Here is a 57,671-nt window from a genome sequence, read left to right on the forward strand (position 1 = left end):
AGAAGGCCGTCGGTCCCGAGATCGGTCAGGGCCAGGAGGTGGCGCGGCGCGGCTGCGAAGCTCCCGGCCGACGTAGGCGGATCGGTCACAGGATGTAGCGGCGGAGATCCTCGTCTTCCGATATGCTCGCGAGCTGCCTGCGTACGAATTCCCGATCGATGGCTATGCCTCCTTCCGGTCCTTCGGGGAGCTCGAAGAGCACATCTTCCAGCAGCGTGGTCATCACCGTGTGAAGCCTGCGGGCGCCGATGTTCTCCAGGCGCTCGTTCAACCTGGTCGCGATCCGGGAGATCTCTTCGATGGCGCCGTCGGTGAAGGTGACCTCGGATCCGTCCGCTTCGATGAGCGCGGCATACTGCTTCGACAGAGCGTTCTCCGGCTCGGTGAGTATCCGAACGAAATCCTCTTCGGAGAGCGATCGCAGCTCGACCCGCACCGGGAAGCGTCCCTGGAGCTCGGGGATGAGATCCGAGGGCTTCGAGAGGTGGAAGGCGCCAGCGGCGATGAAGAGAATGTGGTCGGTGCGCACCAGACCGTACTTGGTGGTGACCGCGCAGCCCTCGACCACGGGAAGGAGGTCGCGTTGCACGCCTTCCCGGCTCACTGCAGGGCCCCGTTCGTCGCGCGATCCCGCCACCTTGTCGATTTCGTCGAGAAAGACTATCCCGGTATCCTCCACTCGGTAGAGCGCGTCGTTCACGACCTCGTCCATGTCGACGAGCTTGTCGAGCTCGTCCTGCATCAGCAGGCGTCGAGCCTCGGCCACCGTCACCTTTCGACGTTTGGTCCGCTTGGGCAGGAGGTCCTGGAGCATGTCGCTCATGCCGTGATCCATCGAGGGGTCGCTCCCGCCGAGCGGGATCATCATCCCCTGGATGTTGGGCGCCTGGGAGATCTCCAGTTCGACCTCGCGATCCTCGAGCTTTCCTTCGTCGAGGAGCTTCCGCATCTTCTCTCGCGTCCGCTGTCTGCGTCCGTCGGTATCGCCCTGAGGTTCCGTATCGCCCACCGGGTTGGTGACGAAGACCCGCGGAGTCGTCGTCCGGCGCGTCGGCGCCGGACTCAACGGCTCCGGCAGCAGGAGGTTCAGAAGCTGCTCGGTGACGTTGCTCTCGGCCACCCCCTGCATCATCTCCTCGCGTTCACTGCGTACCAGCGATATGGCGATGTCGACGAGATCGCGGATCATCGACTCGACGTCCCGCCCCACGTACCCGACCTCGGTGAATTTGGATGCCTCGACCTTGACGAAAGGAGCCTCCGCCAGCCGGGCGAGTCGGCGCGAAATCTCGGTCTTCCCGACGCCGGTGGGTCCTATGAGGATGAGGTTGTTCGGCGCGATCTCCTGACGCATCTCCTCGGCTACGCGCTGTCTGCGCCAACGATTGCGCATGACGATAGCGACCGCCTTCTTCGCGGCGGCCTGGCCGATGATGTACTTGTCAAGCTCCTCGACTATCTGGCGGGGTGTGAGCTCGTCGACCCAGGGCTCGGTCTCGGCATCGGGCTCGAGCCCCGCCTCTCCGTCGGGCACGAGCTCCGGCCGTTCCGCGCTCACGATTCCTCCGCGGCGCTCGCCGTCGGAGCGGCATCGAGCTCCAGAACCACTATGTCCCTGTTGGTATAGATGCAGATATCTCCGGTAATCTCTAAGGCCGAGCGCACGATCTCGGCGGGAGTCAGGTCCGAGTGCGCCCTGAGCGCCCGCGCCGCAGCGAGAGCGAAGCCGCTGCCCGAGCCTATCGCCAGCACGTCGTCGTCGGGTTCGATCACGTCTCCGGTTCCGCTGACCAGGAAGAGGTGTTCGCGGTCGGCGACGGCGATAAGGGCGTCCAGCCGGCGCAGATAACGGTCGGTGCGCCAGTCCCGGGCCAGTTCCACAACGGCTCGCGAGAGGTTGGCGGGGTGGCGTTCGAGCTTCTCCTCGAGCCGTTCGAAAAGGGTGAAGGCGTCAGCGACCGCGCCCGCGAATCCGGCCAGCACCTTGCCGTCTCTGAGCTCGCGCACTTTGCGCGCGCTGCCTTTGACGACGGTATCGGCCATCGTTACCTGTCCGTCGCCGCCCATCGCCACCCTGCTCCGATTCCTCACCGCCAGCACCGTTGTGGACCGTGTCCGGGCGGTGCCGTCGGACATTTTCTCCATGTCGATCATGGCTAAAGCTAGCGAGGTTCGGCGACCGACAGTCCGTGGACAATCTCACGCGAGCACCGAAGGCGACGAAGCGCCGCGCCGGCCGCGGGGACGGACCTCTCTCACCGGGCTCGCGGGTGAGCGTCGAGGTAGGCCGCCCTGACCTTAGTCCGTGATATGTGCGTGTAGTCCTTGGTGGTCGAGAGCGACACGTGGCCGAGGAGCTCCTTCACTACCAGAAGGCTTGCACCGGCGTCGAGCAGGTGGGTGGCGAAGGAGTGGCGGAGCGCGTGAGCGGAGAGGCCGCGGGCCCCCGCCGAACATTCGAAGATACGCTTCACCGCGATCTGGATGGAGCGACGCGAGAGGCGCCGGCCCGCGCGGTTCACGAGCAGAGCGGACTCGCCCGGAACGACCGCCTCCAACCGGGCCGGGAGGTAGCGGTCGATGGCGACGGCGGCGGCGTCGGTTACCGGTACGATCCGTTCCTTACCGCCCTTGCCGAGCACGACGGCGCTTTTCGCCCGCCGGTGGATGCCGGTCAGATCGAGGCCGTGGAGCTCCGCCAGACGGATGCCGCTGCCGTAGAGCATCTCGATTATCACCAGATCGCGCAGGGCCGAAAGGGAGCCGTCGGCGGATCGGGCCTCGGCGAATTCGCAGACAGTCCGGGCTTCACCGGTGTTCAGGTGATCCGCGAGCTTGCGGGTGTGGCGGGGCGGCCGAACCCGCGCCGCAGGACTGTCGGTCACGACACCCTCGGCTTCCAGGAATCGGTAGAACGTCCTGAGGGCCGCCACCTTGCGGGCGATCGTGCGGCGCGAAAGCCCTCTGCGCCTGAGCCAGCCCATGAAGCCGCGGACGGCCAGGCGATCAATGGCGGCGTTCGACCATCCCCAGCTCGCCTCTCCCAGGTGCTCGGTAAGGAATTTCTCCATTTGCCTGAGATCGCTTCGGTAAGCCTTGACGGTATTCGGAGAAAGACCGCGTTCCTCGGTTATCTGGCGCAGGAAGGCGCGGAGGTGACGCTCCCGGCGAGGTGCAGGAGCTGCGGTGGATCTGGAGGCCCCCGCCGATTTCCGGGTCGGACTCACGATGCGGCCGGAAGGCTCACGCCGTCGAGCCAGACCTGAAAGTCCCGCTGCGCTCGCTCCGAGAGCAGCTTGCGTCGGACCGACTTGCCGCGCACCCGCTTGGCGAGCGGATCCACTAGCCCCCAGTTGGAGTTCATCGGCTGGAAGTTGGTCTCGTCCGCCTCGCGGAGATAGCGGCAGAGCCCGCCGATCATGGTTGTGGGCGGCGGAAAGGTCGGCTCCCGGCCGGCGAGAATGCGGGAAAGGTTGATCCCCGCCATCATTCCGCTCGTGGCCGACTCCGTGTAGCCCTCCACCCCGGTCAGCTGTCCGGCGAAGAGGAGGTGGTGGCGGTCGGGCGGGGACCCCCAGGAGGTCAGGGATCGGGGGGAGTTGACGTATATGTTGCGATGGATCGACCCCCAGCGCAGGAACTCGGCGTCGGCCAGACCGGGAATGGCTGCGAAAATGCGTCGCTGTTCGCCGATGCGGAGGCGAGTCTGGAATCCGACCAGGTTCCACATCTGACCCCAACGGTCCTCTCGGCGCAACTGGACGACCGCCCAGGGACGTTCGTCGTTCCGGGGATCGGTCAGGCCTATCGGCTTCATCGGGCCGAAGCGAAGGGTGTCGCGGCCGCGCGCCGCCATGACCTCGACCGGCAGGCAGCCCTCGAAGTACGGCACTTCGTCCCAGTCGTGGCCGGCGTGAGCTTCGCCTGCCCTGAGCTCGTCGACGAAGCTCTCGTACTCGTCCCTGTTCATGGGACAGTTCAGGTAGTCGTCGTCCTCGCCGTAGCGACCTGCGGCGAAGATGACGGAATCGTCGAGTCCGTCGCGGTGGACAATGGGGGCGATGGCGTCGAAGAACGCGAGCCCCGAATCGCCGAGCATCTCCCGGATCGAGCTCGCGAGGGGACCCGAGGTCAACGGACCGGTGGCCACGATCATAGGTCCGTCGGGAATGGAGGTCACCTCCCGGCGGATCACCTCGACGCCTGGCGCGCCTTCCACCGCGGCGGTCATTGCTTCGGCGAAGATACGTCGATCCACGGCCAGGGCCGATCCGGCCCTGACCCGGGCGCTCTCGGCGGAACGGAGCAGGACCGAACCCAGGCCGCGCATCTCGTACTTGAGCTGACCGTGAGCGTTGGCGGGATCTTCGCTCTTGAAGGAGTTGGTGCAGACCAGCTCACCGAGAAGATCGGTCCGATGCGCCTCGGTGCCGACCAGCGGGCGCATCTCGAAGAGCTCGACTCGATGGCCGCGCGCCGCCAGTTGGAGCGCCGCTTCGCAACCGGCCAGCCCTCCGCCCACCACGGCAACCGGCGGACGCTTTCCGGGCGACCCACCGGCATGGACCGTCGGCGGGTCCGAGCTGGTCGCTCCGGCGTGCGGAATCGTTCCCGCCGATCCCGCCGTCGGGCTTTCTTTGGCCGGTCCGTCGCATTCGGGCATCGCAGACAGTCCGGTCAGGTCCTGCCTCGGGTCCTTTTCCGGCGGCCTTTCGGTATTCCCTTTCGCTTCGGGGCGCTGGCCTTGGCCGCCAGAAGGCTTACGGCGGCGTCGAGGTCGATGTCCGTGACTTCCCGACCTTTAGGCACGCTGGCGTTGATCCTGCCGTCGGTGACGTACGGGCCGTAGCGACCGTCCAGGATATTGACCTGCTTACCGGACTCGGGATGGGCGCCCAGCTCGCGAAGCGGCTTGCGAGGCCCCTGCCTGCCTTTCCTGAGCTTTGTTCTTGCGCCATCGACCAACGCCACGGCCTCGCCCAGCCCCACCGTCCAGACGCTGTCCACGTCGGGCAGGTCGGCGTAGCTCCTCTCGCACCGCACCTTGGGACGCCCTCGCCAAAGACCGGCTTCCACCGCTGCGCCCAACACCGGATGCGGCCCCAGCTCGCGGGGGAGCCTAAGCATGCGCAGCGCCAGATCGAGGTCCACATCGGCCGGATCGACGCCCTCGGGAATGCTCGCCCTCTGCGGCTTTCCGTTCTCGCCGGCAGCCTCGATGTAGGGACCGTAGCGCCCCGCCTTCCTGCGGACGGTCCGCCCTGTTTCCGGGTCCCTGCCCAGGAGACTGTCCGCCGCGTTGAGCAGCGCCAGCGCCTCGTCCAGCGTGACCTCCCAGATGGCCTCGAAAGAGGGCAGGTCGGCGTATATGGTGCCGCACCTCACGTACGGCCCCACCCGCCCCGCTCCCGCGACGACGCTGTCGCCGGAAGCGGCGTCGGTCCCCAAATGCAATGGCAGCTCGAATATTCGAACCGACTGTTCCGTGTCGAGGCTGAACGGGTCGATGCCCTGCGGAACCGAAGCCTTCTTGGTCTGAGCTCCCTGATCTTCCATGGTGAGAAAGGGACCGAACCGTCCGAGATGCAGGGTGATAACCTCCTTGGTATCCGGATGCTCACCGACCCTCATGCCGTCGTCGAGCTGGCGCTTGAAGGGTGGGTAGAAGCGTTCCAGCACCTCGTGCCACTCCTCCTGGCCGGCTTCGATCAGGTCCAGAGTGTCCTCCATCCGACTCGTGAACTCGACGTCGAAAGTGTCGGGAAGAACCCTTACCAGCAGCTTGCCCACGAACTCTCCGTCTTCCGTTATCGTGAAGCGACGCTGCTGGAGAGTCACGTAGCCCACCGTCACTATCCGGGAGAGGATTTGCGCGTAGGTGGAGGGGCGTCCGATGCCGACTTCCTCCATCTTCTTGACTAGGCCGGCCTCGGAATAGCGCGGCGGCGGCTGAGTGAAGTGCTGCCTGGGCTCGACGTCGGTAAGCTCGGCCACGCTCTTCTCTTCGAGCGGTGGAAGGGGCTGCACGTCGCCCAGCGTGCGGTGGTCGCCGCTCTCGGTGCGCTCGACGTAGAGTCGGGTGTAACCGTCGAAGCGGAGGACCGATCCCGAGGACCGGAAGAGGTAGCGGTTCTTCGGCCGCCTCACATCGAAGTCGGCGGTGGTGGTGTCGTAGACCGCCGGATTCATCTGGCTCGCCACGAAGCGCTTCCAGATCATCTCGTACAGTCCTGCGTGCGCGGCGTCGAGATGGTGGCGCACCTCGTCCGGATGGATGTCCACGCGAGTCGGACGGATGGCTTCATGCGCGTCCTGAGCCTGACTCTTCCTGTTGCTTCCGAAGTGGCGAGGCTTGGAGGGGACGTAGCTGTCGCCCATCTCGGACCGCACCCAGCCTCGGGCGTCGCTCACGGCCTCGAGCGAGACCCGGGTGGAGTCGGTGCGCATGTAGGTGATGAGACCGACTCGACCGCGCGAGCCAACCGGCAGACCGTCGTAGAGCTCCTGGGCGAGCCTCATCGTGCGCTTGACCGGGAGGCGGAAGCGCTTGGCGGCCTGCTGCTGGAGAGTTGAAGTGGTGAACGGCGGAGGTGCGTTCTTGCGCTTCCGTCTCTGGCGGAGCGCGGTCACCGTCATGGAGTCGAGGACGAGCTCGTCCAAGACCTCCTTCGCCGCCTTCTCGTCGGCGAGCTCCACCTTCTTCCGGTTGACGTGGTGGAGCCGGGCGATGAACGCCTCGCCCTTGAAGCGCAGGTGTGCCGTTATCGACCAGTACTCCTGCTCCACGAAGCGCCTGATTTCGTCTTCGCGCTCGTAGATGAGCCGAAGAGCTACCGTCTGCACCCGACCGGCGGATTTTCCCTTGGGCAGGCGACGGCTCACCAGGTAGCCGACCAGACGATCGAGAAGGCGTCGCGCCTGCTGGGCGTGGACACGGTCGAAGTCGATCTCGCTCGGGGAGGCGACGGCCTCCTTCACGGCTCTGCTGGTGACCTCGCGGAACCGGACCCGTCCGAAGCGAGAGGGGTCGCGATCGTAGCCCAGAAGCTGGGCCACATGGTAGGCGATGGCTTCGCCCTCCCGATCTGGGTCGGTGGCGAGAAGGATGCGTTCGGCGTTCTTGGCTCGCCGTCGCATCTCGCGCACGACCTTCTCCTTGCCCTCGACGACGCGGTAGGTCGGCTTGAAGCCTTTCTCGACATCGACCGCCAGAGACGCCTTGGGCAGATCCTGCACGTGTCCCACGGACGCGGTAATGTCGAAGCCGTTTCCGAGATACCTGCTCAAGGTGGTCGCCTTTGCGGGCGATTCTACGATTACGAGCGCCTTCGCTGACATGAAATCCTACATTCCCTTTCTTGGCGATCCTTCGGTGGCGGGCCCCATGTGCTCGCCGTCGTAAGCCGGACCGGTGAATGAAACGATCTTCGCCGCAAGCTCGGAGACTGTCAACTCATCGGTATCGATGGCGTGGTCGGCCTGAGCATAGAACGGCAGGCGAGTCGCCGCGAACTCCCGGAGGGTGTCGAGCAGCCCGGGGGCGGCGAGAAGCGGACGCCTGACGACTCCCTGGGGTTCGGAGTCCAGCCGTCGGACGGCCGTTTCGGGCCGTGTGCGCAGCCAGATGCTCAACGTACCGAGCGGAACCCGGCCAAGGCGGTCCATCGCCTGCGCGGCCCACCCCCCGCCCGGCGATACCACCACCCGGTCGCGTTCAAGGGAAACGCTCGCGAGTCGGGCCTCGGCCTCCCTGAAGGCGGGCTCGCCCCATTTCGTGAAGATTTCGGGAACCGGCATTTCGAACTCACGCTCCAGGCAGTGGTCGATGTCGACGAAGTGCCAGCCGAGTCGGCTGGCGACCTCCCGGCCCACCTCCGTCTTGCCGCTGGCCATGGCGCCCACGAGCACTACGCGTTCGACCTCAGGACCGGTCGCTCGCCTGGTCAGATTTTCCTCTCTTGCCAACCCCGCGCGGCGAGGCGAGCGAGATAGCCGTCGAAATTCCTGCGCAGCTCCGCAAGGGAGTCGCCGCCGAACTTTTCCAGGAACGCGTCCGCGAGCACCAGGGCGACCATCGCCTCGCCGACGACCCCGGCCGCGGGCACCGCGCAGACGTCGCTTCGTTCCACGGCGGCATCACCGACCGAGCCGTCGCGCAGGTCAACCGAAGGCAGTCGCTTGCGCAGCGTCGAAATGGGCTTCATGGCGCCTCGCACGACGAGCGGGTGGCCCGTAGTGATGCCGCCCTCGAAGCCCCCCGCCCGATTCGTGGCGCGTCCGAAACCGCCGGAAGCCGGCGAGCCCTCGCGCGTGATGGGATCGTGCACCCGCGAGCCCGGTCGGTGCGCACCTTCGAATCCGAGCCCCAGCTCCACACCCTTGACGGCATGAATCGAGGCCACCGCTCCCGCCATCCTTCCGTCGAGCTTGCTCTCCCACGTCACGTAGCTTCCGAGTCCGGCGGGCACGCCGGTCGCGACCACTTCGAACACGCCCCCGAGAGTGTCGCCGGCGTCCTTGGCGTCGTCGATCTCGGCCATCATCATTCGAGACGCCTCCTCGTCGAGACACCGTACGGGATTCCCGTCGGCGGCCGAATTGATGTCGACGGGCAGTTCGGTCGGACCGTGGCCGATCGAGCCGATCGAGACCACGTGGCTCCCGATGGTGATGCCGAATTCGGCCAGCAGTCTCTTGGCGACTGCGCCGCAGGCCACCCGCGCGGCGGTCTCGCGGGCGCTAGCTCGCTCGAGGATGTCGCGCACGTCCCTGCGGTCGTACTTGAGGATGCCGACCAGATCGGCGTGGCCGGGGCGGGGCAGGTAGTGGGGGCGCAGGGCCTTGGGATTCTCGTCCGAGGCGGGCCGCGCATGGCTCATCGCCTTGGTCCAGTTCTTCCAGTCGCGGTTCCGGATGAGCATGGCGACCGGTGACCCGAGCGTTTCGCCGAGCCGTACGCCGCTCACGAGTTCGGCCCGGTCGGACTCGATCTTCATGCGTCGTCCCCGTCCGTAACCGCCCATTCGTCGCTTCAGGTCGGGGTCGACATCGCGCTCCATCTCGAGCGACAGCCCGGCAGGGATTCCCTCGATGAGGGCGACCAGGCCCTTGCCGTGCGATTCGCCGGCCGTATGGAAAGAGATGCGCTTCACGGTGTCCTCAATATCGGGTATCGGAGCGGAGGAGGGGCGTCGGTCGATTCCCGACCGGATCCTCCGAGCCGGGTTTCTCACCCCGGCCGACGATGGTCGGGGTCACCAATATCACCAAATCCCGCTGGAACACGTTGTTCCGCGAGACCCGGAAGAGCCGACCGATCAAAGGGATGTCCATAAGAAGAGGGATACCCGAGAGCGTTTGAACTCGCTCCCGTTGCGTCAGTCCGGCTATGACTAAGGTTCCTCCGTCCTCGACGAGAACCCGAGTGCGCGCCCGCTGCGTGCGAAATATGTAACCGACGTCCGAGGCGGCCGGTTCCGCCGCCGATCGCTCCGCTTCGAGATCGAGCACAATGCCGCCGTCGGCCGTGACCCGGGGAGTGGCTCGCAAGATGATGCCGGTTTCCTCCTGGCTGACCTGAGCCGTGGGAAAGGTGCCGTCGCCGCCCGATCCGACATCAATAGTGCGGATGGGGGTTACCTCACCCACATGGATTTCCGCGAGGTGGCCGTCCAGAGTGGTGACTCGAGGCTCCGCCTCGATCTCGCTCATCCCTTCGGCTTCGAGCAGATCGAGGAAGGAGTCCAGGCTGTAGCGTCCCAGCACGAGCGTGGCGAGGAGCCTGAGAGCGGGCGAGGCGATCCTCGATGCGGCGTTGCCCAGGGCCGCGATGGAGTTGCCTCCCAGAGAGACTCCGGGTTGGCCGCCGCTTTCCGCACCGGCGTCGGGAACGGTCGGGAGCGAGTTCTCACCCTCGGGAGAGGCCGGACCGGGGTCGCTCGTGTCGTCGTCGCCGTTGGCGCCGCCCGCACCCGTCTCCGGTTCGGTAAGTTCGAAGCTCAGCCCCATCTCGTTGAGTCTGGTGCGATTGACGAAGACGATGCGCGCCTGAATCGAGACTTGGGCCATCTCCACGTCCACCTGGGCGAGGAGGTCCTCCACCGCAGGATGCAGTTCGGGCAGGTCGGAAACGACCAGCGCGTTCCCCGAAACCGAGATGCTTCCACGCGCGCTGAGGACCGGTCTGACGCTCTCGGCGACCGCGGCGGCGTCGACGAAGCTCAGTCGGTAGGCTCGGGATTCGAGGGGTGCGACATCCCGGCGAGCGGCGAGACTCTCGAGCGTGAGAACGTGGACGATGCCGAACTCGTCCTCCTCGGCGTAGAGTCCGAGCGATCTCAGGATCGCCTGCAATGCGACGTCCCAAGGCTGGTCGTTTATCTCGACGGTCACCTGCGGGTCGATGCCGGCGGGGGGTATCACCGATTTTCCGGTGAACTCGGCGAAGGCGACGAGCACGCTGCCGAGAGGTTCCCGATACCAGCTCGTGGATATGCGCTCCGCCTCCTGAGCCGTGATCGCGGGGACAGGGAGGAGTACGACGAGGACAACCAGCGCGAACGCCGAACGGATCCGCGGACGATGCGAGGTCACTATCTCACACTCCTGTTTCCGGGACCCGTTCGCCCTTTTCCGGGACCCGTCGGGCGAGGGGGACGCTCCGCCCGCACGAATAGCGTTCTTCTCGAGGCCGGACCCAGACCGCTGACCTCGACCACCGCCGAGTCGCCTGCGGCTGCGACAAGCGTCACTCCGTCGACCGACTCGCCGGGACGTGCTCGTAGCGAATAGGTCCTCTGCGGGAGATTTTGCGGGCCTGCCGAAAGCGTGAAGACGACCAGGCTGCGTCCATCGCTGGGGGATACGATGATTCCGGAGAGACGCAGCCCTTCGAGACTCCCTCCCCGATTCGCCGCTGCGGGAAGGAATGGGCGTTCCCGACCGGGTGTCGCGGTTCCCCCGTACGAGGACCGCATCCGCTCGAGATCCGGGCCAGGTGGAGCCTCGGCCGGGCCGGACCGGGCCGGGTCCGCCTCCGGTGGTCTTTCGGCAGCCTCCGTCGAGGCCCCCACCGCATCCGGGGAGGAGCCTGTCGAACCGTCGGCCACCGCCGGCTTATTCGCGACCCAGCCCCGGTCGGTCAAGGGTCGCGCTCCCTCGCCGAACGCGTAAGTGTCGACGGAGAGCTCGACCGTGAGGTCGGGGTCGTCCTCCGATCCGGGCGGGGGGACGGCGACCGTCCGGACACCGGGTACGAACGCTCCACCCAATCCGGCAACAGCGCCGAGGAAGGCAGCGATCTCCGTATATCCGCCCCGGGCGCCTACGGAGAAGGTGTGGCGGTCGTAGACGGCGCCCGGCTGCGCCGCAGCAGGCTGGACCATTACCTCGCGCAGACCGGAGCGGCTCGCGACCTCGGTGAGCGCCTTAACCTGCCTCGCCGGCCGGAGCGTGTCGAGCACACCCTTCTCCAACTGATCCACCCGGAATCGGAGGAGGTCGAGGTCGCCGCCGTCCGGCTTCGGATCCGGGAGGGACGCATGTTCCGCCTGGAGCAGGGCCAGACGCCGGGCGTCCAGCTCCAACTGCTGTTGACGGGGGATGACGAGGTAGGTGCGCGCGGGCAGCACCGCGATCAGCGCCGCCACTCCCAGCAACATGAACTGTTTCCGGGAGCTGCCTGACTGATGTGGGATATTCGACTTGAACATGGGATCGGGGCTATCGGGCTTGTGGACGATCAGCTTCCGGCGGGCCTCCGGGAGAGGGTCGGCGGAAGTGGAGGACGAGAGAGAAGCGATGGCTGGGCAGCCACGAGACCGAGCGGTCGGTGTCCACCGACTCCTCGGCGACCGAGGCAAGCTCGGGGACCTGGCGCAAACGGTCCTGGAATTCGGTGATTCTCGCGTAATCGTGCGCGACCCCCTCGATACGGGTTTGGGACGGTACGCTCGCCGGCGCGAGGGAGACGATCGAGGTCAACCAGAGGCCGGCGGGCATCGCGGCGACGATCTCACCAAGAAGGCGACGCCAGGCGTCCCGGCCGAGGTAGACGGCTTCCAGCGTTTCGGCACGCCTGGCGAGCGAGTCGCGAAGGGCGTTGACGTCGATTCCCTCGTCGAGCGGACCCGCCAAGGCGGAGTCGGCGACCGCCCGCGAGAGGGCGGCGCCGAGTTCCGAGCTTCGACGGGAGAGGGTGTGAAGCGAAAGCAGCGTGTAGGTCAGGCTTCCCAGGATGGAGAGCGCAAGAAGCCCCGTCTGCCACGGAACTCGCCATTTCTCGGCGACCTGCGCCCTTCCTCTCGGATCCCCTCCGGTCTCGACCTCGAGCAGGTTGACCTCTATCACGACGGGCTCCCATGTCGGTCCGCAGGCATTCCGCGCGAGCGCAGCGAGCGGCTACACACCGCGTAGGGCGAGTCCTAGGGCTATCCCGAACTGCGGAGCCTGGGAGTCGAGGTCGAAGTCGCAGGTGAGCTCGGGTGCGAAGCGAGCTCTGCGGAACGGGTTCAAGGCTTCGCACTCCACGAGGAGGCTCTCGCTCAATGCGGAGATGAAGGTCACGTCCCGGCTCACTCCGCCGGTGACGAAGATTCTGCCCGGCTCCAACGCGTCGGACCCGGACGACCGGGCCGTGAGGGTGTCCAACTGGTCCGCAGCCATCCCCGCGCTCTCCTCGGGGTCGTCGAGGGCCGCCCCGGAGGTGAGTCGGAAAGAGCCGGAGAAGACCAATTCGCCCTCGGCCACGACATTGGCGACGCTACGCGTACTGCCCAAGTCGAGGAGCAGACAGGTGCCGCGCACTGCGGACGGAGCGGCGAACATGAGGGCGTTGTGGAGTGCGGTAGCCTCCGTATCCATCACCTCCGGAGGCCTCCCGGCCCTCTGGAACATCTGCATCCTCGAGGCGACGAGATCGCGCCGCGCCGCCACGGCCAGAACCGGTGCGCTCGCCCGACCGGGGTCGGCCACGAGGTCGCGATCGTCCAGGTCGACGGCGAAGGCGTAGTCCTCGGGAGTCTCCCCCAACTCCGACTCGACCCACGAGTCCGCCTCCCAACGCACGATTTCCTCGGGGCGACCGCGGCTCCCGCCGGTCAGGACCACGCGAGCGACCGTGACTCCTCGACCGCCGACCGCCGCTACCAGGCGGGGTTTGCCGGGGAGGCTCTTCAACGTTTCGGCCAGCGCCGAGCCCCGAGCCTCGTCGCCTTCGAACCCGTCGTGGAGCCGGACTCCGACGACCTCGGGCTCGTCGCCCGCGTGATCGACGACCACGGTCCTTATACGATCGCCTCCGACGTCGATGCCGGCGGAGGTCGATTCGGGTGTTCGCGCAGGTAGCCAGCGCATCAGAAGGGTCCCACCAGTCCGGTGAGAACGATCGGTCGACGGAGTGAGGGAAGAGCGAGGGATTCGGCGGCCCAACACGCGGAGGCTCTGATGCTCGACGAATCCCGGAGCGCCACCCACCCTCCTGCGCGCACGAGCCCTCTGACGTCGGATCCGGACTCGATCGTCACGTTCCCCGCAGCCATTATGTAGCCGCTGTGAGCGTGGCCGGAGAGAGTGAGGTCGCCCAACCCGACCAGAAGGCCGGTTCCGGCCGCTCCCCCGGTGCGAAGATGACCGTCGGCCACCACCACCGTCGTGTCGTTGATCCGTAGCGCCAGCGAGTCCGCATCGAGAAGCCCGAGAGCGAGCGGGAAGCTGCCTGAAAGGGATACCGCCGGCAAAGTCGGGCGCAGCGCGGCGACCCGGCCGCCCCAACCGCACCCGGACGGCGGGGCGTTGATCGTGTCGGCGAAGGCGACCGTCTCCACCGCGGTCCCCGCTTCGCGCTGGAATGACCTTGCGGCCACCAGCGCCCGCGCCGCCGCTACCTGAGCCGCCGGGTCCATGATCCATACCGCATTCGCGACGACGGGTGAAACCACCCGCCCGACCCTGGCTTCGCCCCGGACCAGCCAGAACTCGTCGGAGAGTCGGAGGAGCTCGGCCGTGTACGAAATCCGTCCGGCGGAGTCGGAAATGGCGCCGCCGGTCGACCAGACCGCTGTTGCGTAGCTGGTCGGGGTGACGCCCAGCGCGAGCAGGCGCGCCGTGCCCATCTCGGCCGCCCCACGCGCCTGAAGCTGCATGACCCCGGCCCGGGCCACGCGGTACTCGCGCTGGGCGACCACGATCATCCCGTGTGCGAGGGCGGTCAGGGCCAAAGCGACGACGAGGACGGAAACGAGTGCCGTCCCGTTAACGCCGGCCGGTCCGCCAGCCGTCTGTTCGCGGCCAGAGTCGGTGCTGGGCCGGAAGCTTCGCCGGCCGTTCACGGGGCGCCGCCGGTCAGCCGGGTCCACCTCCGCCAGCTGGTGTCCTTGGCGGTGAGCAGAAGATGAAACCCTCCCAGGCTGTCCACGAAGCGGGTGCCCGGGGTCCGCAGCGCGCCCGGCGTGATGGGCTGCCGACTGCCGGATCCGGCGAGGTTCTTTCGCGGGCGGCTTCGGTAGGAGAGAACGGTGTCGACCACATGGTAGGATCCGCGCTCCCAGTGCCTTCCCACCATCGGAACCGCCGATGGCGCCGGGTCGACGATCCAGCGACGGAGATCGAACGTCGTATCGGCCGGACACTTCGACGAGACCCTGCGGTCGTCTACGAGATCGAGCTGCTCCCACCGGCCGTTCGACCCGAGTACGGCCACCGAGTCCTTGCGCGCGTTCGGAAGACGTACGCCCTGCCACCGTACGTAGAGGGTGTCCCCCGACGTTAGGGAGAGGCAGACCAGCCCCACGCCGCGGTAGGCGCGCAAGCTTACCGAATCCGGCGGGAATCCCCGCCAGTCCGCGCCCTCCAGGCCCAGTCCGAGATCGGCGGCGATGGCGCTGCGGGCCACCCGCAGAACGACCAGTCGATCGACCTCCTCCCGCATGCCCTCCTGGAGCTCGTGCGTTCCCAGAAGCGCCTGGAGCGCGATGTGCGCGACCGCCGCGCCCAGGGTGAGAGCGATCAGCGACTCGAGGATCGTCCAGCCGCCGTTCCCCGTGCTCGGGCGCCGGCTCACCGCACCGCACCGCGTACCGCGAAGGAGTCCGCTCCCGGAACCCGCGCGGTGATGGTGAAGAGGTCGAGGGAATCGATCACCCACGATATGACCAGCCGGTCGGCGCTGTCGCGCCCGTTCACGCTCCCTGACCGCGACAGCGAGTCCCAGACAGCGTGGACTCGAACCAGATTCGATTCTAGGGCGCTCGTTCGATTCATCCGGGCAAGCGCCGTCGTCGCCATGCCCATCGCTCCAAGCACCGCGACTTCGGCGACGACCAGGGCCACGAGCGTCTCGACCAGCGTGAACCCGCGAGCTTTCAGCCTCAAGCCCGGGCTCGGGCGCGGCCCGCTCACTTGCGCTTCACCCTTCCGTAAGAGGAGATCACCAGCTCCTTCGAGACCGGACCGCGGCTCAGGGTGATGGTCTGACTTGCGACCGAACCGAGCCCAAGGGAGTTGAACCGCAGGGTTCGACTAGATCGAGGAAGGCCGTTTCCTCCGGTTCCCAGGCTGACGGCGACCCCGAAGTCGGCAAGAGCCAGCGGCGCGTAGCTCGAGTCCGGCGTCTCCACCCAGACCCGCCAGGGAGAGTTCGCGACGGTGATCTCCGCGCTCCCGGTCTCGATCGCGCGGCCGCGACCTTCCGCTATGACGGCCGCCAGAGCCTCTCGTGCGGCATTGAGTCTGAGGTGATCGCCGAACCGGAGCGCGGGCGGGAGAACCGCCGCTGCGCCAAGCGAGGCCAGGAGAAGCGCCGTCGAGGTCTCGACCAGGGTGAATCCTCGTCGCCGGCTCGCTGACCACCTGCGCGACTCCGCAGATTCCCCATGACCGCCCGGCATCAGCGCACGCATGTTATGTGACCGTCGTTGGCGGCGGTATCCGAGCCGATGGCGGGTTTCGACGCGACCGCTCCCGAAAAGGTCATGCACCCCTGCGAGCTGGCGAGACCCTTGTGCGAGGCCGTCGCCGCCCAACCTGTGGTGGTCGAGGCCGTGATCGACACGGTGACCCCGGAGGAGGCGACGAATTCGAGCTCGCCGATGGAGCCGGCATAGTTGAGCGAGTCCGCGTGGCGCACCTCCTGATGGAGAGCCAGGCTGCGCAGATCGGATTGGAGAGTGGCGAAGTAGGCTCGCTCGCGCGCGTCGCTGAAGCGAGGGATGGCGACGGATGTGAGTATGCCGATGATCACGATCACGACGAGGAGTTCGACGAGGGTGAAGCCGGACCGAGGCCCTGGCCGTCGCCCGCGCCCGAGGGGGACCGTGCCGGCGGTGTTCGGGTTCGACGGGTCGCGTCCGGGCGCCGCCGATCCTGTCGGGCAGCCCGCGCGCTTGAGGAATTCGTACATTTTTCGTCTCCTGAGATGCTGGTTGGTTGGGGCGATGCCCGTCGCAGATCGACGGGCGGGCGGCCGTGCCCATGCGTGGGCCGCGCTTCCCGGGAAAGATGGATGTTCGGGCGGGACAAATGAATGGCGTCTTGGGACGTCGATTCGGACGTGCGCAAACGTGTGCTGAAAATCCGGATGGGGATGTCGCCGGGAACCAGTAGGAAGGCGAACCCACCGCGAAGAAGGTGTCGGTCGGGTCGACGACCTTCTCACCGGCGGTCCGCGGACGGTGCGCCGCCGAAAGCGTGCACGAGCCCGCCAGCTGCGGAACCCGACGGCAGTTCGCCGGCACCTATCGGTCCGTGTACGGACCTCTCACGTCATGCGAACGGCGCTTTATCCACCCCGGACCGCAGCGCTCGGCGCCGATCTTCGGTCGCTTGAATGCTCCGCTCTCCTTTGTCGCGCCTTGGCGCGCCCTGCCGGCTCGCCACGTCGCCGCTCGCGAGATGTCAACGGCGGGTCAGTCGCGTCGCCGCTTCTCCATCACGAATGCGGCGAGGTTCGCGCCGGCCAGTGCGGCCAGGATCCCTACGCCGATATTGAGCCAGAGCCCGATCAGGTCGGAATCGTACCACATCTCGACCTCGGAGACGCCTGCCGGGACCGGCACCGCCCGGAGGGCGTGATAAGCCCGCAGAACCTCGGTTTCGGCTCCGTCGACCCGGGCCGACCACGCCGGATACCAGTTGTCGGCGATCACCAGAAGCGCCGGGCCGTCCGATTCCACCCGGAGCTTCAGGCGGTCGGGTTCGCGCTCGATCCAGGTGACGCTTCCCTGCGCCGGATCGGCGAGCTCGATCGGCGGCGGCTTTGCAAGGACCACCTCCGCTGCGGGATCGAAGTCGTCCGAGAGCATGTAGGGGACCGCCTCCGCATCCGTCTTCACCACGGCTCTGCCGACGAGTCTGGCGCGGGCGAGCCCGGGTTCCCGAATTATGGTTTCGTGGGGCACCCCGTTCCGGCTGGTCCGGCTCATTACCGCAGCTCCCAACAGTGCGTCCGGTTCGGCCGGCGGCCAGAATCCGGCCTCGCGAACGCCCGCCGTCGAGTTGACTACCGACACTCCCAGCTCGGCGTCGGGCCAGAGCACGTAACGCACGTTGAGCAGAGCCCGAATCCGGTGGCTCGTGTAAAGGTGCCTAGGTGCGCTCGACCCCTCCATGCCGATGAGTTGCCGATAGAAAGCCAGATCGTTCGGATGGTGCCCTCCGGCCAGCTCGATGCCATGGAGGGCCGGTTTGATGTCCTGCCCGTTTCCGCGGTCCTTGTAGGAAAGCAGTCGGTAGGGCTCCGGAGAGCCTGCGCGATCGTCGATGATCGATTGGAGGGCCGCCCCCGGTTGCGCCCAAGTCTCGAAGTCGAAGGTCTGGATGAACGCTCGGTCGATGCGGATGGGGTCGACGATGACCAGGAGGAGGATTCCGCCGGCGAGGGCCCGGGATCCCAGCCTTCCGTTCGCGTAACTCCACCCCAGGGCGGCGAGCGCGCCGACGAGGAGGAATGCGATCCACCCGCCCTGCTGGATATGGGGGAGCGCGACGGCGAGGCGTTGTGCCCGCTCCGGGGTTATTTCGCCGTACACCGTTCCGGTCCAGAGCGAAGTCAGAATACCGGCCTGGAGCAACAGGGCGACGACGCCCACGCCGCCGGCGGCGACGACCAGAAATTTGAGCCATCTCCGAGGCTGTCGGCGACGGTCGAGGGGACGCAGAATGCGGTCGACTCCGAAACCCGCAAGGGTGGCGACGGCGAAGCCGAAGAGGTACATCGCCTGCGAAGGCGCCCTGAACAGATCGATGCCTGGAACGACCTCGTAGAAGATGCGCCATACCGGCGTGTTGGCTCCGAGGGCGAAAGCCGCGGCTGTGACACCCAGCCCCAGCATGAACCAGCGCAGTCTGCGTCTCGCCGCTCCCGCGAAGGAAGCCGCCGCCAGCACCAGCACGACGAGGCCCGCGTACTCGCTGTTCAGCTTGAAGGCGTTGCGTCCCCAGTAGGTGCCGGTCGCCCAACCCGGTTCCCGTCCCACGTCGGCTCCAGGAAATTCGGGTACGATCAGTCCGAACGCCTCTTCGGGGTGGATCGACCACGAGCTCGACCAGGCGATCGCCTCCTCGCCTGTCGTCGCCTCGGAGGTCAGCGACCGGCGGGACCAGTTTGAGACGTGGTCGAAGGCCGGAAAGAGGAGACTGCCGGTCAAGGCGGCCCCTACCAGCGACGCCCCCAGGAAGGAACCGAACCCCACGAGCGGCCTAGTCATGCCTCCCGGCGCACCCGCCCGTCCCCCCTTCTTCGCATCCGACTCCGAAGCACCTTCCTCGACGGCTCCACGTGACTTTGCCCGCCTCGCGTCCAGCTTCGCCGTCACGGTTCGGAAGATGGCGAAGAGCCCGACCGCGCCGAACAGGAAATAGGCCATCTGGAAGTGCGGGGTCAGAATGATCGCCGCCACGACGAGCGCCAGCCAGGTGAAGCGTCCGAGGGAGGGCCGGGAGAGTTGGCGGTCGGTCGCCCAGAAGAGCAGGGGAGCGAGTGCGGTGACGAAGATCTTGCCGTCGTGCCCGGGATAGACGAGCGACACCATGACCGGCGCCAGCATGTAGCCCGTCCCTGCGACGAGAGCTCCGGCTCTGGATACGCCCAGGTGTCGAACCCAGAGGTAGGTCAGGAAGCCGGCCGCGACGATGTGCAGCACGAAGCGCCAGCTCAGCGCCCGGTGGATCTCCGACGAGAGCAGGAGAAGGAGCGCCGAAGGCGGGTAGAGAGAGTCGCCGTAGCTGAGCGCCTCGGTGTAGGGAGTGCCTCCCAGAACGTGAGGCGTCCATCCCGGCACCCTTCCCAGTTCCTTGAAGGCGGAGACGAACCCTTCGCGCATGACCGTGCCTGCGGGGATCTGGTCTGTGCCCCAGAGCATCAGGTCGGTGGAGATGAAGGACCAGAAAAGGACTGCGCCCAGCGCTGGAAAGAGCGCCCAAGGCACCCAGCCCGGAAGGACGCCGACGTCCTTTGTCGCGTCGGCAGGCTTCCGGCCGTCGCGACCGCCGTCTCTCGTTCGCGGTCTATCGCGGTCTCGCCCGGCTCCGGATCTTATTCTCCTCCCGGAACGGGATCTCAGCGGGCGACCCTCGGAATCGCCAGACTCTGACCCGGCCGGATCTTGTCGGTTCGAAGGTAGTTTCGCTGTTTTAACGCCTCGATAGTCGTCGTGTGATCGCGCGCGATCTTCCACAGGGTGTCGCCGTTCTTGACCACGTAAGTGAACTCGGCGACCTCCCCGTCGTCGGCGAGCTTGGCCTGCTGGGTGAGACGTGCGACGTAGTCGGAGTACTGCTTCGGAAAAACCGCGATGTGGAAGTGCGGCGGCCATCGCTCCAGGGTGGCCTCCAGAACTCCCTTCGCCTCGAGGTCGAGCAGGACCCTTTGAAGCCAGGACCTGCACGTGTGATTGTTGGGACGCCGCAGATCGACCGCCATGCCGGTCGGGTGTACGGAGCGGTCGGAGGCGTTCCTCGGCTGGTGACTCTTCGGCCTGGTGAGCGAGGTCACCACCAGTTGCTCTCCGCAGGCGGCCCGGTACTGGCCGGCCAGCCTCTCGACGAAAACCCCGACCTCGGCTCGAGCCATCGGGAACGACACGTCGTGCAGCACGAAATCCGGATTGGGCCGAATCTGAACGAGGAAGCCCCGTTCACGGAAACGGTATGCCTGCGCGTCGTTGGCGATGTAGGTGAAATCGTTCTGGCGTGCGACCCGGTTCTGGCGATCGAGGGAAGCGCGGCTTCCCCTCAGACTTTGCCCGGTCGCGACGAGAGGGTACGCCAGGCCGGCCGCCAAGCCTGCCAGCAGAGTCAGGAAGAGGGTACGCTTCATGGCGCTACGGGTTCGGGGCTGTGACGGCTTTAAGGATAAACGAGTGTCCTACGATGCGCAAGGTCGGATGTTCCATTCCCGAACGGCGCCTTCGGGGCGGACTCGCCGCTCCGCTTGCGCGCACCCATGACGGCCCGCAGCGAACTCGCGCGAGCAGCGAGCGTAGCGTCCGGCGCGGACTCGGCGTCCCGCTACCGTGGGAGGCGCCGCCCCTGAGGTGCTACGGAGCCTGCTCCCGACTTAGGCGGTCCGTCAGCCGAACGCCTCCGCGTATCGGGCGGCCACACGATCCCAATTGACGACGTTCCACCATGCGGAGAGGTAGTCGGGCCGCCGGTTCTGATAGCGAAGGTAGTAGGCGTGTTCCCAGACGTCCACTCCCAGGATCGGCGTGTCGCCCATCATGGCCGGCGTGTCCTGGTTGGGTGTGGATGAAATCGAGAGCCCGCCCTTCGGCGTAGCGCACAGCCACCCCCAGCCCGATCCGAAGCGGGTGACGGCAGCCGTCTCCAACCTGCCCTGGAAGGCCTCGAAGCTTCCGAAAGCCTTGTCGATCGCCGCAGCGATCGCACCGGAAGGCTGCGAAGCTCCGCCCGGGGTCATGATGTCCCAGAAGAGGGCGTGGTTGACGTACCCGCCGCCGTTGTTCCTCACGGCCTGACGGATCCCCCCCGGCAACCCGTCGAGATTCGCCACCAGATCGTGAACGCACCGGTCGTGGAGTTCGGGGTGCTCCTTGAGAGCGTTGTTCAGGTTCGCGGTATATGCGGCGTGATGCTTGCCGTGATGGATCTCCATCGTGCGGGCGTCGATATGTGGCTCGAGGGCATCGTGATCGTAACCGAGCTTGGGAAGTTCGAACGGGTAGGCCATGGAAAAGGGTGTTGAGGTGGTCGGCTTGCGGAGTCCGGGACAACTGGCGAATTCTATACTGGTTGGAGCTCCCGATCAAGCTCGCGGGCGCTCCTCCCTCTATCGGTCGGCACCATCCGTTCACCTGTGGAAGTTCGAGGTCTCATGGCGCAGCGAATTCCAGGCGCTCCCAGACGCATCCTGCTCGTCGACTGCGACGCCTTCTTCGTACAGGTGGCGCGACTCGAAGACCCGCACGGGGCGGGGAAGGCCGAATGCCTCGTGGTGGGTGGGTCGGCCAGCGGACGGGGAGTCGTGACCTCGGCCTCGTACGAAGCTCGGAAATACGGCGTGCGGTCGGCGATGCCGGCGGCGCAGGCCCTACGCCTTTGTCCGCGAGCGACCATCGTACCGGTGCCTCGGGACGCGGTCGGGAAGTGGAGTCGGGCGGTGCGGTCGGTCCTGACGGAGCTCGCCCCGGTCGTTCAGGCGGCCTCGGTGGACGAGTTCTACCTCGATATGAGCGGGACCGAACGGCTCTTTCCCGGCTCCTTGGCCGAGACTGCGGAGCACATCCGCCAACGGGTTCGGGAGGTTGCGAGCATCACGACCTCCATCGGAGGCGGGACACGGCGGGTGATCGCCAAGCTGGCGACCGGGCGCGCCAAGCCCGACGGCGTTTTCATCGTTCCCCCAGGAGGAGAGGAGGCCTTCATGCGAACCCTCGACCTGCGTCACATACCCGGCATAGGACCGCAGTTGGCGCGCGAACTCGCCGCCAAGGGACTGGTGAGCGTGGAGAGCGCATGGGCGATCGAGCCGGACTGGTTCGAGCGCTGGTTCGGGACCCGCCGGGGACGCTGGCTGCATCGCCGCATCCGCGGACTGGACGACAGCGAGGTGGATCCGCAGGAGAGGCGACGTTCGATCTCGTCCGAGCGCACCTTCGGAAGCGACATCGACTCCGATGCCGAGCTTTCTCGCCGACTGCTGACTATGTGCGGTTCGGTGGCTGCGAGGCTCCGTTCCAAGGACCTGCGGGCCCGCACGGTCACCGTCAAGATCCGAGACTTCGACTTCAGAACCCGTCAACGCAACCGGACGCTCGACACGCCGGTCGAGTCCGATACCGCCGTGTTCCGATGCGCCTCCTGCCTTCTCTCAGACCTCCGGGCGCGGCGGCGGGTGCCGGTGCGTCTTCTGGGGGTGGGGCTCGGTGGCCTGGAGGGGCCGGAATCGGGCGGGGCTCAGCTCGAGATCTTCCCCGAGTCCGCCGAGGGCAAGACGGTGACTCCGGAGACGCCTCGGGACCGTCACGTAACCCGAGCCATCGACGAACTGGCGGACCGCTTCGGAGGCGAGGTGCTCGTCCGGGGTTCGACGCTTCGTTCGAAAGGGCGGTAGAAGGGACGACGGGTCGGGCCGTGTCGGAATGCAAACCACCGGAATCCGGCGGCAACTCCCGCTGCCCGCCGTTGCGGCTATCTTCCATAGTTTGGTAGCCGAGGCCTCGAAGGTGGCCGGTCTCGCGTCCGAGACAGTACTTGAGCTTTTCCCAGGAAATGGATACCGAAGCCGAAAACAAGACCGTCGCGGTGACCAAATCGTCCGTCCGCGAGCCGCCCGCCGCAGCTGTTCGGCCGTCCGCCGACGCCCCCGGGCCCGACCTGTCGCCCAAGGTCTCCTTTCCGTCCAAGATCGCATCCTGGAAGGAAACGACTCGTGAAGCGGTGGCCAGGGCCGTCGCCGCCGGCCGGGGGCCTCTCAGCGTGGAGGATCTTCATCGAGAACTCCTCGACCCCGGATCCGACCAGGTGCGTATCGGGATCGAGAGCTTCGTCGCCCTGATCGAGGAGATGGAAGAGGTCTGGCTGGTTCCGAGCGGCGAGGCCGTGCTGGCCATTCCAGCCGGCGAAGGCAAGGCCGTCTTGGAGGGCCCGGTCAAGTTCCGCCTCCGGTCCGACGTCTTCTCCGCCTTCACCACGGTCAGGGAGGGAGGCACCTGGTACCTTCCCGAAGAGGACAGGATGGTCGCCGGAAGCCTCCACAGGTCGCCCCAGGAGGGTGCGGTGATGATCCCGCAACGCTCGTTCAGAGGGGAACTGACCATTCGGCAAGCCTTCATCGAACAGCTTCCGCAGGGCGTGAAACGCGATCTGCTTGCGGATGCGCTGGATGGAGACCGCCCCTTCGCCGCGTTTTCCAAGACGCTACATCGCACCAGCCACGTCCGCGGCTGGCATCACTTCCGTTTCAACCTGATCTTCAAAGACATCCGAGCCTGGCTCGCCCAGAACGATCTCGACTGGCATCCGGGCTGGCTGGAGCCGCCTGCGGCCCGAGGCGGCAGGTCGAACGGAGCCGCCTCGCCGGCAGTGGTCGAGGCCGAAGGCGCGGACGAGGCCGCGACCCCTCCCGCGCCACCGACCACCAAGCCCGCCGAACCCGATGCGCCCGCCGAGCCCGAGACGCCTCGGCAGCTCCTGGCCAGGGCGATCGCGGACCTGAGCTCGGAGGAGCTGAGCCGGATCTCGATCCCGGCCGACCTCGTGCTCGCAATCCTGGAAGCACGGCGCTGAGCCGAACATTGGTAACAACCGGAATCCGCAACTTCTGCATAGTTGCGCACATCGACCACGGAAAGTCCACATTGGCCGACCGGCTGCTCGAGCATACCGACACGGTCGAGCGGCGCCGGATGCGCGCCCAGGTGCTCGACGACAACGAGCTGGAGCGCGAACGCGGGATCACCATCAAACTCCACGCGGTGCGTATGAACTACCGGGCGCGAGACGGCGAGGAGTACTGTCTCAACCTGATCGACACACCCGGCCACGTGGACTTCAGCTACGAGGTGTCGCGCTCGCTGGAGGCGTGCGAAGGAGCGATTCTCGTGGTCGACGCCAGCCAGGGGATTCAGGCGCAGACGCTCTCCAACCTCTTTCTGGCTCTGGAGAGCGACTTGGAGATCATCCCGGTTCTGAACAAGATCGACCTTCCCGGCGCCGAGCCCGAGAGTTGGCGGATGGAGGTGGCGGATCTGCTGGGGACCGATCCCGAAGAGATTCTCGAGGTAAGCGCCAAGGAGGGACGCGGCATAACCGAGGTTCTGGAGGCGGTCGTGGACCGGGTGCCCCCGCCCGAAGGCGACCCGGATGACGAGCTTCGCGCCCTGATCTTCGACTCCTACTACGACCGCTACCTGGGCGCCATCCCGTCGATCCGCGTGGTGGACGGCGAGGTTCGGGCAGGTATGCGCGTGACCTTCGGCAATGTCGACGTGGTCCACGAGGTCAGCGAGGTCGGCTGTCTCCAGCTCGGGAGGGTGCCGATGGAGTCGCTCGGGCCCGGCGAGGTAGGCTACCTGGTGGCCGCCATCAAGGATGTCTCCCATACCAAGGTAGGCGATACGGTTCTGGACGTGGAGCGGAAAGCTCCCGAGCTGCTCCCGGGCTACCGGGAGGTGCGTCCGATGGTCTTCGCCGGCCTCTACCCGACCAACCCGGACGCCTACGAGGATCTGCGAGACTCGCTCGCCCGACTTCGTCTCAACGACGCCTCCCTGCGCTTCGAACCGGAGACCTCGGTGGCACTAGGCTTCGGCTTCCGCTGCGGATTTCTGGGCTTGCTTCACATGGAGATAATCCAGGAGCGGCTCGAGCGGGAATTCCACGTCGACCTGATCACCACGGTGCCCAACGTCGAATACCACGTCGATCTCACGGACGGCTCCTTCCTGCGAGCGGAGAGCCCGGCGGCTCTACCCGACGCGGGCCGGATCAGCCGTATCTCCGAGCCGATCGTCCGAAGCCGCATCATGTGTCCGGCGACCTATATCGGCAACGTGCAGAGACTCTGCCACGACCGGCGCGGCGTTTCCCGGGGTTTGACCTATATCGACGAGGGCCGGGTCGAGCTCAGCTTCGATCTGCCGCTCTCCGAGATAGTGCTGGATTTCTACGACCGGCTCAAGAGCGGCACGCGCGGCTACGGGACCTTGGACTACGAATTCCTTGAAATGAGGCCGTCGGAGCTGGTTCGTCTGGACGTGCTCGTGAACGGCGAGCCCGTGGACGCCTTCTCTGTCATTATCCACGAGAGCAAGGCATACTACTATGGGCGGGATCTCGTCCGCAGGCTCAAGGAGCTGATCCCGCGCCAGCAGTTTCAGGTCGCGCTCCAGGCGGCCATAGGCAACAACGTGATCGCGAGGACGAATGTCAGGGCGCTCCGCAAGAACGTCACAGCCAAGTGTTACGGCGGCGATGTCACGCGCAAGCGCAAGCTCCTGGAAAGGCAGCGCGAGGGCAAGCGTCGCATGAAGCAGGTGGGAATGGTCGAGATCCCCCAGGAGGCCTTTCTGGCCGTGCTCTCTCTCGGGGACCAGTGACGCACTCCAAGGCCGACTGGGTGATCGGCGTGGACGTCGGAGGCACCAACCTCTGCGTCGGACTCGTACCGGCTCCGGAGGGTGCCTCGGAGCGCCCGACGCGCTTCTTGCGGGTTCGCCCAACCCGACCCGAGCGGGGAGCGGACGCCGTCGTCGCCGACCTGATCGAGATGGCCCGCGAGGTGAGCGCCGAACTGGCGGCCGGCGGTCAGACCCCCCTCGGCGTCGGCATCGGCTGTCCGGGTCCTATCGACCGCGAAGCCGGCCTGGTGCTCGAAAGCCCCAACCTGCACTGGACGGATTTCCCGCTCCGCGACCGCATCGCCGCGGAGCTGGATCTGCCGACCACGCTCGACAACGACGCCAACTGCGCCACCTACGGAGAGTGGTGGCGCGGCGCGGCCCGCGGCGCGGCTTCGGTGGTGGGGGTGACGTTGGGGACCGGTGTGGGGGGTGGGGTCGTCATAGGCGGCGCCGTCGTGAGAGGAGCGTCGGGAGCCGCCGGCGAGCTGGGTCATACCGTCGTCGAGATCGACGGCAGAGCCTGTCCGTGCGGGAGCGACGGGTGCCTCGAGGCCTACGTAGCCGGTCCCGCGATCGCCCAGCGAGCCCGCGAGCGATTGGAGGTGGGCGCCCGCTCCGTCCTCTCCGCATCGAGGGAGTTCTGCGCCGCCGATGTCTTCCGGGCCTCCGCGACCGGGGACGAGGTCGGCCGCGAAGTGGTCCGCGGCACCGCACGAGCTCTCGGCGCGGCTCTGGCAAGCGTCGTGAATCTGCTGAGTCCGAAGGTGGTGGTCATAGTCGGGGGCGTCGCCGCCTCGGCCGACCAGCTTCTCGTTCCTGTCCGTCGAGAGGTCGAGAGGCGGACTTTCCGCTGCGCCGCCGATGCTTGCAGCATCCTCCGAGGCGAGCTGGGGCGCGCCGCCGGTGTCGTGGGCGCCGCCGGCGTCTTCCTTGACGATCTGAGAAACGGCCGCGGCCGGCTCGGCAGATCGCAACCCCGGGGTGGACGGCGTTGAGGGTCGTAACCGTTCCCGCCTCCTTCGACCACCGCGGGGTCGACGGTCTCCTCGACCGTTCCCACGCCCAGAGCGACGAGCGCGTCCTCTTCAACGCGCATCGGGTCCGCTGGATCGATCCCAGCGGAATGCTCGCCCTGCTGGTTGCCGGGCGCGATCAGGCGCTCAGAGGCGGGAAGCCGATCCTGAAGCTCCCCGAGAACGCGGATGTGGTCAGCTACCTCAGACGCATGAACTTCCTGAAGGAGGCCGACTCGGTCTTCGAGCTGGCCGGGCGCACCGCCGGACGAACCTCCTTCGCGAAATCGGACGCGTTGCTGGAGGTCACGCGTATCGACTCGCACCATCACGTGCGCGCGCTCGTCGGCAAGATCCAGTCGCGGGCGGGCGACATTCTCTCCGGCAGACTCGGACTCCCCGGAACGGCGGTGATTCCCTTCTCCATCGTCCTCTCCGAGGTCTGCCAGAACGTGGTGGAACACGCCGGACCCGGCGAGGTGGGATGGGTGGCGGTGCAGGTATACAACTGGGCGCAAAGGCTCGGACGCTACGCGGCCGTCATCTCGGTCATGGATTGCGGCATCGGCTTCAGGCGCTCCCTGGAGCGTCGCCACGGAGCGGATCACGGTGGGGCGTGGGACGACACGGCTGCGCTCAGAGCCGCCGTCTTCAGGGGATTGAGCCGCTTCGCCGAGACCGGGAGAGGGCAGGGGCTTCGCGAGGTGCGCCGCCAGGTGCTTCGTTGGCGAGGGGCCATGAGCGTGCGCAGCGGCGGATCGCGCATAGCTTTGGGCGGGGCTCCGTGGAGCGAGCAGCCTTCGCTGGTCAGCAAACTGCGACCGTTCCCCGGGGCGCAGTTGGTCATTATCATCCCCGCCGCCGAGGAGGACGGTCGCCAGTGAATCCGGAGCTGTCCCGCCGCGCGGTCCCCGGGCGGGCCGCCGTTCGGTCGCAACAGGCCGAGGTGCGGCATCCCTCGCCATGGCCGCCTTCTTGCCCGTCCCCGCGTTTTCCATGATCATGTACGGTGCGCCTGCTCACGGTGCAGCCAGGCCTCCTTCAGCCTCCAATTCCTGGATCATGAGCCTACGCAGCGGCGGATCGCGCATAGTTGCAGGCGGGGCCCCGTGGAGCGAGCTGTCCGCACCGGTCAGCGGACCGAGACCGTTCTCCGGAGCGCGGTCGGTCGCCGTAACTCCTGCCGTCGGTGGGGACGGTCGCCGGTGAGTCCGAAGCTTTCCCGCAGCACGGTCCCGTCCGTGACGGTGTTCTCGATCAATGTTCTCGATCTTCTGGCTGCGGCCGAAGGGGACTCCGATCCCAATCTGGTCACTCGCCAGACCGGCAGGGCGGTTCGGGCGCTGATCGAAGCCGAGCTGGCGCGGCGCCCGCCCGGAAGCGTGTGCATGATAGACTTCCGAGGCGTCGGCGTTCTGGACTACTCGTGCGCCGACGAGGTGGCCGCTCGCGTTCGGGCCACCGCGAGCTCGGTGGTCGTCTTCAGGTGCACCCAGGACCGTCACGCCGACCAGCTCGGCACCGTCCTCGAACATCACTCCCTGGCCGCCGTGGCCGAGACTGGTCCGGGTCGCTTTCAGCTCCTGGGCCGGGTCGAGGCTCATACGCGGAGTGCGTGGCAGGCTCTCGAAGAAGCCGGGATCGGCTCCAACTCCGATGGCCTACCCACGGAGCCTCCGGCCGGGTACGGCGCCCTCGCGGCCGGCGGTCTCGCCTTCCGGTGCGAACGCTCCGGAGCCTACCACGCGTTCAGCAGCATCCTTTCCAAATAGTCGCGCCTCTTTCATCGCCTCTGCGTCAAGGCGCTGCGCCAGCCGGCTAACCCAGAGAACCCAGATGCCAAATCAGGCAACCACCGCCATTCACGGAGCGGGTCACGCCGAGCGTCGTCCCGGCTCGCCCGTGGTCTCGCCCATCACCCAGAGCTCCACATTCTTCTGGGGAGGACCGGCCGACGGCGATCTTCGCTACACGCGCTACGCCAACAACCCCAACCATCTCGATCTCGCTCGGAAGGTGGCGGCCCTCGAGGCCACGGAGGACGCCATGGTCATGGCGAGCGGAATGGGCGCGACCTCGATGACCTTCCTTGCCCTGGCGCGAGCCGGAGAGCATATCGTAGCCTCCACCCATCTCTACGGAGCGACCGTGGCCCTGCTCAGGGACGAGCTTCCCAGAAGGGGGATAGACGTGACCTTCGTGGATCCCTTCCTTGACGGCACGGCCGCGCTCGCTGCGGCCATACGGCCCGACACTCGGGTCATCCACATCGAGCTCCCCACGAATCCGACGCTCAGGATACTCGACCCGCGCCCGGTGGCCGAATTCGCGCGCAAGCACGGAGCCGCCCTGACGTGCGACGCGACCTTCGCCAGCCCGGCCGTCCTGCGCCCAGCCGCCCTCGGCGTGGACTTGGTCATACAGAGCGCGACCAAATACCTGGGCGGTCACTCGGACCTGATCGCCGGGACCGTCGCCGGCTCGAAGGAGATGATCGCCGCGATCCGCGGCACGGCGAAGCTCTACGGTCCTTCGCTCGATCCTCACGCGACCTGGCTTCTGGATCGGGGGCTGCGGACCTTGTCCGTGCGGATGGAGCAGCACGGTCGGAACGCCCTCGAGCTCGCCCGCTGGTTCGAGATGCGGAAGGGCGTCGGCGCGGTCGTCTACCCCGGACTGCCCGATCACCCCGACCACGCCCTCGCTACCGAGCTCATGAACGGCTACGGAGGCATGCTCGGGATAGTGCTCACGGGGGGCGCGAAGGCAGCTGATCGCTTCCTCGGCCGCCTGCGGGTCGCGGTCGCCGCGCCCTCGCTGGGCGGGGTCGAGACCCTGGTCTCACAACCCCGCCACACCTCTCACGCCGACCTTTCCCGGGAAGACCGGGACGGTCTGGGAGTGCCCGACGGCTTCGTGCGCATCAGCGTAGGGATCGAGGACGTCGAGGACCTCAAGCGGGACTTCGCCCGCGCGCTGACGGGTTAGCGGCCGCCGCCGGGGCGGTCGTCAGACGCGTGCCCCGGAAACGCCGGTGCGGACACCGCGCCGCAGTCCCGTCGGCCGGTCCGTTTACCCGGCCGCCGCCGGCCGGCCTCCCGCCGTCAGGCGTTTCCGTCCCCTTCCATGAACGGGTAGCGGTAGTCGGTCGCCGACACGAAGGTCTCCTTGATGGTCCGCGCGCTTACCCAGCGGAGGATGTTGAACATGGAGCCGGCCTTGTCGTTCGTGCCCGACGCCCTCGCCCCGCCGAAGGGTTGCTGGCCCACCACGGCGCCGGTCGGCTTGTCGTTGATGTAGAAGTTGCCGGCCGCGTCTCTGAGCGCGTCGGTGGTCGCCCGCACCAGGTGGCGGTCGCGAGCGAAGATGGCTCCGGTAAGCGCGTACCTGGAAGTGTTCTTCAGGACCTCGATCGTATCGTCCCAGGCCTCGTCCTCGTAGACGAAGACCGTCAGCACGGGGCCGAAGATCTCGTCGCACATGGTCTCGGAGTCCGGTCGTCGGGTACGAATGATCGTGGGCGACACGAACCAGCCCTTGGAGTCGTCCGTCGTGCCGCCGGCGATGATCTCCGTGTCCTCAGAGGCGCGGGCTCGCTCGATGTAGCCCGAGATCTTGGCGAAGGCGCGGTCGTCGATCACCGCCGCCACGAAGTTCGACAGGTCGCGCGGATCGCCGACGGCAAGCGACTCGGTTTCCTCGATGAGCTCCGGCGCGAGCTCGTCCCACATGCTGGCAGGGATGTAGGCCCGGGACGCGGCACTGCACTTCTGTCCCTGGTACTCGAAGGCTCCTCGGACGAGGGCGGTGCGCACCGCGTCGACGTCGGAATCGGGGTGGACGAGCACGAAGTTCTTCCCACCGGTCTCTCCGACGATGCGCGGATAGGAGTCGTACGAGCCGATGTTGGCCCCCACCTGGCTCCAGAGCGAGTTGAAGACTGCGGTCGATCCCGTAAAGTGAATGCCTGCGAGCGCCGGGTTGGCGATCACCTCGCGGGTGATGGCCGCCGGGTCTCCCGCGATCATGTTGATGACCCCCGCCGGCAGCCCCGCCGCCTCGTAGAGCCGCATGAGGTAATAACTCGACAGCATGGTCGTGAAGGCCGGCTTCCAAACGCTCGTGTTGCCGACCAGGGCCGGAATCCCGGCCAGGTTCGCACCGATGGCAGTGAAGTTGAAGGGCGAAATCGCGTAGATGAATCCCTCCAGGCCTCGGTATTCGGCCTGATTCCATGCACCGTCGGTCGAGAGCGGCTGCATCTCGTAGATCTGCTCGGCGTGTGCGGCACCGAATCTGAAGAAATCCACGACCTCGCAGGCCGAGTCGATCTCCGCCTGGTAGACCGTCTTGCTCTGACCGAGCATCGTGGAGGCGTTGAGCGCGGCCCGGAACGGGCCTGCCGCGAGCTCGGCCGCCTTGACGAAGACTGCGGCGCGGTCGTCCCAGCGGGCCGCCGCCCACTCTTCGCGAGCCTCCAGCGCCGCCCGCATGGCGCGATGCGTCTCGGCCGGACCGGCGCAATGCGCCCGGGCGATGACGTGTCCGCGGTCGTGCGGCATCACCACGTCGACGGTCTTGCCGGTGCGCACCTCCTCGCCGCCGATGAAGAGGGGAACGTCGACGATTTCACTTGCCTGTCTTTCAAGTTCGGCGCGCAGCTCGGCGCGCTCGGGGGAGCCCGGCCCGTAGGCAAGGATGGGCTCGTTGATCGGAAGTGGGGTAGTGGGAAGTGAGTTCATGACCGGGGATGGGGTAGTTGGCCGTCGCTGGGCCGGGATTGGCGTTCTCTCTAGATGGGGCGAGCACTTAATCCTGCCGTCAAGGCCACTCGCTGGCAAGGGCTTGACCGGACTGGAGCCAGCCTGGAAACTACGGAATGAAACCTGAAGACTTACGCCGTTCGGCGATGGTGGCCCTGAGCCGGGTGCGGCATCCTTCCGCCGGAGCCGACCTGATTTCCACCGGCCATGTGAAGAAGCTGCGGGTCGAAGGCGATACGGTGCGCATGGACTTCAATTTGCGCACGGGCGATCCGCCCGATCTGGTGAAACGCGCCCGCGCCGCGGTTTCCAAGGTCAAGGGGGTGGGCGGCGTCAAGATCGACGTCCAGCTCCCCCAGATGAGCGCCGGCGGCGCACCCGGTGCTCAGCCGCGCGGTGCCAAGCCTCCGAAAGGCGGCGGGTTGCAACCCGGTTCGGTCCCGGCGCCGACGCCGAATCCGAACCTGCTCCCCGAAGTGGAGCGGATCGTAGCCGTCAGTTCGGGAAAGGGCGGGGTCGGGAAGTCGATGGTCGCCGCCAATCTCGCCGCCGCTCTGGCTCTCGGGGCCGGCGCCGGAAGCTCGGCCCGTCGGGTCGGACTCCTCGACGCCGACATCTACGGCCCCAACATCCCGCGCATGTTCGGCGTGCACGCCCGACCCCGCGTTACTGGCGAAAAGGGGAGCGAGATGATCGAACCGCTCTCGGCTCACGGCGTGCGGCTCATGTCGCTCGGCTTTCTGCTTGCCCGCGATCAACCCGCCATCATGCGCGGTCCGCTCATCTCCGGCGTGCTCAAGCAGTTCCTGGAACAGGTCGACTGGGGGCCTCTGGACTGCCTGGTCGTGGACATGCCCCCGGGAACGGGTGACGCACAGCTCTCGCTCGTCCAGAGCGTCGAGGTCGGCGGCGTGGTCATGGTCACCACCCCCCAGGAGGTGGCCACCGGAGACGTGCGCAGGGGCGTGAAGATGTTCGAACGGGTGAACACCAGGGTGCTGGGGATCGTCGAGAACATGTCCGGACTGGCCTGCGCGCACTGCGGCGAAGTCACTAACGTCTTCGGATCGGGAGGCGGCGAGCGCCTCGCCTCGGAGCTCAAGGCGCCGTTCCTCGGCAGGGTGCCGCTCGACCCGGCTGTCAGCGCCGCCGGCGATGCGGGGTCACCGACCGTGGTCTCCGCCTCCGGGTCGCCCGCAGCCCGGAATCTCATGGAGCTCGCGGCCGAGGTCGCGCTCAGACTGGCTGAGAGCTAGCCGCCCGCGGAAGGAACCTCCAGCGGCGGCCGGCGCCGCATCCGCAATGAAAGCTGCACCAGGTGTCGCTCCTCAGGCAGCAGGCAGCCGTCGGTCGGTTCAATCGCCTTCCAGCCAGCGGCGATCGGCGGCGCTCAGGGAGTTGCGATTCCGCAGCTTGTCGAAGATCTTGACCGCTATCCAGCCAAGGAGGAGTATCGGCGCGACCTTGAAGAGCAGGAAGGAAGCCAGCCCGGCAGCGATGCTGAGCATGCCGCCCAGAACCGCGAGCGCCAAGCTGACCGCCACGATCGTGAGCAGCCCGACCAGGAAGAATTTGAGGAGTGCGCGGATCATGGTCCGCTACTCCTCATCGGGGTCGAACCACTCCAAGGCCACCCGTCCGAAAGCGGCGTCGAGCTCGACGCGCACCCGCCGCTCCGCATCCTCCCAGTCGGGCGAGTAGTAGGAGTCGCCACGCTTGGTCAGGCCTTCCGAGTCGAAGGTGGTCAGGAAGCCGTCCCGGTCCACCCGCAACCCCAGCCCCCGGGGGACCCGCAGCGTCAGGGAGCCGACGCCCATGTCGACCCGGAGCGTGGCGTTCTCCCGCCAATCTCCGCCCAGGCCCAGGACGACCTTGCCGACCCCGGCGTCGACCGAGACGCGGCTTGCTCGGAGATTGCCAAGGTCGTTCGCCTCGAAGTCGGCCGCCCCGACCGCGAACTCCGCCGCATCCATGCCCATGCGGTTCGGGGTCGAGGCCTCGAGTCGGATCGAGGAGGCTCCGGTCTCGACCGAGAGCCCGGAGAGAGAGAGTCCGCCGACGTCGACCGCAGCCCTGCCGGCACCGAATGCCACCTCGAGCATCATGGGAACGTCCGAACCCAGTCGAAGATCGAGGCTGCCGTTATCTCCCGAGCGCCCCAGATTGAATTTGTCGCCGAAGGACTCGATCCCCAGCTCCACCAGCCCGTCGCCGACTTCCGCTACCGGTTCCTGGTGCTCCTCGTTGTAGCGCACCTCCATCCGGTAGAGGACTCCGACCTCGCCGGAGGTCAGGGTCAGGGTGCCCCCTCCGTAGCTGACCCGGACCCGTAGAGGTTCGCCATCGTCGCCGTCGTAGTCGCGCGAGATCGTTGATGTGCGCCAGGCCTCCTGACGTGCGAGTTCGTTCTCGTTCGGCCCGGCTGGAATCGCAGACGCGTCGCCCCCGGCGAACGCGGTCATCGTCAAGGAAACGGCGGTGGCGACGGCGACGACAGGTGCGGTCATGGTCAATATCCTAACGGTCCGTGGAAGCGCGACATCAAAGGAGGCGGTCCGGCGTGGACGCAGCGTCGTTGGAATACCGTAACAGGTCGGTCCACAGTCCGCTAGTCGATGCCCTGGAGGTCGTCGGATCGGTCCCAGGCCCGAGGATGCCGAGACCCGCCGTTCGTGAGAATGACGGCCCCCAGTCCGATACAAGAAACGACACCTACGGCTAACCATCCGAACACGTCGATGGCGGCGCCCAGACCGGAAAGGAAGGGAAGGAGGCTGACGACGTCGCCCGCCACCGGAAGCAGGAACAGGGCGAGGAGGCCGACTATCCCGACGTGGAGGTCGTTGTAGCCGTTGGCCCACCCGGTTCCCGGGTACCCCTTGGCGATGATCCAGGCACCGAGGTTTCTGGCGACCGCGAGCGAGCCGACGACAGCGGAAACGCCGAATACCAATGGAAACGCCAACACCCAGACCGGGACCAGAAGAATGCCGATGACGGTCATCGAGAGCACGATGATCGGGATGGTGAAACCGGGCAGGAAGAGCAGGCTTCCCATGAGGCCCACGACGCCGGACCGGCTCGGCAGCGCCCGGGCCACTTCGGAGACGACGGTTACCCGGTTCCCCGGTATCGCCTGAGCGCCGAAGGCTCCCGCCAGGGCCAGCAGACCGCCGAAGACCACGGTGCCCAGCAGGTTGCCCAACCCACCCGCGAAACGGCTGACCGGCTGCCAGAATCCGCCCTCGCGCTCGCGTCGTTCCTGCCGGATTCGACGGTCGGCGCGGGCGTTGGCCTCTCGCACCTCGGACTCCAGCTCGGCCAATCGGCGCCTGGAGTCTGCGAGTTCCGCTTCGAACTCCGCTTCCAGCGCCGTGAGTTCCGCCTCGATTTCAGCGCCGTCGGCCCCCGGCCCGGTGAGGACCGACAAAGCGTCTTCCAGCCTCGCCGCGATACGAGCGGAGCTCTCCTGAAGACCGCTGGGCGGACTCCAGGTCGCGAGGGTTTCGGGAAGGCCCGCTCCGTCCCGGTCTCTAAGCAGGAAGGAACGCCAGGAGCTCCAGAGGATACCGTCAGGATCCGACGATCCGATACGGGATCCGTCGATCCACCAACCGTCTTCGCGGAGGTCGATCGCCAGCGAGCGTCCGTCTTCGAGCTCGATCCATACGCTGGCGGTGGCGTTTCCCAGGGTCAGCCGCCAGGTCTCCACCTCGGGAGCGGCCTGTGCTGAGGGTCGAGCTTCCGCCGACTGCGCACCGGCGGCTTGGGCGCCGGCCGCCGCCACGACGAGAAGCAGGGCCGCCGCGCCGCGGAGCGACCGCCGTCCGGAACTTCGCTGCTCTCTGCGCTCGTGCGAGTTTCGCCAAGGGCCGCTAGTCGGGCACACGGGTCTTGCCTCCGTCGATGGGCCGGGCCCAGAGGTAGATGGTTCTTGCCGAAAGAAGGCAAACCAGCGTGTATAGAGCGACTCCGGTCACAACCCAGGCCAACGACGTGGAGAGCGCACCGACGAGGCCAGTGGCGGAATCCGTGAGCTCGCTCGCCAGTCCGGTTCCGAGTTCCGTGATCCTGAGCGATGCGTATGCGAGCAGATCGCTTAAGGTCAATGTCGGGTGGGCTATGAGTGTGTGAGCCACCAGGCCGATGCAAACGGCCGGGGTCAGCGCGAGTCCTCCGAGCCGTCCCCAGCCCTCCATGGTGTCCGGCACCACGCTCGAAACGCTCAGACGCCGGAGGCGCCTCATCGCCCGGTCCGGAAGGGACGCCCGTTCGGAAGCGGTCGCAGCTTCTTCGACTGCGCACATGACGCGGTCCGTGAATCCGGGAGGGGTCTCGAGGTGCCCGAGCCGATCCAGAATATGGACCGTGGCCCGGGCGCGCCCGAGCTTGTCGGCGCACAGTTCGCACTCCAGAGTGTGCGACTCGGCCTGGATCGCACCGGCTGCGGCGGCGACGCTGTCGGCCAGATCCTCGACCAGTCCGGAGTCGAGGTGCTCGTCGCCGCGAAGCGCTTTCGAGAGCGGGCTCAGGAGCTTGCTCCCGGCCACCAGCCAGCTTCTTCCGAGAAGCCCGCGGCGTCCTGCTTCCGCGCCGCGCGCCGCCTTCTCGAACACCGGGAGCCTCGGAACGACCGGCCGATGCGGCGTCCGGTCCAGGACCTGATCGACGAGTCCCGATGGCGGAGGCGCGGTGGGAAGATCACCGAGAATTCCGGACAGGGTGCGCCAGGCCTCCACCTCGCGCCGGCACTCGTGGCATTCCTCGAGGTGGTCGCGGATGCTGTCGCCGCTTCGGTGCTCGAGCTCGCCAGCGCCGTATTGCGAGAGCATCTCGGCGGGAGGGCCGTTTGTGCAGCCCTTGGCTCCAGGGGAGATCCGGGTCATGCTATCCCACCACCGGGGCGAGCTGCGCCTTGAGCTCGTTGCGAGCTCGATGGATGTAAGTCTTCACAGTGCCGAGGGGCACTCCGATGATCTCGGCGATCTCGTTGTACGAATAGCCTTCGACATGCCGTAGAATGATTGCGGCGCGGTACTCGTCCCGCAAGGTGGCGATGGCGGCCTCGATCTGGCCGCCCAGTTCACGGTTCTCCACGAATTGGTCGGGACGTTCACCGGTGCACACCGCGTCGAAGGAGGAGCGCTCCGCCTCGTCCGCCGTGCGAGCGTGCGGCGACCCGTGCATGGAAACCGTCTGCAGACGACGCCTGCGGAGGTGGTCGATGGTGTGATTGTGGGCGATCTTGAAGATCCAGCTGCTGAACTTGTAGCTCGGTTTGAAGGAGTCGATGGCCTTGAAGGCGCGCACGAAGGCTTCCTGGGTTAGATCCTCGGCCAGGCCGCGGTCGCGTACCATGCGAAAGATCATGGAGAAGAGGGGCCGCTCGTAACGCACGACGATCTCTCGGTAGGCATCCTGGTGGTTCCCGCAAGCGAGCTGGACGAGCTCGGCGTCGGCGAGCGACGGGAGGTCGAGCCGCTTCGGTTCGACACCCCGAACTCCGGCGGGAGCGGAGGAGGTCTTGGGCCGGGGCAGCCAACTGGCTGCGGCGGGTAGCGAGGCCGAAACTGAGGTCATCAAGATTACCTGTGGGAGAGGGGGTCGATCTCCAAACAAAATAATGCTCTCCATACGCAGATACCGCAGGACGGGTTTCGGTGTATGGGCTGAGCCGAGTCCGCCATCCTCCAACCCACCGGTTCCATGGCTTCGCCCCGCAATCACGCCGATCCCGCAGAGGGAGAGGACCGCCGCAACCAGGTCCGCACCATCTTCACGGAGATCGCGCCCCGTTACGATCTTCTCAATCACGTTCTGTCCCTGAACGTCGATCGAAGGTGGCGTCGTCGCGCCGTGCACCGGCTTCGCGAAGGTCTTGTCGCCCACGCGGATGCATCGTCGCGCTGCTGTGGTAAGCTTCGTCCACGGGCTAAGGACGCGGACTCGGGGAGCGCCTCCGGCAGCGATTCGGCACCCGGTCCGCGGCTCCTCGACTGCTGCGCCGGCACCTGCGACCTCTCGCTCGACCTCCTGCGCATCGGCGCAGGCGTGCGCGTGGTCTCCGCCGACTTCGCTCTGCCCATGCTGGTCGCGGGAGTCCGAAAGACCGCCGACAGACCCGTCTTCCTCACCTGCGCCGACGCGCTCGAACTGCCCTTCCCGGACGATTCCTTCTCAGGAGCGGCGATAGCCTTTGGCCTCAGAAACCTCGCCGATGTCGTCGCCGGGCTGAGGGAGCTGAGGAGGGTGCTGCGTCCGTCCGGGCGGCTCGTGATTCTGGAATTCACGACTCCGCCTAATCCCGCCGTCCGCGCCGGCTACCACTTCTACTTCAAGCGCGTCCTTCCGCTGGTGGGCAGAGTGGTGTCGGGGCATCCCTGGGCCTATACGTACCTTCCGCGCTCGGTAGGTGCGTTCCCGGGACCCGAGCCGCTGGCGGACGAGCTCCGGATGGCCGGATACGGCGATGTCGACTACGAGCTGCTCAGCGCGGGTATCGCGGCGCTCCACTGGGGAAGCGCCTGATCGCACGGGCGTCTGCTGCCTCTCGGCCCGTCACCTGCTCCCGGAAGACTCTCCTTCCTCCCCCGCATCCAGGAAGGTGACTGGTCCCAGATCGGCGAAGGCGGCCATGTCCATGCGGGTCGTGTCCCCAACGACCAGCGTGGTCATCTCGCCAGGTCTGAGGTGGCGCAGGAAGGCCCGGTGCACGGTTTCCGGGGTAACGCGCTGGACGCCCCGCACGTAGCGGGACAACCAGTCGGACGGAAGGTCCTGAGCCTCGTAGAACATGGTGCGCGAAATGATCTGTCCGGGATTCTCGAACGAAAAGACGAATCCGTTGACGATGGCGTCGGAGGCCGTCCGAACCTCCATCTCGGTAGGCGGTTCCAGCCTCAGTCCGTTCATGGTCTCGACGATGAGCCGGGCGGCGGCCGCGGCGGTTTCCGGACTGGTTCGCGTGGTTGCGCCCAGCAGTCCCTCGTAATCGCGAGGAGTCGTCCACAGCGAGGAGACCGAATACGCGTAGCCGCGTTCGCTCCGGAGCCGCGACATGAGCCGGCTCGAAAATCCTCCCGCTCCCAAGACCGAGTTGCCGATGGACGCCGAGTAGTAGTCGGAGTCGTCACTTAGGCGCACGTCGGTCGTGTGGGCGAGGATGAGTACGCTCTGCGCGGCCTCCGCTCGGTGAAGAACGAAGACTCCGGCGTCGCGGTTCACCTGCGGGCGAGGCGTCGGCGGTACCGAATCGGCGCAAGCCTCGAAGCGCCGAACCAGCGTGTTCGCGAGCGGGCGAAGCGTGTTCCAGTCCACGTCGCCCACGACCCCCAGCGAGAGATTGTCGCGACACATCACCCTCCGGGCGATCTCCAGGACGGAGGCTCGCGAGAGTCGGTCGGAGGAGAGATCGGCGGCGGTCAGCTCCCAGCCGATGGGATGGTCTCCATAGATCATGCGGTTGAATCTGGAGACCGCCAGCGTGCCGGGATCGTCGGTGCGACGGCGGACCTGTTCCAGCTGGCGCCCCCGCCATATCTCGACCTCGGTCGAGTCGAGCCCCGGATCGGCGAGCATGGCGCCCCAGAGCTCGACGGCTTCGTTCAGGTACTCGCTCAGGGTGTTGACGCTGGAGGTGATGGCGCCGCCGCCCCCGCCAAACGTGGTCTGGAGAGCGTAGTGCTCGATGAGCCGGTCGATGGAGTCGGGGGGTGCGCCGGCAACTCCGCCGTAGCGCAGGAGAGCGGGGAGCGCCATCCCGGAGGCGTAGTTCTCTCTTCCGAACCGCGCGTATCCGCCCTCCAGCCGGGCGTAGAAGGTCACCAGGGGAAGCGTGTTGTCTTGGATCAGGTACACGGGCACACCTTCGACGACCCGACGTTCGGGCTCGGGCGGCACGAAGTCGACGACCGTCTGACCCGAGAGTACCGCCGGGATCGCCCCGAACTGGACCGTCGAGACGATCCCGAGGAGGGCGATACCGGACCGGCTCGCAGAGAGCGCGCCGAAACCTCTCGGACGACGACGATCCGGACGGCGAGAGGGATTCACGAAATCGGTCCTTCGCCGCGGACTACCGTAGCGACGGTGCGGCCTTCCCGCACCAGGTACTTCCTGGCGACGTGGCGTACGTCGTCCGCAGTCACCGCCCGCAGGCGTTCCGGATGGCCCAGCATCGCCCGCCAGTCCCCGAAGAGCGCTTCGTTCTCAGCCAGTCGCAGCGCCAGGCCGAAATTCGACACGAGTCCCCTTACCGCACCGGCGCGGACCTGGTTTCCGACTCTGGCGAGCTCGACCTCGGTCGGACCTTCGGAGGCGAGCCTCTCCACCTCCGCGTAGACGGCTTCCTCCACCTGAGCTGTCGTGGTCGGACCGAGGGGAACGGCGTCGAGGACCAGGAGCCTGGGGAAAGCGGAGCCGGGCTGAAGCGAAGCGCTGACGGACGCCGCGATCCGATCTTCGAGGATCAGACGCCTGTGAAGGCGGGACGAGCGACCACCCGTCAGAAGTGTCGCCAGGAGTTCGAGTGCGGGCGTGTCGTGGTGGGTCGCCGCAGGGACCTTCCATCCGATGCGCAGCCTCGGTTCGACGTCGAAGACGAGTTCGACCCGTCGCTCTCCCCGCTGCTCAGGTTCCTTCGCCGTGATCGGAGGGGGAGGATCGCCGGCCGGGAGCGGGCCGAAGTGGCGCCGAGCCAGGGCCTCGATCTCGTCGGGATCCACGTCGCCCACGATCACCGTCACGGCGTTGCGGGCGCCGTAGTACGAGCGGTGGTAGGCGGCGACCTCTTCGCGGCTCAGGTTCTCGAGGTCGGTCATGTAACCGACCACCGGGTGCCGGTACGGGTGGACGCTGAAGGCTGCGGCGAGGTGAGCCTCCACGAGAGCCCCGCCGGGATCCCCCTCCACCCGGAGCTTCCGCTCCTCGATCACGACCTTGCGCTCGGAATAGAAGCCGCGGAGCACCGGGTTGGCCATTCGGTCGGCTTCGAGCTCGAACCACTCTCGGAGCCGGTGGGAAGGCAGGTCGACGAAGTATGTGGTCGCGTCGTTGGACGTGGTCGCGTTCAAACCCCTGGCGCCGGCCCGTCTGAGGATGCGATCGAATTCGCCGGGGTCGGTGAAAACGCGGGCGCTGTCTTCCAAGGCGGATATGCGAGCCAGCAGCCGTTCCATTTCGGCGCCGTCTCCTCGGACCCGCGCGGCGACGACCGAGTCGTGCGCGGCGTCCATGAGGGGGTAGAGCGCACGCTCCGCTTCCCAGTCTTCGGTTCCCGTTTTCTCGGTTCCCCGGAAAAGCAGGTGTTCCAGGAAGTGGGCCGCTCCGGTGGTTCCCGGACGTTCGTTCACGCCGCCCACCGCGAAACGGACCACTAGCGAGACCACGGGAGCGCCCGGGCGGGGGAGCGCGAGCACCCTCATGCCGTTGTCTAGGACTATGCGCCTGACTTCGAGCTCCCGTCGGACTCCGTCGGTCCGGAGATCTTCGGTCGCCTGCGCCCGCGCCGGCCCTGCTATGGTTGCCGTGGCGACGCCGGTGAGGAAGAGTGCGCCTGCGGCCTTGAACCCTACCATGCGAATACCGGCGGCGGGTCTCGCCACGGACTGCTAGAATTCCCCGATCCGCGGCGTTTGGAGCGGTCGGCGTCGCTTGTCGTCTGGCACGGAGCTCCCAATGGTCTCCTCCGGTTGGCAGGTTGCGCAGAGAAATGCTGAGCGGTTGGAGATGACGATCCTCTCGATCCCGGCGCCACAGTTTCGGCAGGGCTCGTTCTCTCTTCCGTACACCGAGAGTTCCCTGCCGAAGGAACCCTCTCGGCCGGAAGAGTCCCGGTAGTCCCTCAGAGTCGTCCCGCCCGCGGCTATGGCCCGCTCCAGCACCTCGCGCAACGAGCCTAGCAGGGTCTGCGCTTCCCGGTAGACGAGCGTACGAGCGGGTCGGTCAGGCCTTACGCCTGCGAGAAACAACGCCTCGTTGGCATAGATGTTCCCCACACCCGCGATCCGTTTCTGATCGAGGAGCCAGGAGCGGATGGGAGAGCGCGACTTTAGGCAGGCCTGGTGCAGCTCCTCGGCGGTGTAGGAACTCTCCAGCGGCTCCGGCCCAAACCCCGCCGAACGGGTCGTCCATTCGGCGACCGTGAGAGCCTCGACGCGGCCGAAACGCCTCACGTCGTCGTAGAAGAGGACGCCTCCGCCGCTCAGCGCGAAGCGGACTGCCGGGTGGGACGGTCGGGCCGGCCCCCGGGGCGGGCGGGGGAACGGCCTAAGCCTGCCGGTCATGCCCAGATTCACCACCAGCACGACACCGGCGTCGAGCCCGATCACGATGTTCTTGGCCCGCCGTTCGACGCTCTCGACCGTCCGCCCTCTCAATCTGGCGCGGAACTCGGGTCCGGGTTGGCGGAGAATGTCGGGCTTGAGGACGAGGACGCGCTCGATGCGTTTGCCCGGAATGGTCAGGCGAAGCCCACGAACGATGGTCTCGGCCTCGGGAAGCTCTGGCACGGGATGCGCCGCCTAGCCGGACCGCTCCTGGCGGCGCTCCTCCCGCCAGCCGATGTCCGGGCGGAAGAAGGCTCCCTCGAAGCGAACCCTCTCCGCCGCCCTGCGACTCGCTTCGGCCGCACCGCCCAAGGTGGGAGCGGCAGCCGTAGCTGCGATCACCCTTCCGCCGGAGGTCACGATCCGTCCGTTCTCCTTGCTGGTGCCCGCGTGGAAGAAGAACGTCGACTCGTCGCCCGACGGCGGTGCGTCGATGGCGATCTCCCGACCCTTCGCGACCGGACCGGGATAGCCGCTCGCCGCTACGACCGTGGTCACGCAGGAGCCGTCCCGCACGGGAGCGACACCGTCCTCGACCGTGCCCCCCTCGGCCACCGCCACTAGGGGGTCGAGCAGGGAACCGGCCATGAGCGGGAGTACGACCTGGGTCTCGGGATCGCCGAAGCGGCAGTTGAACTCCACCACCTTAGGACCTTCCTCGGTGAGCATGAGGCCCGCGTAGAGGAGCCCTCTGAACGGAGAACCGCGCTCGGCGAGAGCCGCCAGGGTAGGCCGGAGGATACGCTCACGCGTCTCTTCCACGAGCTGGGGCGTGGCGATCGAAACCGGTGCGTAGGCTCCCATGCCGCCGGTGTTCGGGCCGCGGTCGCCCACCCCTACCCGCTTGTGGTCCTGAGAGGGGGAGAGGACGTAGGAACGCTCGCCGTCGGTGATCGCGAAGATCGAGAGCTCCTCACCGACCATGAACTCTTCGACAACCACCTCCCTGCCCGCATCGCCCGCGAGTCCCCCTGCGAGCATGGCCTCGGCCGCAGCCAGAGCCTCGTCGGTCGATCCGCAGACGATCGCGCCCTTTCCGGCGGCAAGCCCCGACGCCTTGACCACGATCGGTGCGCCGCGCTCGAGAATGTGCTCCCTGGCCGGCTTCGGATCGGTGAAGCTCCGGTGCTCGGCGGTGGGCACCCCTGCCGCCTTCATCAAGTCCTTGGCGAAGGCCTTGCTCGACTCGATGCGGGCAGCGCCGGCATCGGGGCCGAAGGTCGGGATACCCTTCTCCCGCAACCTGTCCGCCAGTCCCGCGTCCAGAGGCCCTTCAGGTCCGATCACCACGAGATCGAGGCGGTTGTCTTCGGCCCAGGCGACTAGGGCCGGCACGTCCGTGGAGGCTATGGGAACCGGGTCGGCATCGACCATGCCCCCGTTGGGTCGAGTAACGAAGAAGCGGGTGCCGGAGGGAGCGTCCCGCTTCAGCTTCCAGAGGAGGGCGTGTTCACGGCCTCCGTTACCTGCTATGAGTACGCGCACGTCCCGGCCACGCCTCAGCGCGACATGCCGCTCCGAACGTTGTCGGTCATGCGACGGGCGGCGTTCTTCATGGTGTCCACCCATTCCCGAGCGCCTTCCCGGTAGGAGTCGGCGGCAGCCCGGACATCTTCCTGATACTCGGGGCTCGGCTCGCCGCGTCGCAGGTATTCCCCGCGAATCACGCGATCGTACTCGCCCATCTCGACCCAGGTGCGCAGCTCGTTGACCCGGATGGTGTAGAACGGGTGGGTCTGACCGACCAGGTTCAGGACCTTGAAGACCTGGTCGAGCATGTCGCCGCCCTCGCGATAGTCCTCGGCCTGCTTCACGTAGTCGGCGAGATTCAGCTCGTCGTCCTGCCCGCCTCCGGCCATCTTGAGCATGGTGCGCAGCACGAGGTCGGGATCCTGAACCGTGAGCAGTCCGGCCCGGTCCGAGGAGAGCTCCGACTTGCGCTGCCACTCGAGCAGACCGACGAGCACGGCCCGCGCTGCGAGCCCCACTATGGGGAATCCGAGACTCGCCAGCCCGAGCAGAAGGACCGTCATCGTCTTGTAGAGGACGTGATCGCTCATGATGTGACCGATCTCGTGGCCCATCACGTAAGCGAGCTCGTCGTCGTCCAGGAGCCTGACGGTCCCGGAGTTGAGGATGATGAAGGGCTCCTTCATGCCCCAGGCGCCGGCGTTCACCTGAGGTGTCTGCGAGACGTAGAGCGGATATGCCCGGGGAGCGTCGAGAGTGCGTAGGCACTCCTGGTACGACTCGTGGATGTGCGGAAACTGGCGCTCGGTCACCCGCACCGCGCTCGCCTGGAACGCGAGACGGACGGATTTCTCGGTCATCGCTCCGAAGATCTTGCGCAGGATGTCGTCGAAGACGGGGATGCGCCGAAGGGCCTGGAGGGCCGCCTTGTCGGCGGGGTGCTCCCAGGCTGCGGGAGAGATTTCGGTGAGGATGCGTCGGGCGCGAGCTCCTTCGCCGCCGGCGTTGTCTGAAGCGCTATCGTCGTTGGTCATGGTGTTCTCAGAAAGGGGAGGTGGCGGACTCGTCGACGAGCCCCGCACGTTACGTTCGTAGCTCTGCGCCGGTTTCGTACCCGGCCTTATCCGGGCCGACCGTCTCGGCGGCTAATCTAGGTCGGTAGGAGGCTGTGGGGAAAGGGGGTGAGCCGGTTACGCCCGGGCTGGTGAGGCGGTGGGAGGGAGGGCGAGCCGTTCGCTCGCGCTTGACCTCGGATGGCGCCCGGTCGTATATTGGAGGGCTGTGCCTTTGGGGTGCCGTCCAGGCCGTCGGGCGTTGTCCGATGATTCCTCGCCCCGCCCCGGCCCGCTCCATCTTCCAGCCACCTCTCCGCCGCGCGAGCTCACTTCACCATGGACAAGCACTACGGAAGGGGTCCGCTCCTCCTCCTGGCCGGACGAGCGAACCTGGCGCTGGCGATGGAGATAGGAAGTTTGCTGGGCGAGTCTCCGGACGGCGTCACGATCAGGAACTTCGCCGACGGCGAGATCTTCGTGAGCATCACGCGCAACGTGCGCGGGCGCGACGTCTTCATCATCCAGCCCACGGGCTCGCCTGCGGACAACCTGATGGAGCTGCTGCTGCTCATCGACGCCGCCAAGAGGGCCTCGGCGGCACGGGTGACCGCGGTGATCCCCTACTTCGGCTACGGACGCCAGGACCGCAAGGATCAGCCTCGGGTCGCGCTCAGCGCCAAGCTCGCGGCCAACCTCGTGGTTGCCGCAGGCGCCGATCGGGTCATCTCCATCGACTTCCACCAGCATCAGATCCAGGGCTTCTTCGACATCCCGGTCGATCACCTCCTCGCCGCGCCGGTGCTCACCAGGCACTTTCTCAACAAGGGCATCGAGAACCCGGTGGTCGTCGCCCCGGACACCGGCGCAGCCAAGATGGCCCGGGCCTTCGCCCGCTGGTTGCAGACGTCGTTCGCCGTCATCGACAAGCGCAGGCCCACGGCGAACGTCTCCGAAGTTCTCAGCGTGGTCGGCGAGGTCGAGAACAAGCCGTGTCTGATCGTGGACGACATGGTGGATACGGCCGGTACGCTCTCCAATGCGGTCGTCGCTCTCAAGGAGCGCGGCGCCACCCGGGTCTTCGCGGCGGTGTCGCACGCCCTGCTCTCAGGTCCCGCCAGCGAGCGCCTGCAGAACTCGCCCATAGAGGAGATGGTCGTGACCAACACCCTCCACATCTCCGATGAAAAGAGATTTCCCAAGCTGCGCGTGCTCTCGGTCGCCGATCTGCTCTCGAAGGCCATTCGTCACGTGCACTCGAACGAGTCCGTGAGCCAGCTTTTCCGCATCCCCCCTGCAAACGGCTGAGTCCAGCCACCCCCGAACGGAAGGAAACCCATGTCTACTGTCACCTTGACGGCCCAGCCGAGAACCGACACCGGGAAAGGCGCGGCTCGCTCGCTCCGCCGGGGCGGCCGCATTCCGGCCGTGCTCTACGGTTCCGATCTCGAAAACGCCTTGCACCTCTCCGTGGACACGGGAGAAACCCAGCGCCTCTTCAACTCGGTGAGCGTGGAGAACACGATAATCGAGATCAAGGTGGAGGGAGGAGACGAGAGCTACCGCACGCTGGTCAGGGAGGTGCAGACCCACCCTTGGAAGGGCTCCCTTCTTCATGTGGATTTCCTCTGGATCAGGCGAGGCGTCACGGTCGATCTGACCGTGCCCGTACACTTGACCGGTTCCGCTGCCGGCGTCGGCATGGGCGGCATCGTCGAGCAGGTCCTCCACGATCTCCCGATCCGCTGCATCCCGTCCAAGATCCCGGAGATGATCGAAGTGGACATCACGCGCCTCGATATCGGCGACAGCGTGACGGTCGGGGACCTCGACCTGGGCGAAGGCGTCGAAGCGAGCATCGAACCGGACCGGACAGTGTGTACGTTGACGCCCCCGACCGTGGTCGGGACCGAGGAAGAGGAGGAAGAGGAGGAAGAGGAAGTCGGGGATGTCATTGACGGGGCGGTGTAACAGCCCTTGCGCTCGAAGTTCATCGTCGGTCTCGGCAATCCGGGCCCGGCCTACGACGCCACCAGGCACAACGTCGGATGGTGGGCGCTCGACCGCCTCGCGTACGACTGGGATTTCGGCTCCTTCACGCTCTTGGGAACGGCTCTGGCGAGCGGCGGCGAACGCGCCGGCCACGAGGTCGCGCTCGTGAAACCGGTCACCTACATGAATCGAAGCGGCCTGGCTCTGGGCTCGCTCGGTTTCGACCGGGAGTTCGATCCGGTCGAGGATCTGCTGGTCCTGGTCGACGACGCGGCCTTGGCTCCGGGCAGGTTGCGGCTCCGGGCTAAGGGCGGCACCGGCGGCCACAACGGACTGGCGTCGATCTCCGAGGTGCTGGGTTCCGACGACTATTTTCGCCTTCGTATCGGGGTCGGAAAAAAACCCGAGGGCACATCCCTCTCGGACTGGGTGCTCTCCGAAATGCCGGAAGCCGACGAGGACGCCGTCGTCGCGCTCCTCCCCGAGCTGGGACCCGCCTTGGAGCTCTGGCTGGCCGGCGACGCGGACCGGGCCATGACCCGACTCAACAGATGAACGACCGGCCCGGCCGTCATCCTTCAACCTTCGACATCAGGAACCGCACATGACCGTCTTCACGGAATTCGCCTGGATACTGGGCGCGCTCGGCCTGGGCGCGGCCGCCCTCGTCTACATCTACGTCAAAAGACAGGACGCCGGCTCGGCGCTAATGCAGGATCTGGGCGAGCAGATACACGACGGCGCGATGGCCTTCCTGCGCCGCGAGTACACCGTGCTCTCGCTCTTCGTCGTCGTGGTGGCCAGCCTGCTGGCGTGGGCCATCGGGGTCGGATCGGCCGTCGCCTACGTCGGAGGCGCAGTGTCCTCGGTGGCCGCCGGGTTCATGGGCATGAAGGCCGCCACCCGCGCCAACACGCGCACCTCCGCCGCCGCCAACGATCACGGTCAGGGGCGCGCCCTCCGAGTGGCGTTCCTGGGAGGATCGGTGATGGGGCTCGCGGTGGCCGCCCTCGGCCTGCTCGGGCTGGGAGCGCTCTACTGGTTCTCCGGGGCCGCCGAGGCGTTGGACAGCGAGTTCGGTTCGTTCGCCCGGCTCGCCTCCGGATTCGCCATGGGCGCCAGCTCGATCGCGCTCTTCGCACGGGTCGGCGGCGGCATTTACACCAAGGCCGCCGACGTGGGCGCCGACCTGGTGGGCAAGGTCGAAGCCGGCATCCCGGAGGACGACCCGCGCAACCCCGCCACCATCGCCGACAACGTGGGCGACAACGTGGGCGACGTCGCCGGCATGGGCGCCGACATCTTCGAGTCCTATGTCGGTTCGATCGTCGCCACCGTAGCCATCGCCGCCACCGCTCCGGCTCTGGCGGGCATGAGGACCGCAGCGGTCGCTCTGCCGGTGCTCACGGTCATGGTGGGGCTGATCGCCTCCTTCGTCGGCATCGCCTTCGTCAAGGTTCTGGAAAAGCACAACCCGTCGCACGCCCTGCACGGCACGACCTGGATCGCCGGCCTGCTCTTCCTCGTCGGCATGTATTTCGTGGTGGACAGCCTCGGGATCACCTACATCACGCCCGATGGGGCCAGCTACGGCGCAATGGGACCTTACGTCGCCATCGTCGCCGGGACCTTGGCCGGAGTCGCGATCGGCATGGTCACCCAGTACTACACGGCGGACCGCCCGGTTCGCAGGATCGCGGAGTCGAGCAAGACCGGATCCGCGACCAACATCATTTCGGGGCTCGCGGTGGGTATGGAGTCGACGGCCATTCCTGTGGTCCTGCTCTGTGTGGCGATAGGCGTGGCGCATCACTTCGCCGGTCTCTACGGCATCGGCATCGGCGCCGTGGGCATGCTCGCCACCGTGGGCGTGACCATGTCCGTCGACGCTTACGGACCGATAGCCGACAACGCCGGCGGGATCAGCGAGATGAGCGGGCTCGGCAAGGAAACCCGGCGCATCACCGACTCTTTGGACGCCATCGGCAACACTACCGCCGCCATCGGCAAGGGCTTCGCCATCGGATCGGCTGCGCTCACCGCCCTCGCGCTCTTCTCCGCCTACGCCACAAACGTCGGTCTCGACGCTTCGGGTATCGACATCATCAACCCCTCGGTCGTCATCGGCCTCCTGCTCGGGGGCGCGCTTCCATTCTTCGTCGCCGCACTGACCATGACCGCGGTCGGGCGCGCCGCTCAGGGCATGGTGGAGGAGGTGCGCCGCCAATTCCGCGAGATCGCGGGGATAATGGAAGGGACCGCAAAGCCCGATTCCGCCCGCTGCGTCGACATCTCCACCCGCGCCGCCCTGCGCGAGATGGTGCTGCCCGGTCTCACGGCGGTGCTCGCTCCCGTGGTCGTCGGCTACTTCCTGGGCGTCGAAGCCCTGGGCGGCCTGCTGGCCGGAGCCACGGTCACCGGCGTGCTCATGGCGCTCTTCATGGCCAACTCCGGCGGTGCGTGGGACAATGCCAAGAAGTACATCGAAGGCGGAGCTCTCGGAGGCAAGGGCTCGGAGCCGCACAAGGCGGCCGTGGTCGGCGACACGGTCGGCGATCCCTTCAAGGACACCTCGGGTCCGTCACTTAACATTCTCATCAAGCTCATGAGCGTGGTCGCATTGGTCCTCGCCCCCTGGTTCGCCGTCGTTCACGGTCTGGCGGGCAGGTAGATGGCCGGCGACGCGGTGTTCGAAGACGCCCTGGCGTTCGCCGGGGATCTGATCCGCATCCCCGGGCTCTCCGGAGACGAAGAGGCGGTAGCGGAGCGGGTCCGGCTCGAGATGGAGGCCCTCGGGCTCGAAGACGTGCGCATCGATGAGGCCGGAAACGTGATCGGCGTGGCGCGCGGTCGCGGCGAGGCCCCCGCCGTTCTCCTCAACTGCCACCTGGACGTCGTCGCCGAGGGTGACGAGTCCGAGTGGGAGTATCCGCCCTACGGCGGCGTCGTGGACGGCGGCTTCCTCCACGGACGGGGCGCGATGGACATCAAAGGCCAGCTCGCCATCCAGACCCACGCCGCAGCGGCCCTGAACGGCGTCGCGCCAGGCGACGTGATCGTCGCCCACACCGTCCACGAGGAGCGGGGCGGGTTGGGAATGAAGGCGCTGCTGGAATCGGGCTCGGTCGCCCCGGGGTTGGTCGTCATCGGAGAGGCGACCGGCGGAGATGTCTGCATCGGTCACCGAGGGCGCGCGGAGGTCGAGATAGTGATCTCAGGCGTCGCCGGCCACGCCAGCGCTCCCGAAAGGGCTCGCAATGCCCTCGACCTGCTTGGAGACGCTCTCGCCGCCGCCCGCGACCTGAGCTCCGTTCAGCGGAGCGATCCCGTGCTCGGCACGGCCTCGGTCGTCGCAACGACCGTAGAGGTCGGGCCCGAGAGCCGGAACGTGATCCCCGACCACGTCGTCGTCACCCTGGACTGGAGAATACTTCCCGGAGACGACGACCGCTCGCTACTCGGGCGGGTCCGGGCGGCGCTCGCTCGCCGGAGGCCGGAGCTCCCGGCGGGGCTTTCCTGGAACGTGCGCATCGCCGCCGAGGAACAGCGCACCTGGACCGGCCTGACCGAACTCCGCTCGCAGCACACCCCCGGATTTCTCGTCGATCCCGACCATCCCGTGGTCACGGCGGCAGCCACCGCGGTCGGCAGACGCGAGGGCGGCGGAGCCGCTCGGGTGCGTCCCTGGCAGTTCGCGACCGACGGGGGATGGAGTTGCGACGTGCACGGCATCTTCACCATCGGCTTCGGCCCCGGAGAGGAGCGCTACGCCCACACCAATCGAGAGCGGCTCAATCTCGAGGAGGCCCGTTGGTCTCTGGAGCGCTACCCGGAACTCGTCGTCGCCGCACAGAGAGCGATGGCTGGGGAGTAGCCGGCGCGCTTGACCCGACGTCGCATGTCTGACGCTATATTGTAAGGGAGCGCTTTCGCGCCCGTCCCGCTCCATGGCCCGTTTCGCCGACCGCACGGCGTCACGGCGCCGAGGGGCCCGCTTCCATTCGGACCGAGGGATCCAGTTATGCGGACCTACGAAGTCGTCTACATTCTCGATGCGGCCATCGCCCCGGCAGACGCCGAGGCGAAACTCGAACGCCTGCACTCGCTCGCGACTGTCGGCGGCGGCAAGGTGGACGCGGTGGAGCACTGGGGTCAGCGCAGGCTGGCCTACGCCATCAACGGACGGGAGACGGGCTACTACGTGGTCGCCCAGATCACGGCTGTGGCCGAGGCGCTCCCCGAGTTCGAGAGACTTCTCGGCCTCGACGAGGAGGTCATGCGGTATCTGCTCGTTGTCCATCAGGGCGAGCGCACCGACGGGGCGTCGAAGCTGGGCGAGGTGAGGAGCGACGACGAAACCCGCACTGCCGACGGCGCGACCGATGCCGAGGGTGACGAAGACGGTGACGACGCCGAGGAGGAAGGGGCCGAAGGCAAAGGCGACGACGAGGATCTTGATGAGGGTGATGACGACGACGAAGGCGGCGACAAGGATGCCGATGCGGCCGACGAAACGTCCGAGGAGGTCACCGTAGAGCCGCAAACGGCTCCGCGTTCCGGTCCTCCCGAGTTCTCCGGGCCGGGCGCCCGGCGGCGCAGAACGGAGGGTCCGCCGATCCTGACGCTAGATTACAAGGACGTGAAGCATCTCTCCTACTTCATAACCGACCAAGGCAAAATTCTGCCGAAGCGCACCACCCGGGTGTCGGCGCACTTCCAAAGGCAGTTGAGCCGCGCGATCAAGCGCGCGCGCTACCTGGCGCTGATCCCGTACACCGGCTCGTTTGACCACTGAGCCGCCGAGAGGGACGAGATTGGCACCGCGGCCTCGGGCTTTGCGCGATCGCCCTGACGTGCACCATCTTTCTCGGGACGCCGGATTTTCTCCGAGAAGGGGCCGCGTTCGTCGCCATGGCGTTTCTGGTGATGACGGTCGCCTTTGGAGCGAAGCGTCCTCGCACGGCTCTCGCCGCCGCTGCAGTGTCCTTCCTCCTTCTCCTGGGAGAACGGGATGCGGTCTGGTTCGTGGATCGCGCCTGGGCGATGATGGCCGCTGGCTGGTTCGCTTTCCTGAGCCTGCGGTTTCCGGGATGGACCTTGACCGCTCGCGCGGCGGCGGCGGTCGTCGCGGCGGCCACCACCGTGGCGGCGGCCGTGTTGGCGAGCCCCGCCTCCTGGACCGCTTTCGAGGGAGTGGTGGCCGATCGAGCTGCAGCGACTCTGGAGGCGATCACCTTCGAGCTCAGGCGTTCCGGAGGCATGGACCCCACCCTGGCGGCCCGGCTCGACATGGTCTTCCAGGCACAGGTCCTGGTCTTCCCGGCGCTTGCCGGCCTCGCCACCTCCGCAGCCCTCGCCGCGGCGTGGTGGGGCTACGGAAAGCTCTCGGGCGGAGGTGCCGAGCTCCAACCTCTGGCGACCTTCAATTTCAACGACCACTGGGTCTGGATCTTCGTGGTCGGACTCGGTCTGCTCGTGGTCGGCGGGATCAATCCTCCCAGCCGTCTCGCTCTCAACCTGCTGGTCTTCGCCGGCGGGTTCTTCGCATTGCGCGGTCTCGCCGTGGTCTCGTACCTCGGCCGTCGTCGCCGTCGCATCGTTTACGGGGTACTGGCCGTGCTGGGAGCCTTGGCTTGGCCGGGCATTCTTAGCGCCGCACTGATACTCGGAATCGCGGATGTCTGGCTCGACGCCCGCTCCCATCAACCCGAAGAGGCAACATGAAGCTAATCCTGCGCCGGCCCGTGTCCAATCTGGGCGAAGAGGGCGACGTCGTAACGGTTAGGCCGGGATATGGCCGCAACTACCTGATTCCCCAGGGACTGGCGTTTCCGGCCACCAAGCTGCACCTCGCCAGACTCGAGGAAGAGCGAGCTCAGAGGGAGGCTCGGGACCGCAGAGACCGGCTGGAGGCGCAAAGGCGGGCGGCGCTGCTCGAATCTCTCAGGCTCAAGTTCCTCGAGCGCGCCGGCAACGAAGGCCGGCTCTTCGGGTCTGTGACCGCTGCGGACATCGTCGCGCGGGTCGAGGATGCGGAGCTCGGGTTCGACCTGGATCGGCGGCTCATACAGCTCGACGAGCCGCTGAAGCAATTGGGCGTACACGGCGTGACCGTGCGTCTACACCCTGAAGTCACGGTGGACCTGCAGGTCACGGTCGAACCTATCGATTTCTAACGGCGGACGTGGAATGCAGGCTCCGCCGAACTACCCCACCCATGTGGTCGACGCGGTGTCGCTGGCGCTCGAACGCAAGGCGCGGGATGTCGTGGCGCTCGATCTTCGGGGCATATCGAGCGTTACCGATTTCTTCGTGATCGCTACCGGACGTTCCGATGTTCAGGTTCGAGCGATCGTGGAGAGAGTCGTTGAGGGCTTGCGGAACCAGGGTCTCCGCCCTAGTCATGTAGAAGGAGCGCGGGCCGGGCGCTGGGCCTTGGCCGACTATGTGGATATGGTCGTCCATGTCTTCCACCCCGATGCGCGAGACTTCTTTCGGCTGGAGCAGCTCTGGGGAGACGCCCCGGCATGGAGCGTCGGGCCCGGCGAAAACGAAACCACGCAAGAGAGAGAAGATGACTAGACCGAGCTGGGATCCGTTCGATCCCGGAAACCTGCCCGAGCTCTCCGCACAAACGGAGGGGCGTGGAAATCTCGTGGTCGTGGTCTCGACCCCTTCCATCCGGGACGGCAAATGGGCGGTGGGTGCGGCGGTGGCCGTCGCCGACGGCTTCAGCGAGGAAGGTCGGAAGGTCACCGTGGTGGACGCCGATCTCGACCTGCCCTCGCTCCACGAGCTCATGGATGCCGATGTGGGGGAGGGCGTGGTCGACCTCGTAGATTTCGGCGCCTCGGCCAATCGCGTGGTTCGGGACGCTCCCGGCGCCCGGTACAGCTTCATCAGCACCGGATCGTACGCGGTAGACCCCGAGAAGGTGCTTGAAAGCGAGATCTGGCGGGTCTTTTGCGAGGAACTTGTGGCGGCGGGCCACACCATCGTTGTCCACATCACCTCCGGGGTGCCCGGCATCCACGCCGTCCTCGGTCCGGCGACAGATGTCGTGGTGTTGACCTCGGATGGGCGCGACGACGAACATCTGGATAGCTTGCTGGTCGGCTGCGAGTCGCTGGTGAGGGGCGTGTACGGCCCTCACACCGGTGCGAGACCTGCTCCGGTCGACACGGGGGTCGGCGAGGCGGGTTCGGAAACCGACCTCCGCGATGCCGAGCCTGCGCCGGCATCGGAGATCCATCCGATCGACGGCTCGGGAACCTCGTCCGGCGGGCCGACCACTTCCGAAGGCCCGCCCGCCCGAGACCCGGTGCCGATGCGCCCCGGTCCCGCACAACGGGAGCCTGCGAAAGCGGAAGGCAAGCGGCGAGCCGGCGTGGACTCATCGTTCACGGACGGATCGTCCTCCGGCCGCAGGTGGATCTGGATCGGCGGCTTGGCGGCGGCGGTCACCGGAATAGCGCTGTGGCAGACCGGGGTGATCGATCTACCTCGGAGCAGTTCGGTCGATTCGGAATCCGAAGTCGTTCCCGAGAGCGCCCCGGACGCCGTTCCGGGAGAGGCGGAGGTCGACCCGGTTTCGAGTAGGCCTCCGCCTCCCGAGCCTGAAGTGATAGTCCCGGGTCCGTCGCCGCTGTTCCAAGGTCTGGCCGAAACGTCCGGGGCGCTCACCTACGGCGCTCAGGAGGCGGCCTACCAGACCTGGGACGATGCGTTGGACGGATTGGGCGACCTCGAAGCCCGGGGCCTTCCGGGGTTGATCGTGCCGGTGGTCGTAGATGGGACCACCTACTTCCGTCTGCTGGTGGGGCCGTTCTCCGACGCTGCGGCGGCTGGAGGCGTAAGCTCCGGGCGGCTGGATCGGAACCTGCGCCTGGCCTTTCACCTGGGAGAGAGCGCGGACGCCGATCTGGTTGACGCGAGGATGGCCGAACTCCTCGACCTGCGCGTGCCGACCTACCCGGTCACCGTCGAATTCGAGAACGGCGTCGTCGCGACTCGCATCTACGCCGGCGCCTTTTCCAGCCAGGCGGAGGCGGCGCTCGTCGCGGGCATCCTCTCCGAAGCCGGACTCGGCGAAGCCCCGCTCGTTTCGATCACCGGCGTCTCGCGGGGGCGTTGATCCACAGCCCGACCCGTCCAGCGCCCGTGGACCACCCTCGCTTCCGGCTCGGCAACCGCAACGGGGTTTCGTAGATGAGACTCTCGAGGCTGGAGCTCGCAGGATTCAAGTCCTTCGCCACCAGCACCACGGTCGAATTCCACGACGGCATGACGGCGTTGGTCGGCCCCAACGGCTGCGGCAAATCGAATGTCGTGGAGGCCATCCGCTGGGTCCTGGGCGAGCAGAAGCCAACCCATATCCGGGGTCGGAAGATGCAGGAGGTGATCTTCCACGGTTCGCGCAACCGCCGCCCCGCAGCCCGCGCCCAGGTGGCGGTGACCATAGACAACTCCGACGGAATCCTGCCGGTGGCGCACTCGGAGGTAGAAATAGGACGCTCCATCGATCGGGAAGGCAAGACGCGGTACACCATCAATCGTGCCGTCTGTCGCCTCAGGGACGTGGTCGACCTCTGCCGGGACACCGGTCTCGGGGTCGGCAGCTACTCGGCCATCGAGGGGCGGATGTTGAACGCCATCATCTCCGCCCGCGGGGACGAGCGTCGCGCGCTCTTCGAAGAAGCCGCCGGGATCGGCCGGTACAAGGACCGGCGAGCCGTGACCGAGCGTCGGCTCGACGCCGTAGCGGCGGACCTGCAAAGGCTTGACGATCTAGGTGTCGAAATACGGAAGAACGTACGTCGCCTCTCCAGGGAGAAAGGGAGGGCGGAACGTTACCTGAAGCAACGTTCGAGGCTTCGGGCGCTCGATGTCACTCTCGCCGAGCGTCGGCTCGACGACCTGCGCGATCAGCTCGCCAAGGTCGCCGCCGCCGGCCGGGACGCCGCAGGTGACGACGGTCCCGACGCGGTATCTTTTGTCCGCGCCGAGGCCGATCATCTGGCGCTCCGGAAGGAGGTCGATCTCTGCCGCGATGCGCGAGCGAAGGTCGTCGAGCGTCGGGGCGAGGCAGCCTCCGGGCTTGCGCGCTGCGAGCGCGAGCTGGCCGTGGCGGACGAACGGTCGGTCCAGGCCGAGGCCCGCATTTCTCGAAACGAGGAGTTGCGGAACGCTGAACTCGCCCGCCAAAAGGAGCTCGACGACGAGCTGGCGGTGACTCGGACCGGAATCGAGGGTGTCGAAGCCGATCTCCGCCTGGTTCGGCGCCGCACCGGCACGGCGGCGAACCAGGCGGAGGAACTGCGGGCGGGCATGGCCGCCGCTCGCCGCTCCGTCGAAACTCTCGCCGCCGCTCTGCGTGAGAACGCCCGGCTCTCCGCAGGGCTGGGCGGCGAGATCGAGGCGGGCGAAGAGAGGCTGCTCGCGGGGAGGCAGAGACTCGATGCGCTCGTGCGCGAGCGCTCCGAGTCTCTGAGAGGGCGACCTGGAGGCTGAGCTGGCCGCTGCCGCAAGCGCCGAGGTCGAAGCGGAAGCCGCTCTCGCGGCGGCTCGTGCCGCTTCCGTTTCGGCCACCACCCGCTTCGAAGATGCCCGCCGCCGCGAGCGGGCGCACACCGAGCGGCTCGAGACGGTCGAGCTCCGCCACGCGGCGCTCGCCCGTCTCGAACGCGACCGCGAGGGCTTCGAGCCGGTGGTGCGGGCGGTCCTCTCTCTGGGAGACGAATCCGTGATCGGCCCGCTATCCGACTTCATAACCGGTGACGACGAGGGCATGGAGCTCGTCGAGGCCCACCTGGGCGAGCTCGCCCGGGCGGTGGTGGTGAGCGACGCGGCGGCGGCTCTGCGGCTGGGGGAGTGGTTCGCCCGGGAATGGAAGGGCGGCGGAGGTCTGACCTTGTTGCCGCTCGACGCGGAGGAGCTGGTTGGAGAAGGGAAACGGAGCGGCGACCTCGCTCGCCGGATCGTCGCGGACGGACAGGGAGCGGCTTGGGTGAGGACCTTGCTGGACGGTGCGGCCGTCGTGCACGTGGGCGAATTCGAAGCCACCCTTCAAGGCGGGGTCTACAGAGTGGGTTATCCGGCGGGCGCGGCCGGTCTCCTCGAACGGCGTCGCGAGCTTCGCCGTCTCGGGACCGAACTGGCCGAACTACGGACCCGCGTCGACGACGCGCGGGAGATCGTCCGAAAGCGGAAGCTCGAGGCGGAGGCGCGGGCGGAGGCTGTCAGGGAGGGCCAGGCCGCTTTCGACACCGCCGGAGCGAAGCTCAGGCGGCTGGAAGACGAGGTTGCGGCGCTCTCTCTCGGCAAGGAGCGTGCGCGGCGCGTGGCGGAGGAGATCGCCCTGCAGATCGAACGCATGGAGAGCGAGCGTTCCGAGGTCTCGGAGCGGCTCGAGAGCGCACGCTCTCGACTGGTCGTTCTGACCGCCGAGGAAGCCGAGCTTACCCGCAAGCTCGCGGTCGAACAGGCCGGGCTGGACGAAGTCCGGACGGCCTGGGAGAAGGTGCGCACGCGGGTGACCGGGATCACCGTCGAGGGCGCGCGCCTCGACGGCGAGCTCGCTCGCCTCCAGGAGCGAGCTACCGCCATCACCACCGAGCACGATCGCGTCGAGGCGACGCTTCGTCGCCTCGCGCGGGAGCTCGACGCGGACCGCCGTCGGCTCCAGGAAGGTGAGAAGGTCATGAAGGAGGGGCGGGCCCGCCTGCAGGAGCTCTTCGACGCCGGAGACCGGCTCGCCGCCGAACTCGCCGCGGCCGACGATGAGCTGGAAGAGCTGAAGCGGCGCCTTGGCAAGAGCGAGGGAAATCTGCGCGAGGCTCGCCGCCTCGAGCGCGACCGGAAGGAGCGCAGCCACCGGCTGGAGCTGGAACGCAGAGAGCTTCAGGGTTCGGTCAAGCTCATCGAAGAGCGCGTGCGGGCCGAGTGGGGACGCTCGCCGGACGAGCTCCTGGCAGTGGTCGAAACGGTGGAGGGCGCGAACGAGGAGCTCGCCCAGGAGCGCGACAGACTCAGTCGACTCCTGACGCGACACGGCCCCGTCAACGTGCTCGCGGTGGAGGAGCACGCGGAAGCGCGGGAGCGGCTGAGCTTTCTGAACTCGCAGCACGACGATCTGACGGCGGCACGGGCCGACCTGCAGGAGGCGATCAGGGATATCGATCAAACGGCGGAAAAGCGGTTCGGCGAGACCTTCACGGCGGTCCAGGAGAGCTTCGCCAGCGTCTTCGAGAAGCTGTTTCCCGGCGGAGAAGCCGAACTGCGCATGGGTGACTCGCCCGAGTCCCCGATCGAGATCCATGCCAGCCCGCGGGGCAAGCGCTTCAGGAGGATCGAGCTGCTCTCGGGAGGCGAGCGAGCCCTCACGGCTCTCGCGTTGCTCTTTTCGCTCTACCTGGTCAAGCCCTCTCCGTTCTGCCTGATGGACGAGGTCGACGCCACGCTCGACGAGCACAACATCGGT

Annotated in this window: 51 protein-coding genes (1 of these 51 running past the window's edge); 21 read left to right on the plus strand and 30 right to left on the minus strand. The window is 67.0% G+C overall.

The features are described from left to right. Positions 1–85: 85 nt before the first annotated feature. The 19 genes from hslU to J4G12_02180 all read right to left on the minus strand — a co-directional run bounded on the left by hslU (position 86) and on the right by J4G12_02180 (position 21,184). Positions 86–1,534, minus strand: coding sequence for an ATP-dependent protease ATPase subunit HslU (gene hslU, locus J4G12_02090; protein ID MCE2454593.1), 1,449 nt, complete (start codon positions 1,532–1,534; stop codon positions 86–88). Between the two features lie 20 nt (positions 1,535–1,554). Further along, positions 1,555–2,136: an ATP-dependent protease subunit HslV gene (gene hslV, locus J4G12_02095; GenBank protein ID MCE2454594.1), complete on the minus strand. Its 582-nt coding sequence runs from the start codon at positions 2,134–2,136 to the stop codon at positions 1,555–1,557. 119 nt (positions 2,137–2,255) lie between these two features. Beyond that, positions 2,256–3,227, minus strand: a complete 972-nt coding sequence (locus J4G12_02100) for a tyrosine-type recombinase/integrase (protein ID MCE2454595.1) — start codon at positions 3,225–3,227, stop codon at positions 2,256–2,258. Then, positions 3,224–4,663, minus strand: a complete 1,440-nt coding sequence (gene trmFO / locus J4G12_02105) for a methylenetetrahydrofolate--tRNA-(uracil(54)-C(5))-methyltransferase (FADH(2)-oxidizing) TrmFO (protein MCE2454596.1) — start codon at positions 4,661–4,663, stop codon at positions 3,224–3,226. The genes J4G12_02100 and trmFO overlap by 4 nt, the downstream gene beginning before the upstream one ends. Before the next feature lie 14 nt (positions 4,664–4,677). After that, positions 4,678–7,338 carry a type I DNA topoisomerase gene (gene topA, locus J4G12_02110; GenBank protein MCE2454597.1) on the minus strand — a complete coding sequence of 887 codons (2,661 nt, stop codon included), beginning with the start codon at positions 7,336–7,338 and terminating at the stop codon, positions 4,678–4,680. Positions 7,339–7,344: 6 nt separating this feature from the next. Continuing rightward, complete coding sequence (locus tag J4G12_02115) at positions 7,345–7,965, minus strand: shikimate kinase (protein ID MCE2454598.1); 621 nt, start codon at positions 7,963–7,965, stop codon at positions 7,345–7,347. Beyond that, complete coding sequence (gene aroC / locus J4G12_02120; GenBank protein MCE2454599.1) at positions 7,944–9,143, minus strand: chorismate synthase; 1,200 nt, start codon at positions 9,141–9,143, stop codon at positions 7,944–7,946. The genes J4G12_02115 and aroC overlap by 22 nt, the downstream gene beginning before the upstream one ends. A 16-nt stretch (positions 9,144–9,159) precedes the next feature. Next, the gene (locus J4G12_02125) at positions 9,160–10,593 is read right to left on the minus strand and encodes a hypothetical protein (GenBank protein ID MCE2454600.1); all 1,434 of its coding nucleotides are present in this window, start codon (positions 10,591–10,593) and stop codon (positions 9,160–9,162) included. Next, positions 10,593–11,660, minus strand: coding sequence for a hypothetical protein (locus tag J4G12_02130; GenBank protein MCE2454601.1), 1,068 nt, complete (start codon positions 11,658–11,660; stop codon positions 10,593–10,595). Before J4G12_02130 ends, J4G12_02125 begins: the two co-directional genes overlap by 1 nt. 61 nt (positions 11,661–11,721) lie before the next feature. After that, positions 11,722–12,348: a PilN domain-containing protein gene (locus tag J4G12_02135; GenBank protein ID MCE2454602.1), complete on the minus strand. Its 627-nt coding sequence runs from the start codon at positions 12,346–12,348 to the stop codon at positions 11,722–11,724. 51 nt (positions 12,349–12,399) lie between these two features. Further along, entirely contained in the window at positions 12,400–13,353 is a 954-nt protein-coding gene (pilM, locus tag J4G12_02140; protein ID MCE2454603.1) for a pilus assembly protein PilM, read from the minus strand. Further along, complete coding sequence (locus J4G12_02145; GenBank protein ID MCE2454604.1) at positions 13,353–14,327, minus strand: hypothetical protein; 975 nt, start codon at positions 14,325–14,327, stop codon at positions 13,353–13,355. The genes pilM and J4G12_02145 overlap by 1 nt, the downstream gene beginning before the upstream one ends. Continuing rightward, positions 14,324–15,058, minus strand: coding sequence for a hypothetical protein (locus tag J4G12_02150; GenBank protein MCE2454605.1), 735 nt, complete (start codon positions 15,056–15,058; stop codon positions 14,324–14,326). The genes J4G12_02145 and J4G12_02150 overlap by 4 nt, the downstream gene beginning before the upstream one ends. Next, positions 15,055–15,369: a hypothetical protein gene (locus J4G12_02155; GenBank protein ID MCE2454606.1), complete on the minus strand. Its 315-nt coding sequence runs from the start codon at positions 15,367–15,369 to the stop codon at positions 15,055–15,057. The genes J4G12_02150 and J4G12_02155 overlap by 4 nt, the downstream gene beginning before the upstream one ends. Before the next feature lie 23 nt (positions 15,370–15,392). Next, positions 15,393–15,896 carry a prepilin-type N-terminal cleavage/methylation domain-containing protein gene (locus J4G12_02160; protein MCE2454607.1) on the minus strand — a complete coding sequence of 168 codons (504 nt, stop codon included), beginning with the start codon at positions 15,894–15,896 and terminating at the stop codon, positions 15,393–15,395. Beyond that, positions 15,884–16,396: a prepilin-type N-terminal cleavage/methylation domain-containing protein gene (locus J4G12_02165; protein ID MCE2454608.1), complete on the minus strand. Its 513-nt coding sequence runs from the start codon at positions 16,394–16,396 to the stop codon at positions 15,884–15,886. Before J4G12_02165 ends, J4G12_02160 begins: the two co-directional genes overlap by 13 nt. Positions 16,397–16,901: 505 nt before the next feature. Continuing rightward, the gene (locus J4G12_02170) at positions 16,902–19,355 is read right to left on the minus strand and encodes a hypothetical protein (protein MCE2454609.1); all 2,454 of its coding nucleotides are present in this window, start codon (positions 19,353–19,355) and stop codon (positions 16,902–16,904) included. Positions 19,356–19,552: 197 nt separating this feature from the next. Next, positions 19,553–20,311, minus strand: coding sequence for a LysM peptidoglycan-binding domain-containing protein (locus J4G12_02175; GenBank protein MCE2454610.1), 759 nt, complete (start codon positions 20,309–20,311; stop codon positions 19,553–19,555). Positions 20,312–20,563: 252 nt separating this feature from the next. Further along, the gene (locus tag J4G12_02180; protein ID MCE2454611.1) at positions 20,564–21,184 is read right to left on the minus strand and encodes a superoxide dismutase; all 621 of its coding nucleotides are present in this window, start codon (positions 21,182–21,184) and stop codon (positions 20,564–20,566) included. Positions 21,185–21,328: 144 nt separating this feature from the next. Between J4G12_02180 and dinB the strand changes: the two genes are divergently transcribed. From dinB to J4G12_02215, 7 genes are all read left to right on the plus strand, one after another. Continuing rightward, positions 21,329–22,567 (plus strand): DNA polymerase IV, encoded by a 1,239-nt coding sequence (dinB, locus tag J4G12_02185; protein ID MCE2454612.1) that lies wholly within the window; start codon positions 21,329–21,331, stop codon positions 22,565–22,567. Positions 22,568–22,707: 140 nt separating this feature from the next. Continuing rightward, the gene (locus J4G12_02190; GenBank protein ID MCE2454613.1) at positions 22,708–23,742 is read left to right on the plus strand and encodes a hypothetical protein; all 1,035 of its coding nucleotides are present in this window, start codon (positions 22,708–22,710) and stop codon (positions 23,740–23,742) included. Between the two features lie 8 nt (positions 23,743–23,750). Continuing rightward, positions 23,751–25,553 (plus strand): translation elongation factor 4, encoded by a 1,803-nt coding sequence (gene lepA / locus J4G12_02195; protein MCE2454614.1) that lies wholly within the window; start codon positions 23,751–23,753, stop codon positions 25,551–25,553. Continuing rightward, positions 25,550–26,572: an ROK family protein gene (locus tag J4G12_02200; GenBank protein ID MCE2454615.1), complete on the plus strand. Its 1,023-nt coding sequence runs from the start codon at positions 25,550–25,552 to the stop codon at positions 26,570–26,572. Before lepA ends, J4G12_02200 begins: the two co-directional genes overlap by 4 nt. Continuing rightward, on the plus strand, positions 26,569–27,474 hold the full coding sequence (locus tag J4G12_02205) for a sensor histidine kinase (protein MCE2454616.1): 906 nt from the start codon (positions 26,569–26,571) through the stop codon (positions 27,472–27,474). The genes J4G12_02200 and J4G12_02205 overlap by 4 nt, the downstream gene beginning before the upstream one ends. Before the next feature lie 321 nt (positions 27,475–27,795). Further along, positions 27,796–28,362, plus strand: coding sequence for a hypothetical protein (locus tag J4G12_02210; GenBank protein ID MCE2454617.1), 567 nt, complete (start codon positions 27,796–27,798; stop codon positions 28,360–28,362). A 64-nt stretch (positions 28,363–28,426) separates the two neighbouring features. After that, the gene (locus tag J4G12_02215) at positions 28,427–29,578 is read left to right on the plus strand and encodes an aminotransferase class I/II-fold pyridoxal phosphate-dependent enzyme (GenBank protein MCE2454618.1); all 1,152 of its coding nucleotides are present in this window, start codon (positions 28,427–28,429) and stop codon (positions 29,576–29,578) included. A gap of 116 nt (positions 29,579–29,694) precedes the next feature. On the opposite strand, the gene pruA is transcribed toward J4G12_02215, so the two are convergent. After that, positions 29,695–31,332, minus strand: coding sequence for an L-glutamate gamma-semialdehyde dehydrogenase (pruA, locus tag J4G12_02220; GenBank protein ID MCE2454619.1), 1,638 nt, complete (start codon positions 31,330–31,332; stop codon positions 29,695–29,697). 167 nt (positions 31,333–31,499) lie between these two features. On the opposite strand from pruA, the gene J4G12_02225 reads away from it, so the two are divergent. Continuing rightward, positions 31,500–32,609, plus strand: a complete 1,110-nt coding sequence (locus J4G12_02225) for an Mrp/NBP35 family ATP-binding protein (GenBank protein MCE2454620.1) — start codon at positions 31,500–31,502, stop codon at positions 32,607–32,609. Between the two features lie 99 nt (positions 32,610–32,708). On the opposite strand, the gene J4G12_02230 is transcribed toward J4G12_02225, so the two are convergent. The 5 genes from J4G12_02230 to J4G12_02250 all read right to left on the minus strand — a co-directional run bounded on the left by J4G12_02230 (position 32,709) and on the right by J4G12_02250 (position 36,933). Then, positions 32,709–32,945, minus strand: a complete 237-nt coding sequence (locus tag J4G12_02230; protein MCE2454621.1) for a hypothetical protein — start codon at positions 32,943–32,945, stop codon at positions 32,709–32,711. 6 nt (positions 32,946–32,951) lie between these two features. Next, positions 32,952–33,860, minus strand: coding sequence for a hypothetical protein (locus J4G12_02235; GenBank protein ID MCE2454622.1), 909 nt, complete (start codon positions 33,858–33,860; stop codon positions 32,952–32,954). 101 nt (positions 33,861–33,961) lie between these two features. Further along, positions 33,962–35,140 (minus strand): hypothetical protein, encoded by a 1,179-nt coding sequence (locus J4G12_02240; protein ID MCE2454623.1) that lies wholly within the window; start codon positions 35,138–35,140, stop codon positions 33,962–33,964. 88 nt (positions 35,141–35,228) lie between these two features. Continuing rightward, on the minus strand, positions 35,229–36,239 hold the full coding sequence (locus tag J4G12_02245) for a hypothetical protein (protein MCE2454624.1): 1,011 nt from the start codon (positions 36,237–36,239) through the stop codon (positions 35,229–35,231). A gap of 1 nt (position 36,240) precedes the next feature. After that, positions 36,241–36,933: a sigma-70 family RNA polymerase sigma factor gene (locus tag J4G12_02250; protein MCE2454625.1), complete on the minus strand. Its 693-nt coding sequence runs from the start codon at positions 36,931–36,933 to the stop codon at positions 36,241–36,243. Between the two features lie 126 nt (positions 36,934–37,059). Between J4G12_02250 and J4G12_02255 the strand changes: the two genes are divergently transcribed. Continuing rightward, on the plus strand, positions 37,060–37,881 hold the full coding sequence (locus J4G12_02255) for a ubiquinone/menaquinone biosynthesis methyltransferase (GenBank protein ID MCE2454626.1): 822 nt from the start codon (positions 37,060–37,062) through the stop codon (positions 37,879–37,881). Positions 37,882–37,911: 30 nt separating this feature from the next. Here J4G12_02255 and J4G12_02260 read toward each other — a convergent pair whose 3' ends face one another. Genes J4G12_02260 through J4G12_02280 form a run of 5 tightly spaced genes read right to left on the minus strand, consistent with a single transcriptional unit; the run spans position 37,912 to position 44,182 of the window. Beyond that, positions 37,912–39,405, minus strand: coding sequence for an insulinase family protein (locus J4G12_02260; protein ID MCE2454627.1), 1,494 nt, complete (start codon positions 39,403–39,405; stop codon positions 37,912–37,914). Next, positions 39,402–40,955, minus strand: coding sequence for an insulinase family protein (locus J4G12_02265; protein MCE2454628.1), 1,554 nt, complete (start codon positions 40,953–40,955; stop codon positions 39,402–39,404). Before J4G12_02265 ends, J4G12_02260 begins: the two co-directional genes overlap by 4 nt. 6 nt (positions 40,956–40,961) lie before the next feature. Beyond that, positions 40,962–41,861 (minus strand): bifunctional DNA-formamidopyrimidine glycosylase/DNA-(apurinic or apyrimidinic site) lyase, encoded by a 900-nt coding sequence (gene mutM / locus J4G12_02270; protein ID MCE2454629.1) that lies wholly within the window; start codon positions 41,859–41,861, stop codon positions 40,962–40,964. A 12-nt stretch (positions 41,862–41,873) separates the two neighbouring features. Further along, a complete protein-coding gene (purD, locus tag J4G12_02275; GenBank protein MCE2454630.1) occupies positions 41,874–43,163 on the minus strand; it encodes a phosphoribosylamine--glycine ligase in 1,290 nt (429 codons plus the stop codon). 14 nt (positions 43,164–43,177) lie between these two features. Next, positions 43,178–44,182, minus strand: a complete 1,005-nt coding sequence (locus tag J4G12_02280) for a M48 family metallopeptidase (GenBank protein MCE2454631.1) — start codon at positions 44,180–44,182, stop codon at positions 43,178–43,180. A 357-nt stretch (positions 44,183–44,539) separates the two neighbouring features. Here J4G12_02280 and J4G12_02285 point away from each other — a divergent pair, with 357 nt between their 5' ends. The 12 genes from J4G12_02285 to J4G12_02340 all read left to right on the plus strand — a co-directional run. Next, a complete protein-coding gene (locus J4G12_02285) occupies positions 44,540–45,508 on the plus strand; it encodes a ribose-phosphate pyrophosphokinase (GenBank protein ID MCE2454632.1) in 969 nt (322 codons plus the stop codon). 30 nt (positions 45,509–45,538) lie between these two features. Beyond that, positions 45,539–46,171 (plus strand): 50S ribosomal protein L25/general stress protein Ctc, encoded by a 633-nt coding sequence (locus J4G12_02290; protein ID MCE2454633.1) that lies wholly within the window; start codon positions 45,539–45,541, stop codon positions 46,169–46,171. A 6-nt stretch (positions 46,172–46,177) separates the two neighbouring features. Continuing rightward, positions 46,178–46,747, plus strand: a complete 570-nt coding sequence (pth, locus tag J4G12_02295) for an aminoacyl-tRNA hydrolase (protein ID MCE2454634.1) — start codon at positions 46,178–46,180, stop codon at positions 46,745–46,747. Between the two features lie 49 nt (positions 46,748–46,796). Next, complete coding sequence (locus J4G12_02300) at positions 46,797–48,863, plus strand: sodium-translocating pyrophosphatase (protein ID MCE2454635.1); 2,067 nt, start codon at positions 46,797–46,799, stop codon at positions 48,861–48,863. Beyond that, a complete protein-coding gene (locus tag J4G12_02305; GenBank protein ID MCE2454636.1) occupies positions 48,864–50,066 on the plus strand; it encodes a M20/M25/M40 family metallo-hydrolase in 1,203 nt (400 codons plus the stop codon). A gap of 147 nt (positions 50,067–50,213) precedes the next feature. Continuing rightward, entirely contained in the window at positions 50,214–50,987 is a 774-nt protein-coding gene (rpsR, locus tag J4G12_02310; GenBank protein MCE2454637.1) for a 30S ribosomal protein S18, read from the plus strand. Positions 50,988–51,103: 116 nt separating this feature from the next. Then, positions 51,104–51,916, plus strand: a complete 813-nt coding sequence (locus J4G12_02315) for a DUF2232 domain-containing protein (protein ID MCE2454638.1) — start codon at positions 51,104–51,106, stop codon at positions 51,914–51,916. Then, complete coding sequence (gene rplI / locus J4G12_02320; protein ID MCE2454639.1) at positions 51,913–52,368, plus strand: 50S ribosomal protein L9; 456 nt, start codon at positions 51,913–51,915, stop codon at positions 52,366–52,368. Before J4G12_02315 ends, rplI begins: the two co-directional genes overlap by 4 nt. A 13-nt stretch (positions 52,369–52,381) precedes the next feature. Then, positions 52,382–52,774: a ribosome silencing factor gene (gene rsfS / locus J4G12_02325; protein MCE2454640.1), complete on the plus strand. Its 393-nt coding sequence runs from the start codon at positions 52,382–52,384 to the stop codon at positions 52,772–52,774. Further along, the gene (locus J4G12_02330) at positions 52,767–54,326 is read left to right on the plus strand and encodes a hypothetical protein (GenBank protein ID MCE2454641.1); all 1,560 of its coding nucleotides are present in this window, start codon (positions 52,767–52,769) and stop codon (positions 54,324–54,326) included. Before rsfS ends, J4G12_02330 begins: the two co-directional genes overlap by 8 nt. Positions 54,327–54,400: 74 nt before the next feature. Continuing rightward, entirely contained in the window at positions 54,401–55,702 is a 1,302-nt protein-coding gene (locus J4G12_02335) for an AAA family ATPase (GenBank protein MCE2454642.1), read from the plus strand. Between the two features lie 232 nt (positions 55,703–55,934). Then, positions 55,935–57,671, plus strand: the 5' portion of a protein-coding gene (locus J4G12_02340) for an AAA family ATPase (GenBank protein ID MCE2454643.1). It continues 204 nt past the right edge of the window; the window shows 1,737 of its 1,941 coding nt (coding positions 1–1,737); its start codon is at positions 55,935–55,937; the stop codon falls past the right edge of the window.

It is taken from the genome of Gemmatimonadota bacterium, assembly GCA_021295815.1.
GTDB lineage: Bacteria > Gemmatimonadota > Gemmatimonadetes > Longimicrobiales > Gaopeijiaceae > JAGWBQ01.

Coding starts and splice junctions, on each gene's coding strand:
- hslV (MCE2454594.1), bottom strand. CDS start 2,136: ATGTCCGACGGCACCGCCCGGACACGGTCCACAACGGTGCTGGCGGTG.
- trmFO (MCE2454596.1), bottom strand. CDS start 4,663: ATGCCCGAATGCGACGGACCGGCCAAAGAAAGCCCGACGGCGGGATCG.
- topA (MCE2454597.1), bottom strand. CDS start 7,338: ATGTCAGCGAAGGCGCTCGTAATCGTAGAATCGCCCGCAAAGGCGACC.
- J4G12_02130 (MCE2454601.1), bottom strand. CDS start 11,660: ATGTTGCTGGGAGTGGCGGCGCTGATCGCGGTGCTGCCCGCGCGCACC.
- pilM (MCE2454603.1), bottom strand. CDS start 13,353: ATGCGCTGGCTACCTGCGCGAACACCCGAATCGACCTCCGCCGGCATC.
- J4G12_02160 (MCE2454607.1), bottom strand. CDS start 15,896: ATGCGTGCGCTGATGCCGGGCGGTCATGGGGAATCTGCGGAGTCGCGC.
- J4G12_02165 (MCE2454608.1), bottom strand. CDS start 16,396: ATGTACGAATTCCTCAAGCGCGCGGGCTGCCCGACAGGATCGGCGGCG.
- J4G12_02170 (MCE2454609.1), bottom strand. CDS start 19,355: ATGCTCTGGGGCACAGACCAGATCCCCGCAGGCACGGTCATGCGCGAA.
- J4G12_02175 (MCE2454610.1), bottom strand. CDS start 20,311: ATGAAGCGTACCCTCTTCCTGACTCTGCTGGCAGGCTTGGCGGCCGGC.
- J4G12_02180 (MCE2454611.1), bottom strand. CDS start 21,184: ATGGCCTACCCGTTCGAACTTCCCAAGCTCGGTTACGATCACGATGCC.
- dinB (MCE2454612.1), top strand. CDS start 21,329: ATGGCGCAGCGAATTCCAGGCGCTCCCAGACGCATCCTGCTCGTCGAC.
- J4G12_02215 (MCE2454618.1), top strand. CDS start 28,427: ATGCCAAATCAGGCAACCACCGCCATTCACGGAGCGGGTCACGCCGAG.
- pruA (MCE2454619.1), bottom strand. CDS start 31,332: ATGAACTCACTTCCCACTACCCCACTTCCGATCAACGAGCCCATCCTT.
- J4G12_02225 (MCE2454620.1), top strand. CDS start 31,500: ATGGTGGCCCTGAGCCGGGTGCGGCATCCTTCCGCCGGAGCCGACCTG.
- J4G12_02230 (MCE2454621.1), bottom strand. CDS start 32,945: ATGATCCGCGCACTCCTCAAATTCTTCCTGGTCGGGCTGCTCACGATC.
- J4G12_02235 (MCE2454622.1), bottom strand. CDS start 33,860: ATGACCGCACCTGTCGTCGCCGTCGCCACCGCCGTTTCCTTGACGATG.
- J4G12_02245 (MCE2454624.1), bottom strand. CDS start 36,239: ATGACCCGGATCTCCCCTGGAGCCAAGGGCTGCACAAACGGCCCTCCC.
- J4G12_02250 (MCE2454625.1), bottom strand. CDS start 36,933: ATGACCTCAGTTTCGGCCTCGCTACCCGCCGCAGCCAGTTGGCTGCCC.
- J4G12_02255 (MCE2454626.1), top strand. CDS start 37,060: ATGGCTTCGCCCCGCAATCACGCCGATCCCGCAGAGGGAGAGGACCGC.
- J4G12_02280 (MCE2454631.1), bottom strand. CDS start 44,182: ATGACCAACGACGATAGCGCTTCAGACAACGCCGGCGGCGAAGGAGCT.
- J4G12_02285 (MCE2454632.1), top strand. CDS start 44,540: ATGGACAAGCACTACGGAAGGGGTCCGCTCCTCCTCCTGGCCGGACGA.
- J4G12_02290 (MCE2454633.1), top strand. CDS start 45,539: ATGTCTACTGTCACCTTGACGGCCCAGCCGAGAACCGACACCGGGAAA.
- J4G12_02300 (MCE2454635.1), top strand. CDS start 46,797: ATGACCGTCTTCACGGAATTCGCCTGGATACTGGGCGCGCTCGGCCTG.
- J4G12_02305 (MCE2454636.1), top strand. CDS start 48,864: ATGGCCGGCGACGCGGTGTTCGAAGACGCCCTGGCGTTCGCCGGGGAT.
- rpsR (MCE2454637.1), top strand. CDS start 50,214: ATGCGGACCTACGAAGTCGTCTACATTCTCGATGCGGCCATCGCCCCG.
- J4G12_02315 (MCE2454638.1), top strand. CDS start 51,104: ATGGCGTTTCTGGTGATGACGGTCGCCTTTGGAGCGAAGCGTCCTCGC.
- rplI (MCE2454639.1), top strand. CDS start 51,913: ATGAAGCTAATCCTGCGCCGGCCCGTGTCCAATCTGGGCGAAGAGGGC.
- rsfS (MCE2454640.1), top strand. CDS start 52,382: ATGCAGGCTCCGCCGAACTACCCCACCCATGTGGTCGACGCGGTGTCG.
- J4G12_02330 (MCE2454641.1), top strand. CDS start 52,767: ATGACTAGACCGAGCTGGGATCCGTTCGATCCCGGAAACCTGCCCGAG.
- J4G12_02335 (MCE2454642.1), top strand. CDS start 54,401: ATGAGACTCTCGAGGCTGGAGCTCGCAGGATTCAAGTCCTTCGCCACC.